Source organism: Caulobacter sp. Root343, assembly GCF_001425745.1.
Lineage (GTDB): Bacteria > Pseudomonadota > Alphaproteobacteria > Caulobacterales > Caulobacteraceae > Caulobacter.
Genome location: NZ_LMDF01000007.1, coordinates 734,656 through 789,656 on the forward strand (window position 1 = coordinate 734,656; position 55,001 = coordinate 789,656).

The 55,001-nt window shown below is 67.4% G+C and carries 55 protein-coding genes, 1 tRNA gene and 5 pseudogenes (2 of these 61 only partly in view); 34 read left to right on the forward strand and 27 right to left on the reverse strand.

The annotated features are described in order from the left end of the window. Positions 1 to 610, reverse strand: partial view of a septal ring lytic transglycosylase RlpA family protein gene (locus tag ASC70_RS15945; protein WP_056051717.1) — the 5' portion only. The gene continues 395 nt to the left of window position 1, outside the view; only the first 610 of its 1,005 coding nucleotides appear in the window; its start codon is at positions 608 to 610; its stop codon lies beyond the left edge, outside the window. A 105-nt stretch (positions 611 to 715) separates the two neighbouring features. Here ASC70_RS15945 and ASC70_RS15950 point away from each other — a divergent pair. The 4 genes from ASC70_RS15950 to ASC70_RS15965 all read left to right on the forward strand — a co-directional run bounded on the left by ASC70_RS15950 (position 716) and on the right by ASC70_RS15965 (position 2,728). After that, positions 716 to 805, forward strand: a tRNA-Ser gene (locus ASC70_RS15950). A gap of 37 nt (positions 806 to 842) precedes the next feature. After that, entirely contained in the window at positions 843 to 1,751 is a 909-nt protein-coding gene (locus ASC70_RS15955) for a class I SAM-dependent methyltransferase (RefSeq protein ID WP_056051719.1), read from the forward strand. A gap of 10 nt (positions 1,752 to 1,761) precedes the next feature. Continuing rightward, the gene (locus ASC70_RS15960; RefSeq protein ID WP_056051722.1) at positions 1,762 to 2,502 is read left to right on the forward strand and encodes a pseudouridine synthase; all 741 of its coding nucleotides are present in this window, start codon (positions 1,762 to 1,764) and stop codon (positions 2,500 to 2,502) included. Beyond that, a complete protein-coding gene (locus ASC70_RS15965; protein ID WP_056051724.1) occupies positions 2,495 to 2,728 on the forward strand; it encodes a sulfurtransferase TusA family protein in 234 nt (77 codons plus the stop codon). Before ASC70_RS15960 ends, ASC70_RS15965 begins: the two co-directional genes overlap by 8 nt. Here the strand turns inward: ASC70_RS15965 and ASC70_RS15970 are convergent. After that, entirely contained in the window at positions 2,697 to 3,662 is a 966-nt protein-coding gene (locus ASC70_RS15970) for a YihY/virulence factor BrkB family protein (RefSeq protein ID WP_156136728.1), read from the reverse strand. The two genes, ASC70_RS15965 and ASC70_RS15970, sit on opposite strands and share 32 nt — an antisense overlap. A gap of 209 nt (positions 3,663 to 3,871) precedes the next feature. Further along, positions 3,872 to 4,999 (reverse strand): CaiB/BaiF CoA-transferase family protein, encoded by a 1,128-nt coding sequence (locus tag ASC70_RS15975; RefSeq protein ID WP_056051728.1) that lies wholly within the window; start codon positions 4,997 to 4,999, stop codon positions 3,872 to 3,874. A gap of 235 nt (positions 5,000 to 5,234) precedes the next feature. On the opposite strand from ASC70_RS15975, the gene ASC70_RS15980 reads away from it, so the two are divergent. The 8 genes and pseudogenes from ASC70_RS15980 to ASC70_RS25065 all read left to right on the forward strand — a co-directional run. Next, a complete protein-coding gene (locus ASC70_RS15980) occupies positions 5,235 to 6,560 on the forward strand; it encodes a diguanylate cyclase domain-containing protein (protein WP_047405384.1) in 1,326 nt (441 codons plus the stop codon). A gap of 81 nt (positions 6,561 to 6,641) precedes the next feature. Then, positions 6,642 to 7,298: a DsbA family oxidoreductase gene (locus ASC70_RS15985; protein ID WP_056052835.1), complete on the forward strand. Its 657-nt coding sequence runs from the start codon at positions 6,642 to 6,644 to the stop codon at positions 7,296 to 7,298. Between the two features lie 48 nt (positions 7,299 to 7,346). Further along, positions 7,347 to 7,871 (forward strand): CcdC protein domain-containing protein, encoded by a 525-nt coding sequence (locus ASC70_RS15990; protein ID WP_056051729.1) that lies wholly within the window; start codon positions 7,347 to 7,349, stop codon positions 7,869 to 7,871. Between the two features lie 40 nt (positions 7,872 to 7,911). Further along, positions 7,912 to 8,021: pseudogene (locus tag ASC70_RS26015) on the forward strand (hypothetical protein); the annotation flags it as partial. A gap of 183 nt (positions 8,022 to 8,204) precedes the next feature. Next, positions 8,205 to 8,518, forward strand: a pseudogene (locus ASC70_RS24550) (hypothetical protein). A gap of 290 nt (positions 8,519 to 8,808) precedes the next feature. Further along, a complete protein-coding gene (locus ASC70_RS15995; RefSeq protein ID WP_056051731.1) occupies positions 8,809 to 9,246 on the forward strand; it encodes a hypothetical protein in 438 nt (145 codons plus the stop codon). A gap of 245 nt (positions 9,247 to 9,491) precedes the next feature. Then, complete coding sequence (locus ASC70_RS16000) at positions 9,492 to 11,747, forward strand: DEAD/DEAH box helicase (RefSeq protein WP_056052837.1); 2,256 nt, start codon at positions 9,492 to 9,494, stop codon at positions 11,745 to 11,747. 46 nt (positions 11,748 to 11,793) lie between these two features. Then, positions 11,794 to 11,862: pseudogene (locus ASC70_RS25065) on the forward strand (hypothetical protein); the annotation flags it as partial. 7 nt (positions 11,863 to 11,869) lie between these two features. On the opposite strand, the gene ASC70_RS16005 reads toward ASC70_RS25065, so the two are convergent. After that, entirely contained in the window at positions 11,870 to 13,051 is a 1,182-nt protein-coding gene (locus ASC70_RS16005; RefSeq protein ID WP_056052840.1) for an NAD(P)/FAD-dependent oxidoreductase, read from the reverse strand. A 53-nt stretch (positions 13,052 to 13,104) separates the two neighbouring features. Further along, complete coding sequence (locus ASC70_RS16010; protein WP_056051734.1) at positions 13,105 to 14,949, reverse strand: methyl-accepting chemotaxis protein; 1,845 nt, start codon at positions 14,947 to 14,949, stop codon at positions 13,105 to 13,107. Positions 14,950 to 15,153: 204 nt separating this feature from the next. On the opposite strand from ASC70_RS16010, the gene ASC70_RS16015 reads away from it, so the two are divergent. The 3 genes from ASC70_RS16015 to ASC70_RS16025 all read left to right on the forward strand — a co-directional run bounded on the left by ASC70_RS16015 (position 15,154) and on the right by ASC70_RS16025 (position 18,804). Next, positions 15,154 to 16,500, forward strand: coding sequence for an Hsp70 family protein (locus tag ASC70_RS16015; protein WP_056051736.1), 1,347 nt, complete (start codon positions 15,154 to 15,156; stop codon positions 16,498 to 16,500). A 168-nt stretch (positions 16,501 to 16,668) separates the two neighbouring features. Next, entirely contained in the window at positions 16,669 to 18,264 is a 1,596-nt protein-coding gene (locus ASC70_RS16020) for a hypothetical protein (RefSeq protein WP_056051739.1), read from the forward strand. 51 nt (positions 18,265 to 18,315) lie between these two features. Next, a complete protein-coding gene (locus tag ASC70_RS16025; protein ID WP_056051741.1) occupies positions 18,316 to 18,804 on the forward strand; it encodes a hypothetical protein in 489 nt (162 codons plus the stop codon). 3 nt (positions 18,805 to 18,807) lie between these two features. On the opposite strand, the gene ASC70_RS16030 is transcribed toward ASC70_RS16025, so the two are convergent. Next, positions 18,808 to 19,701 carry a LysR family transcriptional regulator gene (locus ASC70_RS16030; RefSeq protein ID WP_056051743.1) on the reverse strand — a complete coding sequence of 298 codons (894 nt, stop codon included), beginning with the start codon at positions 19,699 to 19,701 and terminating at the stop codon, positions 18,808 to 18,810. Positions 19,702 to 19,844: 143 nt separating this feature from the next. Here ASC70_RS16030 and ASC70_RS16035 point away from each other — a divergent pair, with 143 nt between their 5' ends. Beyond that, positions 19,845 to 20,543 carry a pirin family protein gene (locus ASC70_RS16035; protein ID WP_047405368.1) on the forward strand — a complete coding sequence of 233 codons (699 nt, stop codon included), beginning with the start codon at positions 19,845 to 19,847 and terminating at the stop codon, positions 20,541 to 20,543. Positions 20,544 to 20,664: 121 nt separating this feature from the next. On the opposite strand, the gene ASC70_RS16040 is transcribed toward ASC70_RS16035, so the two are convergent. The 3 genes from ASC70_RS16040 to ppdK form a co-directional block, all read right to left on the reverse strand. Further along, the gene (locus ASC70_RS16040; protein ID WP_056051745.1) at positions 20,665 to 21,579 is read right to left on the reverse strand and encodes a DUF4861 family protein; all 915 of its coding nucleotides are present in this window, start codon (positions 21,577 to 21,579) and stop codon (positions 20,665 to 20,667) included. Between the two features lie 14 nt (positions 21,580 to 21,593). After that, complete coding sequence (locus tag ASC70_RS16045; protein WP_056051747.1) at positions 21,594 to 22,052, reverse strand: heme-binding protein; 459 nt, start codon at positions 22,050 to 22,052, stop codon at positions 21,594 to 21,596. A gap of 167 nt (positions 22,053 to 22,219) precedes the next feature. After that, complete coding sequence (gene ppdK, locus ASC70_RS16050; RefSeq protein ID WP_056051749.1) at positions 22,220 to 24,907, reverse strand: pyruvate, phosphate dikinase; 2,688 nt, start codon at positions 24,905 to 24,907, stop codon at positions 22,220 to 22,222. A 322-nt stretch (positions 24,908 to 25,229) separates the two neighbouring features. On the opposite strand from ppdK, the gene ASC70_RS16055 reads away from it, so the two are divergent. Further along, positions 25,230 to 25,763, forward strand: a complete 534-nt coding sequence (locus ASC70_RS16055; RefSeq protein WP_056051751.1) for a GNAT family N-acetyltransferase — start codon at positions 25,230 to 25,232, stop codon at positions 25,761 to 25,763. A 152-nt stretch (positions 25,764 to 25,915) separates the two neighbouring features. On the opposite strand, the gene ssb is transcribed toward ASC70_RS16055, so the two are convergent. From ssb to flbT, 12 genes and pseudogenes are all read right to left on the reverse strand, one after another. Beyond that, positions 25,916 to 26,428 carry a single-stranded DNA-binding protein gene (gene ssb, locus ASC70_RS16060; protein ID WP_056051753.1) on the reverse strand — a complete coding sequence of 171 codons (513 nt, stop codon included), beginning with the start codon at positions 26,426 to 26,428 and terminating at the stop codon, positions 25,916 to 25,918. Between the two features lie 157 nt (positions 26,429 to 26,585). Beyond that, entirely contained in the window at positions 26,586 to 26,984 is a 399-nt protein-coding gene (locus ASC70_RS16065) for a hypothetical protein (RefSeq protein ID WP_056051755.1), read from the reverse strand. A 17-nt stretch (positions 26,985 to 27,001) separates the two neighbouring features. Then, positions 27,002 to 27,691, reverse strand: a complete 690-nt coding sequence (locus tag ASC70_RS16070; protein ID WP_056051756.1) for a hypothetical protein — start codon at positions 27,689 to 27,691, stop codon at positions 27,002 to 27,004. A 57-nt stretch (positions 27,692 to 27,748) separates the two neighbouring features. Further along, complete coding sequence (locus ASC70_RS16075; protein ID WP_056051758.1) at positions 27,749 to 30,616, reverse strand: hypothetical protein; 2,868 nt, start codon at positions 30,614 to 30,616, stop codon at positions 27,749 to 27,751. Positions 30,617 to 30,695: 79 nt separating this feature from the next. Then, positions 30,696 to 31,250, reverse strand: coding sequence for a UDP-4-amino-4,6-dideoxy-N-acetyl-beta-L-altrosamine N-acetyltransferase (gene pseH, locus ASC70_RS16080; RefSeq protein ID WP_056051760.1), 555 nt, complete (start codon positions 31,248 to 31,250; stop codon positions 30,696 to 30,698). 83 nt (positions 31,251 to 31,333) lie between these two features. After that, a complete protein-coding gene (locus ASC70_RS16085) occupies positions 31,334 to 32,170 on the reverse strand; it encodes a flagellin (RefSeq protein ID WP_047405353.1) in 837 nt (278 codons plus the stop codon). Between the two features lie 180 nt (positions 32,171 to 32,350). Then, positions 32,351 to 32,677, reverse strand: a complete 327-nt coding sequence (locus ASC70_RS16090) for a flagellar protein FlaG (protein WP_056051763.1) — start codon at positions 32,675 to 32,677, stop codon at positions 32,351 to 32,353. A 113-nt stretch (positions 32,678 to 32,790) separates the two neighbouring features. Then, a partial coding sequence (locus ASC70_RS16095) for a flagellin (protein WP_235519423.1) occupies positions 32,791 to 33,418 on the reverse strand: 628 nt, incomplete at its 5' end. Between the two features lies 1 nt (position 33,419). Beyond that, positions 33,420 to 33,705, reverse strand: a pseudogene (locus ASC70_RS25670) (flagellin); the annotation flags it as partial. 278 nt (positions 33,706 to 33,983) lie between these two features. After that, complete coding sequence (locus ASC70_RS16100; protein WP_056051767.1) at positions 33,984 to 34,802, reverse strand: flagellin; 819 nt, start codon at positions 34,800 to 34,802, stop codon at positions 33,984 to 33,986. A gap of 284 nt (positions 34,803 to 35,086) precedes the next feature. Beyond that, positions 35,087 to 35,449 (reverse strand): flagellar biosynthesis regulator FlaF, encoded by a 363-nt coding sequence (flaF, locus tag ASC70_RS16105; protein WP_047405346.1) that lies wholly within the window; start codon positions 35,447 to 35,449, stop codon positions 35,087 to 35,089. Then, entirely contained in the window at positions 35,409 to 35,834 is a 426-nt protein-coding gene (gene flbT, locus ASC70_RS16110) for a flagellar biosynthesis repressor FlbT (protein WP_047405344.1), read from the reverse strand. Before flbT ends, flaF begins: the two co-directional genes overlap by 41 nt. 211 nt (positions 35,835 to 36,045) lie before the next feature. On the opposite strand from flbT, the gene ASC70_RS16115 reads away from it, so the two are divergent. From ASC70_RS16115 to ASC70_RS16135, 5 genes are all read left to right on the forward strand, one after another. Then, positions 36,046 to 37,836, forward strand: coding sequence for a tetratricopeptide repeat protein (locus ASC70_RS16115; protein WP_056051768.1), 1,791 nt, complete (start codon positions 36,046 to 36,048; stop codon positions 37,834 to 37,836). A gap of 3 nt (positions 37,837 to 37,839) precedes the next feature. After that, positions 37,840 to 38,559 carry a cytidylyltransferase domain-containing protein gene (locus ASC70_RS16120; RefSeq protein WP_056051771.1) on the forward strand — a complete coding sequence of 240 codons (720 nt, stop codon included), beginning with the start codon at positions 37,840 to 37,842 and terminating at the stop codon, positions 38,557 to 38,559. Then, on the forward strand, positions 38,556 to 39,143 hold the full coding sequence (gene pseH, locus ASC70_RS16125) for a UDP-4-amino-4,6-dideoxy-N-acetyl-beta-L-altrosamine N-acetyltransferase (protein WP_056051773.1): 588 nt from the start codon (positions 38,556 to 38,558) through the stop codon (positions 39,141 to 39,143). Before ASC70_RS16120 ends, pseH (ASC70_RS16125) begins: the two co-directional genes overlap by 4 nt. Before the next feature lie 96 nt (positions 39,144 to 39,239). Further along, positions 39,240 to 40,109, forward strand: coding sequence for a MoxR family ATPase (locus ASC70_RS16130; RefSeq protein WP_056051776.1), 870 nt, complete (start codon positions 39,240 to 39,242; stop codon positions 40,107 to 40,109). Positions 40,110 to 40,205: 96 nt separating this feature from the next. Beyond that, positions 40,206 to 41,021, forward strand: coding sequence for a hypothetical protein (locus tag ASC70_RS16135; RefSeq protein ID WP_056051777.1), 816 nt, complete (start codon positions 40,206 to 40,208; stop codon positions 41,019 to 41,021). Positions 41,022 to 41,137: 116 nt separating this feature from the next. On the opposite strand, the gene ASC70_RS16140 is transcribed toward ASC70_RS16135, so the two are convergent. Both ASC70_RS16140 and ASC70_RS16145 read right to left on the reverse strand, forming a co-directional pair. Beyond that, on the reverse strand, positions 41,138 to 41,512 hold the full coding sequence (locus ASC70_RS16140; RefSeq protein ID WP_056051780.1) for a hypothetical protein: 375 nt from the start codon (positions 41,510 to 41,512) through the stop codon (positions 41,138 to 41,140). A gap of 33 nt (positions 41,513 to 41,545) precedes the next feature. After that, entirely contained in the window at positions 41,546 to 42,358 is an 813-nt protein-coding gene (locus ASC70_RS16145) for a universal stress protein (protein WP_056051782.1), read from the reverse strand. A 106-nt stretch (positions 42,359 to 42,464) separates the two neighbouring features. On the opposite strand from ASC70_RS16145, the gene ASC70_RS16150 reads away from it, so the two are divergent. From ASC70_RS16150 to ASC70_RS16165, 4 genes and pseudogenes are all read left to right on the forward strand, one after another. After that, positions 42,465 to 43,109: a YfbR-like 5'-deoxynucleotidase gene (locus ASC70_RS16150; RefSeq protein WP_082539749.1), complete on the forward strand. Its 645-nt coding sequence runs from the start codon at positions 42,465 to 42,467 to the stop codon at positions 43,107 to 43,109. Continuing rightward, positions 43,075 to 44,114 (forward strand): annotated as a pseudogene (locus ASC70_RS16155) (hypothetical protein); the annotation flags it as partial. The gene ASC70_RS16150 and the pseudogene ASC70_RS16155, both read left to right, overlap by 35 nt. Before the next feature lie 53 nt (positions 44,115 to 44,167). Next, positions 44,168 to 44,428, forward strand: coding sequence for a hypothetical protein (locus ASC70_RS16160; RefSeq protein WP_047405327.1), 261 nt, complete (start codon positions 44,168 to 44,170; stop codon positions 44,426 to 44,428). Positions 44,429 to 44,526: 98 nt separating this feature from the next. Next, complete coding sequence (locus tag ASC70_RS16165) at positions 44,527 to 44,982, forward strand: hypothetical protein (RefSeq protein ID WP_056051788.1); 456 nt, start codon at positions 44,527 to 44,529, stop codon at positions 44,980 to 44,982. Here ASC70_RS16165 and ASC70_RS16170 read toward each other — a convergent pair. Together ASC70_RS16170 and ASC70_RS16175 are read right to left on the reverse strand one after the other, a co-directional pair. Then, on the reverse strand, positions 44,969 to 45,889 hold the full coding sequence (locus ASC70_RS16170) for a sterol desaturase family protein (RefSeq protein ID WP_056051790.1): 921 nt from the start codon (positions 45,887 to 45,889) through the stop codon (positions 44,969 to 44,971). The two genes, ASC70_RS16165 and ASC70_RS16170, sit on opposite strands and share 14 nt — an antisense overlap. Further along, positions 45,889 to 46,272, reverse strand: a complete 384-nt coding sequence (locus ASC70_RS16175) for a hypothetical protein (RefSeq protein ID WP_056051792.1) — start codon at positions 46,270 to 46,272, stop codon at positions 45,889 to 45,891. The genes ASC70_RS16170 and ASC70_RS16175 overlap by 1 nt, the downstream gene beginning before the upstream one ends. 101 nt (positions 46,273 to 46,373) lie before the next feature. Here ASC70_RS16175 and ASC70_RS16180 point away from each other — a divergent pair, with 101 nt between their 5' ends. Continuing rightward, positions 46,374 to 47,363: an ATP-dependent DNA ligase gene (locus ASC70_RS16180; protein ID WP_056051795.1), complete on the forward strand. Its 990-nt coding sequence runs from the start codon at positions 46,374 to 46,376 to the stop codon at positions 47,361 to 47,363. Next, the gene (locus ASC70_RS16185; protein ID WP_235519425.1) at positions 47,360 to 47,914 is read left to right on the forward strand and encodes a DNA-3-methyladenine glycosylase; all 555 of its coding nucleotides are present in this window, start codon (positions 47,360 to 47,362) and stop codon (positions 47,912 to 47,914) included. Before ASC70_RS16180 ends, ASC70_RS16185 begins: the two co-directional genes overlap by 4 nt. Before the next feature lie 63 nt (positions 47,915 to 47,977). Here ASC70_RS16185 and ASC70_RS16190 read toward each other — a convergent pair whose 3' ends face one another. After that, positions 47,978 to 48,511 (reverse strand): porin family protein, encoded by a 534-nt coding sequence (locus ASC70_RS16190; RefSeq protein ID WP_056051803.1) that lies wholly within the window; start codon positions 48,509 to 48,511, stop codon positions 47,978 to 47,980. Positions 48,512 to 48,738: 227 nt separating this feature from the next. On the opposite strand from ASC70_RS16190, the gene ASC70_RS16195 reads away from it, so the two are divergent. Beyond that, complete coding sequence (locus tag ASC70_RS16195) at positions 48,739 to 49,854, forward strand: beta-ketoacyl-ACP synthase III (protein WP_056052843.1); 1,116 nt, start codon at positions 48,739 to 48,741, stop codon at positions 49,852 to 49,854. 146 nt (positions 49,855 to 50,000) lie between these two features. Here ASC70_RS16195 and ASC70_RS16200 read toward each other — a convergent pair whose 3' ends face one another. Next, positions 50,001 to 51,188, reverse strand: a complete 1,188-nt coding sequence (locus tag ASC70_RS16200) for a M48 family metallopeptidase (RefSeq protein WP_056051806.1) — start codon at positions 51,186 to 51,188, stop codon at positions 50,001 to 50,003. 182 nt (positions 51,189 to 51,370) lie between these two features. Here ASC70_RS16200 and tcyJ point away from each other — a divergent pair, with 182 nt between their 5' ends. The 5 genes from tcyJ to recG form a co-directional block, all read left to right on the forward strand. Beyond that, on the forward strand, positions 51,371 to 52,156 hold the full coding sequence (gene tcyJ, locus ASC70_RS16205; protein WP_056051808.1) for a cystine ABC transporter substrate-binding protein: 786 nt from the start codon (positions 51,371 to 51,373) through the stop codon (positions 52,154 to 52,156). A gap of 3 nt (positions 52,157 to 52,159) precedes the next feature. Then, positions 52,160 to 52,819 (forward strand): cystine ABC transporter permease, encoded by a 660-nt coding sequence (tcyL, locus tag ASC70_RS16210; protein ID WP_047405311.1) that lies wholly within the window; start codon positions 52,160 to 52,162, stop codon positions 52,817 to 52,819. Further along, on the forward strand, positions 52,816 to 53,556 hold the full coding sequence (locus tag ASC70_RS16215) for an amino acid ABC transporter ATP-binding protein (protein ID WP_056051811.1): 741 nt from the start codon (positions 52,816 to 52,818) through the stop codon (positions 53,554 to 53,556). Before tcyL ends, ASC70_RS16215 begins: the two co-directional genes overlap by 4 nt. A gap of 147 nt (positions 53,557 to 53,703) precedes the next feature. Continuing rightward, the gene (locus tag ASC70_RS16220) at positions 53,704 to 54,006 is read left to right on the forward strand and encodes a hypothetical protein (RefSeq protein ID WP_047405307.1); all 303 of its coding nucleotides are present in this window, start codon (positions 53,704 to 53,706) and stop codon (positions 54,004 to 54,006) included. Between the two features lie 40 nt (positions 54,007 to 54,046). Then, a protein-coding gene (gene recG / locus ASC70_RS16225; RefSeq protein WP_056051814.1) for an ATP-dependent DNA helicase RecG crosses the window boundary here: on the forward strand, positions 54,047 to 55,001 show its beginning. The gene runs 1,145 nt beyond the window's last position; 955 of the gene's 2,100 nt are visible here — the first part of the coding sequence; it begins with the start codon at positions 54,047 to 54,049; its stop codon lies beyond the right edge, outside the window.

Here is a 55,001-nt window from a genome sequence, read left to right on the forward strand (position 1 = left end):
GAGCGGTCTCGGCGCGAGCGTACTGTCGCGGCGCGTCGAACGCGGACTTGGACGCCGGCCCGACATATTTCACGCGCACGCGAGCCACGCCTTGGCGATAGTAGCCCAACTGCTCGGCGGCGGCCTTGGATAGGTCGATGACCCGGTCGCCGACGAATGGTCCTCGGTCGTTGACCCGGACGATCATCTTCCGGCCATTGTCGAGATTGGTCACCTCGACCAGACTGGGCAGCGGCAGGGTCTTATGCGCCGCCGACGGGATGTCCATGTCGAACACCTCGCCGTTGGCGGTGCGACGATTGTGGAACTGTTCGCCGTACCAGGAGCCGATCCCGGTGACATTGTAGTCCTTGTCTTGGCGCGGATAGTACCAGATCCCGTTGATCTGATAGGGCTTCTCGGTGCCGCGCAGCGGCTTGCCGTCGCGGCCGACCGTCGAGCCCGAACGCGGGGCCGAGCCCCTCGTCGTCTCGTTGCGGGCGCTCGCCGTATAGCCGGACCGGCCGACGTCGTACTTGGGCGTGGCGCAGGCGGCGAGGCTCACGGCCGCCAGGGCCATGAGGCCGAAGCCGCGCAAGGTTCGCCAAACCTGATCGATACGCTGGTTCATCCGCTCGTCGTCCAGAGGGGCGCACCCCTTTCCGAGCGGACATCGTCGCCCGTTTGTTTTGAAGTCTGGTTAAGGCGCGGACGCGCTGATATAGCCGCCTGCTCCGGACAGGTGGCCGAGTGGTTTAAGGCAGCGGTCTTGAAAACCGCCGTAGGTGAAAGCCTACCGTGGGTTCGAATCCCACCCTGTCCGCCACAGTCTCGACGCTCCAAAAAACCCTTTCAGGACAAGCATGTCGGCTCTCCGCACCGCGCTCTATGGCCAGGCCGATCACGACCTGGCGCCGGCTGCTCCGGACGCCGTTCAGCTGTCGCCGTTGGTTCCGGGCTCGACCGACATCGCCTCGATTCCGGACGAATCCTTTATTGCCGTGACCGTCCGCGCCCCAGCCGGCGCGGTGGAGCGACGATTTGTCCTCGCCCATGCGTTGCGTGTTCTGGCCCCGAATGGCCGCCTGACCGCCTTCGCCCCCAAGGATCGCGGCGGCCTGCGCCTGAAGAAGGAGCTTGAGGCCCTTGGCTGCGAAGTCGGCGAGAGCGCCCGGCGGCACAACCGGATCTGCCTGGTCGTGCGCCCGGCCGTCATCACGAGCTTGGACGACGCCATCGCCGCCGGCGCGCCGCGCCAGATCGCCGAAAATGGTCTCTGGACCCAGCCAGGCGTGTTCAGCTGGGACCGCCTGGACGCTGGCACCAACGCGCTGCTTCAGGTCCTGCCGGAATTCTCCGGGACCGGCGCTGATTTCGGCGGCGGTATCGGCCTGTTGGCGCTGAATGTCCTGGCTTCGTCCAAGGTCACCAAGCTCACGCTGGTCGAGCTGGATCACCGCGCCTTCGACGCCGCCAAGCGCAATGTCGCCGACCCCCGCGCCGAATTCGTTTGGGGCGACGTTCGCCAGGCGGGCTTGAAGGACCTCGATTTCATCGTCAGCAATCCGCCGTTCCACGATGGCGGCGGCGAGGACAAGACCCTGGGCCAAGCCTTCATCGCCTCAGCCGCCGCGGCGCTGCGCAAGGGCGGGGTGCTGTGGATCGTCGCCAACCGTCACCTGCCGTACGAGGCGATCCTGGCCGAGAGCTTCGCCAAGGTTCGGCTGGTCGAGGAAGGCGGCGGTTACAAGGTCTTCGAGGCCAAGAAGTGAGCCCGGCCAGATGAGCAAGGCGCTGATGGCCCGCCTGGATCGGCTGCTGGCCAATCTGGGCTATGGCAGCCGCAAGGAGGTCCAGGCCCTGGTCGCCGGCGGCAAGGTCGCGCTGGACGGCCAGACGGTGAAAGACTCCGGCGCCCGCATCGCCGTCGACGCCACCCTGCCCGAGCGCGTGACCATTCGCGGCCTCCCGGTCGATCCCCCCGCCCCGCTGGTGCTGATCATGCACAAGCCGCTGGGCGTGACCTGCTCGCACAAGGAGGACGGCGAGAAGATCTACGATCTGCTGCCGCGCCGGTGGCGGCTGCGCGATCCGGCTCTTTCGACCGTCGGCCGGCTCGACAAGGACACCAGCGGGCTGATCCTGATCACCGACGACGGCGATTTCCTGCATCGGGTGATCTCGCCCAAGCGCCACGTGCCCAAGACCTATTTCGTCACGCTTGACCGTCCGCTCGACGGTTCGGAGGGCGAGGTCTTCGCCGCCGGGACGCTGATGCTGGAAGGCGAGGAGAAGCCGCTTTTGCCGGCCCACCTGGACGTCGTCGACGAGAAGACGGCGCGGCTGACGATCACAGAGGGTCGCTATCACCAGGTGCGCCGCATGTTCGCCGCCGTCGGCAATCACGTGCTCGAGCTGCACCGCGAGCGGATCGGCGGCCTCACCCTGCCGGCCGACCTGGAGCCTGGACAATACAAGATCCTGCCGGCAGACGAGGCCGAGGGCGTGTTCGCCGATGGCTGAGCCGGTGGTCATCGACGCCCGGGGTCATCATTGCCCTGTCCCGACCCTGCGGCTGCGCAAGGCTCACGAGGCCGCGTCGCCGGGGGCCGAGCTCGTGTTGCTGGCCACCGACCCGATGGCGCGGATCGACGTGCCGCACTTTGCCGCCCAGATCGGCGCGACGGTCCTGGAGATCGCCGACCAGGACGGCGGCGTCATCCGTTTTCGTATTCTGAAGGCGCTTTGAGCGGGATCGCCTTGGGCCCCTCCAGCAAGGCCCGAGGGCGTTCGTCCAGCGCGATCTCGACCTCGGTCGCCAGGGCGCCGCCGAAGAAGATCGCGTTGACGCTCCAGGACAGCCAGATCAGGAAGACGATCACGGCCGAGATCGAGCCATAGGTCGCCCCCAGGTGAACGACCTTCTCGACATAGAAGGCGCTGGCCGAGGACATGAAGACGCACAGCGCCGCCGCGGCCGCGCCGCCGGCGATCGAGGCGCGCCAACCGACCGGCTCGCGCGACATGGCGTAGCGGTAGACCAGGGTCATGCCGAACACGATGCCGAGACTGGCCCAGGTCCACTCGCTCTGGATCCACGAGACGCCGGCCAGCGGCCGCAGGTTCAGGGCCGCGCCCAGCAGGCGCAGCACCAGGAAGACGCCCGACATCACGAAGAGCAGGCCGAAGGCCGCGATCAGCACCAGCAGGGCCATCAGGTTGAAGCCGAAGAAGCCCCGCTGATCCTCCTCGTCGTGGATGAACGACAGCCCGGCCAGCAGCGCCTTGAAGCCGCGATGGGCGGCGTAGGCGCCGACGATCAGCACGATGGCGCTCTGCAGCGACACGGTCTGCCCCGGTGCGTGGGCCAGGCGGCCGAACTCGTCCTGGAACATTGAGCGCGCCCCGGAGGGAATCAGCTCGGCCAGCTTGGCGGCCTGGTTGGCGGCGCTCTCGGGCGTCAGCAGCAGGCTGTAGAGGCCGATCAGAATCGCCAGGCCTGGGAACACGGCCAACAGGGCGAAAAACGAGACGCCGCCGACGTAAAGCATGACGTCGCGGCCCCACAGGCGCGACAAGGCCAGGCCCAGCACGCGGAGGATTTCGCGAACCCAGTGGATCGGATCAAGGTCGAGGTCGCGCCAGCGGATGCGGTGCAGCGGATCTTGCATCCGGCGGACCATGGCGATGTGGCGCCCCGAAGTCAAAGAAGGGCCGGAGCCTGAAGACGGGATAGAGTCAAAGACGCGCCACCTTGGGGAAGATGACGCGTCTCCGCAGGACTTGCCTGTGAACCGATCGCCGCTTCGAGGGACGGATGGCGCGACGACCGATCGACCATCGCAAGTTAGGATCCGCCGCCTGAACCGCACCTGAACGCGTCCATCATGTTTCAGAGGGCTCCGGAAGCCTTCAGCGCGGCAATCGAGTCGGCGGAGAAACCCCAGTCGGCCAGGGCCTGGTCGTTGTCGGCGCCGATCTTCGGCGGCGGTCCCTGGATCGCGCCCGGCGTGGCCGAGAAGCGCGGCGCGGGCGCTGGCTGGACGACCCCGGCCACCTCGACGAAGGTCTCGCGGGCGGCGTTGTGGGCATGGCCGGGCGCCTCGTCCATGGTCAGGACCGGGGCGAAGCAGACGTCGGTGGCGTCCATGATCGCGCACCAGTCGTCTCGGCTCTTGGTGCGGATCACCGCGGCCAGCTTCTCGCGCAGCTCCGGCCATTCCTCGCGGCTCATCTGATGCTGGAACTGCGGGTCGGAAATCCCAGTCTTTTCCAGCAGTAGCAGGTAGAACTGCGGCTCGATCGAGCCGATCGAGATCCACTTGCCGTCGGCGCATTGGTAGGTGTCATAGAAGTGCGCCCCGCCGTCGAGCAGGTTGCTCCGTCGCCCCTCGGCCCACATCCCGCCCGCCTTGAAGCCGTAGAACATCGCCATCAGCGAGGCCGCGCCGTCGCTCATCGCGCAGTCGATCACCTGGCCCTGCCCCGTTGAACGGGCATGGATCACCCCGGCCAGCAGGCCGAAGGCCAGATACAGCGCCCCGCCCCCGAAATCGCCGACCAGGTTCAGCGGCGGCACGGGCTTGTCGGTCGTGCCGATCGCTGCCAGCGCCCCGGTGATGGCGATATAGTTCATGTCGTGGCCGGCGGCCTTGGCGTAGGGCCCAGCCTGACCCCAGCCGGTCATGCGGCCGTAGACCAGCTTGGGATTGCGGGCCAAGGCGACCTCGGGGCCAAGGCCCAGCCGCTCCATGACGCCGGGCCGGAACCCCTCGATCAGGCTGTCGGCCTGCTCCAGCAGCTTCAGGCAGGTCTCGATCGCCTCCGGGGTCTTCAAGTCCAGCGCCACCGAACGCCGGCCTCGGGCCGTGACGTCGGCCGGAGAGCCCCGTCCCTGGCCCTTGCGGTCGATCCGCACCACGTCGGCCCCGAGGTCCGACAGCAGCATGCCGCAGAACGGTCCCGGGCCGATGCCGGCGAACTCGACGATCCTCAGCCCCGAAAGCGGTCCCTGGCCCATGATGCGTCCTTCCAATGGCGTGGCGGCTCTTTTCCGGCCGCCGACGGCGCTCACTAGAACGACCCTGACGTTCGGTCATGCAAGCCTTGCCGCGCCGCTTCGCGGCGTTCTTTGATTCACCGTCGCCCTGCGGCGTTCCGTACCTTTGACCACGCAAAGCCTCTGCTATGTTGCGGCGTCGAATCTCGGCGGCTCCGGTTGAGCCGCAAGGACGAGCGTTCGGGCGGAGGTTGGTTTGGCGGTTGACGCCCGGATCCTGATCGTGGCGCGCGACGATGTTCGCGCCGGACCGCTGGCCGAAGGGCTGGACCGGTTGGGCTGGCGCACGATCACCGCGCGCGGCCCCTATGCCGCCCTCGCCGCCCTGGGCGATCTGCCGATCGAGGCGGTGATCGTCGACCTGGCCAGCGCCGGTCCCGAGACCCAGACCCTGGCGCGCCGGCTGAAGGCCGCGGTCGCCCCGCGCCGCTTGCCGGTCATCGCCATCGGCGACCCGGACGGCGACTATCGCAACCAGGCGTTCGACCTGACCCTGTCGCCGCCGCTGCATCCGTCCCAGGCCGCCCTGCGCCTGGAGACCCTGGTGCGCACCGCCATCGCCGAGGAAGAGTTCGAGCTGCGCCTCGACACGTTCGGCGAGCGCGGCCGTCGCCTGGATCTGCCGGAAGCGGCCGAGGCCCCCTATCGCATCCTCGCCGTGGGCGAACCCGCGCCGCAGTTCCTGGCCCTGGCCAACGCCCTGCAGGCCAGCGGAGCCGAGGTGGTCGGCGCCTTCACCGCCTATACGGCCTTCGACTATCTGCACGAGCGGGCGTTCGACTCCGTGGTCCTGTGGGCCGGCGACAGCCAGCAGGAAGCCCTGTCGATCGCGGCCGGCATGCGCCGCAACACCCGCCTCTTCCACATCCCGGCCCTGCTCTATCTGAAGGCCGAGAGCTATGTGACCATGTCCGAGGCGTTCCATCGCGGCGTCTCCGACGTGGCCTCGCCCGAAACGCCCGAGATCGAGACCGCCATGCGGGTCATGGAGCTGGCCCGCAGCTTCCGCCGGGGCGAGTCGATCCGCGGCGCCCTGGAAAAGGCCCGCAGCTCGGGCCTGATGGACGCCGCCACCGGCCTGTTCACCCGCGACCTGTTCGCCGCCCACCTGGCCCGGCTGGCCGCCGCCGCTCGCGAGCGGTCCCGGCCGCTGTCGATCTGCGTGCTGCGTGTCGCCGACAAGCCCGAGACCGTCTGGGCCCGCAAGAACGGCTGGCTGGACCGCGCCATTCCGCAGATCGGCTCGATGGTCGGCCGCCTGGTCCGCGTCGAGGACACGCCGGCCCGCCTGGCCACCGAGGTCTTCGCCCTGGCCCTGCCGGCCACCGGCCTGAGCGCCGCGCAGGCCGCCGCCGAGCGGATCGCCGCAGTGATCGGCTGCACCGCCTTCGACGCCGGCGACGACCGTCCGCCGTTCGTCTGTGAGTTCGACATCGGCGTCGCCGAGGTCCAGCCCGGCGAAGGCGCCGTCAAGGCGTTGGAACGCGCCGCCGCCAACGCCCTCAAGCGCGACGCCAGCTGAAGCTCCACCCTTGGGCGCGAACGGCTCGGGCCCTATATGGAACACGTCCTGTAGCGGACAGTGTTGCGAAAGGTGCGCGCCGTGAGCCAACCCCAAACCACTCCGATGGTCATCGACGTGGTGGCCGACGTGGTCTGCCCCTGGTGTTATCTCGGCTGGCGGCGGCTGAAATCGGCGCTGGCCTTGCGACCGGACCTCGAGGCGCAGCTGGTCTGGCGGCCTTATCAGCTCGACCCGACGCTTCCCGAGGAGGGCGTCGACCGCAAGGCCTACATGGCCCAGAAGTTCAAGGATCCGGCCAAGCTCACGGCGGTTCATGCCGCCCTGGTCGAGGGCGGCGCCGAGGAAGGCATCGCCTTCGACTTCGACGCCATCGAGGTCTCGCCCAACACCAACGCCGCCCACCGGCTGATCCGCTGGGCCCTGACGGCCGGGGTCCAGGACCAGGTCGTCGAGGCGCTGTTCAAGGCCTATTTCACTCAAGGGCTCGACATCGGTGATCCGATGGTCCTGGCCGATGTCGCCGAGGCGGCCGGCATGGAGCGCCTGGTGGTGCTGCAGCTGCTGTCGGAAGGGGCCGACAAGGAGGCCGTGGCCCGCGAGCACGCCATGGCCGTCCAGGGCGGGGTGACCGGCGTGCCGTTCGTCATCTTCGCGGGCAAGGTGGCCGTGGTCGGGGCCGAGAGCCCGGAACGCATCGCCGAGGCGATTGACCAGGCCGTGGCTTCGGGCGCCTGATCCCTCGGCGCGGACAGCCGCGCGAGTCGAGACTGTCGGGGGCGTGACATGGACCACCAGAAGCAGCAGATGATCAGCTACGCCATCACCGGCGCGGCGATCGCGATCGTCCTGTTCTTTCGCGTGCGGCGACTGACCCAGGAGCGACGGCTGAAGCTGGAATGGATGTGGGTCATGCCCACCTTGATGACGGCCGCCATGGTCGCCCTGTTCTTCCAGTACCCGCCTCACGGTTCGGACTGGGTCTGGCTGGGCGCGGTGTTCGTCGTCGGCGCGGCCGTCGGCTGGATGCGCGGCAAGCTGATCCCGATCAGCATCGATCCCGAGACCCATCTGCTGAACACCAAGCCCTCCCCGGCCGCCCTGCTGTTCCTGCTGGGCCTGTTCGTCGTCCGCTTCGCCCTGCGCGCCTATCTGGAAAGCCAGGCCAGCGCCCTGCACATCAGCATCGGCCTGCTGACCGACGGCTTCGTCGTCCTGGCCGTGGGCCTGTTCGCCGTCTCGCGCATCGAGATGGGCCTGCGGGCCTGGGGCCTGCTCAAGGCGGCCCGCGCGGCGAAGGCGGCGGCCTAGGGTACGGCTCCGCCGCCTCACGCGGCTTGCCGCTGAAGGGATGGAAAGGGACGCGGAGCGCCGGACAGCGTCCGGAGTGTGAGTTTGTAAGTACCGTTTCGACGAAGCCAGACGCTCCGCGCGACCGTTATGCGCCAGCGTCCCGTCGGGNGAGGAAATGGCTAGAGGCCGGCCGGCGTTCCGGTCTTGTCGATTTGCGCCGCGAACACGGCTCCGCCGCCTCACGCGGCTGGCCGCTGAAGGGATGGAAAGGGACGCGGAGCGCCGGACAGCGTCCGGAGTGTGAGTTTGTAAGTACCGTTTCGACGAAGCCAGACGCTCCGCGCGACCGTTATGCGCCAGCGTCCCGTCGGGTGGCCCTGTTCAGGCCTTACCGGGACCCGAGCTCTTCCATTTCCGGAAGCGCCCGGAGGTCGAAGAGAGCGAGCCAATTCAGGCTAAGATACACCCTTTTACCTTCAACCACGCCGACGGCGGGCGGGTTCAGCCAGCACGCTGAAGCCCCCGGACCGTCCGAGTATCCCCCTCGGACCTTCACCGCTCGATCGCCCCCCGCCGCCGCAATCGGTCGCTGGCCATGCGCCCTTTCCTCGCGACGAGGTGAGAAGAGGATAAGCGAGGTTTTGGAGGGGGAGGAGAAGGGCTGAACGCTCGTGCGTTACATCACCCCTCTCTCTGAGAGAGAGGGAGGGGCCCATGCGCAGCATGGGAGGGTGAGCGGTTACACCCTCAACCGATAAATCCTGAAAACTCAGCGAGATGCCCACCGGCTTCGCCTAACCTCTCACCCTCCCACGCCTGCGGCGCGGGCCCCTCCCTCTCTCAAAGAGAGAGGGGTTCTATGCCCGCGCTCCGACGGGGATTGACTCGAAAAATTACGCGCGTAACTCTCAATTGGGATTTTACGCACGTAATCACACATACGGAGCCCCGCCCCATGCGCCTACGCCATCTCACGCTCGTCGCCGCCGCCGGCATCCTGTTGGCGACGCCGGCCCTGGCCTCGACCGGCAAACAGCCTTTGACCTTCGTCTCGGTCTTCGCCAACGCCGCCATCCCGGTGAAGCTGATCGCGCTCGTCCTGTTGGCCGGCCTGGTCGCCGGGCCAGTGATCGCCGTCGCCCGCCTGAACGCCAAGTGGATCGCCGCCATCGCCAAGAGCGCCTTGCCCCTGGGCTTCGCGGCGGCGGCCTACACCCTGCTGGCCGGCGCCGTCGGCATCGCCAACCTCGGGGTCACGCCCAGCCTGCCGATCCTGGCGCCCGGCCTGGCCGAGGCCCTGATGATGGCCATGCTGGGCCTGCTGACCGCGGGGGTGGCGCGCCTGGCGGGCGAGCTCAGCCAACGGCGCCGAGAAGACACGGGCCTCGCCTAATCCGCGACCTCGCCGCCGAAATCCTTCGGGCGCGCTTGCCTTTCACCCCCGAATGGCCTCATAAGGCCGCTCATCAAGCCCCCTTTTCGTCGCCGGCGCATCGTCCCGGCCGCGAAAGGGGGCTATTTTCGTTGGATTAGACCAAGAAGCGGTCCGAAGAGAGCATCACAGGCTCTGGGGGCCAGATTTGGTCATTGGCGCGAGCCGCGCGTTTGTGTGTGCGGCCGCAAATGAACTGGACCCAGATGCCCTTCCCTGCCTCCCACCCCGCTCTCGAGCGGGCTCTCGCTGCTCAAGGCTACCTCGAGCCCACCCCCGTCCAGGCCGCCGTGCTGGAAGCCGACGCCGAAGGCCGTGACCTGCTGGTCAGCGCCCAGACCGGCTCGGGCAAGACCGTGGCCTTTGGCCTGGCCGCCGCCCCGACCCTGCTGGGCGACGAAGAGATCTTCGGCCGCGCCGGCGCGCCGCTGTGCCTGGTCATCGCCCCGACCCGCGAACTGGCCATCCAGGTCAATCGCGAGCTGACCTGGCTGTACGCCCAGGCCATGGCCGTGGTCGTCAACTGCGTCGGCGGCATGGACGCGCGTCGCGAGCAACGCGCCTTGAACTACGGCGCCCATATCGTCGTCGGCACCCCGGGCCGCCTGCGCGACCACATCGAGCGCGGCCACCTGGATCTGTCCGAGCTGAAGGTCGCCGTCCTCGACGAGGCCGACGAGATGCTCGACATGGGCTTCCGCGAGGACCTGGAGTTCATCCTCGACGCCGCCCCGGCCGAGCGCCGGACCCTGCTGTTCTCGGCCACCCTGGCGCGCGACATCGTGCAGCTGGCCAAGAGCTACCAGAACGACGCCATCCGCATCGACACGATCGGCCGCAACGAGCCGCACCGCGACATCGAGTATCGCGCCGTGCGCGTCGCGCCGAACGAGATCGAGCACGCGATCGTCAACCTGCTGCGTTACTTCGAAAGCCCCGGCGCCCTGGTGTTCTGCAACACCCGCGAAAGCGTCCGCGCCATGCACAGCAAGCTGCGCGAGCGCGGCTTCGACGTCGTGGGCCTGTCGGGCGAGCTCTCGCAACGTGAACGCGCCGACGCCCTGCAGGCGTTGCGCGACGGCCACGCCCGCGTCTGCGTCGCCACCGACGTCGCCGCGCGCGGTCTCGACCTGCCCGACCTGGGCCTGGTCATCCACGCCGAGCTGCCGGTCAACAAGGCCACCCTGCTGCACCGTTCGGGCCGCACCGGCCGGGCCGGCAAGAAGGGCGTCTCGGCCCTGGTCGTCCCCTACACCCGCCGTCGCAAGGCCGAGCAGCTGTTGATGGCCGCCGGCGTCGAAGGCCAGTGGGGCGGCGCCCCGACCGCCGATGAAATCCGGCTCAAGGACACCGAGCGTCTGCTGGACGATCCGATCTTCAACGAGCCCGCGGTCGAGGAAGACACCGCCCTGGCCGAGGCGATGCTGGCCAAGCGCACGCCGCTGGAAATCGCCGCCGCCCTGATCCGCACCCGCCGCGCCAAGCTGCCGGCGCCGGAAGAGATTTATGACGACCCGCGCCACGGCGCCGACCCTGGCCCGCGTAGCCGCGAGCCGCGTGAGCCGCGTGAATTCGGCGGCGAGCGCGAGTTCGGGGATCGCCCCGAGCGCGTCAGCATGGACGGTTCGGAGTGGTTCCGCCTCAACACCGGCCGCCGCAACAACGCCGACCCCAAGTGGCTGATCCCGCTGATCTGCCGCCTGGGCCACATCACCAAGAAGGACATCGGGTCGATCCGGATCTTCGACTACGACACCAAGTTCGAGATCTCGGCCGAGGCGGCCGTGAAGTTCGGCGCGGCCGTCCAGCAGACGGTGCGCGAGGACGTCACGATCACCCCGACGGCGGCCCCGGCCGCGCGCGAGGCGGGTCCGCGCCGCGAATACGCGCCGCGTGACAACGCAGCGCCGCGCGAGTTCAAGCCGCGCCCCCCGCGCGATGAAGCTCCGCGCGGCCCGCGCGCCAACGCTCCGGGCTCGCGCGATCACACGCCGCGCCCGTCCAGCTATGGCGACGACGGCGTCAGCAACGCCAAGCCGTATGGCCGTGGCGAAGAGCCCAAGGGCGACTACAAGCCCCGCGAGTTCAAGCCTCGCGACAACGCCGCGCCGCGTGACTTCAAGCCACGCCCGCCGCGTGACGAGGCCCCGCGTCCGTACTCGCCGCAGGATTCCGACAGCCCCAAGCGCGCCTACAAGCCGCGCGCCGAGGCTGGCGCTGATGCTCCGCGCGAGTTCAAGCCGCGTGCGCCGCGCACCGACGGCGACGGTCCGAAGAAGCCGTTCAAGAAGGCCTTCAGCGACAACGCCGCCGGCCCGAAGCCTTACTCGAAGCCCTATGCCGGCAAGCGCGACGACGGCGGCGCCGGCAAGCCGTTCAAGGGCCCCAAGCCCTTCAAGGCCAAGAGCTTCGACACTAAGCCCGGCGCCAAGCCGGCCGGGAAGCCGTTCAAGAAGAAGTAGTTAGGCGGTCACTTGCCCCCACCTGACCGCTTCGCGGTCGTCCGCCCCCGGGAGGGGGCGGAAGGTGCGCGCCCTTCTTCCCCCTCCGGGGGAGGAGCGCGCAGCGCGGAGGGGGCAAGTCCTCAGACGCTTTGCCCCGCGCTCCAGCCCGACGCCCAGGCCCACTGGAAGTTATAACCGCCCAGCCAGCCGGTGACGTCGACCACCTCGCCGATGAAATAGAGTCCCGGCACGGCCTTGGTCTCCAGGGTGCGGGAGTCGAGGGCGTCGGTATCGACCCCGCCCAGCGTCACTTCCGCCGTGCGATAGCCTTCCGAGCCCACCGGCTTGAAGGTCCAGGCGTTGACCGCAGCGGCCAACCGGCCCAGCACCTTGTCAGAACAGTCGGCGATATTGCCTTTGGCCCCGTCTTCGTCTTCGGCGATCAACTGAGCCACGCGCTTGGGCAGCAGGGTCGACAGCACGGTGGCAACAGCCTGCCGCGGCGAGGCCGTGCGGGCGGCCTTCAGCGCCGCCAGGGCGTCGACGCCCGGCGCCATGTCGACCCGGATCTCGTCGCCCTCGCGCCAATAGGACGAGATCTGCAGGATCGAGGGTCCCGACAGGCCGCGGTGGGTGAACAGCATCCCCTCGCGGAACTTGGTCCTGCCATGGGCGACCACGGCGTCCAGCGCCACGCCCGACAGCGGCGTCAGTCGGGCCAGCATGCCGGCCTCGAAGGTCAGGGGCACCAGCGCCGGTCGGGTCTCGACAAGACCGATCCCGAATTCCTTGGCGATCTCGTAGCCCAACCCCGTCGCGCCCATCTTCGGGATCGACTTGCCGCCGCAGGCCACCACCAGCGAGGCGCAGGCGACCTTGCCGGACGACAGCGTCACCTCGAAACCGGACTCGGTCTTGGTCACGTCCTGGAAGCTCGTCTCGAGACGCAGGACCACGCGGGCGGCCTTCATCTCGGTCAGCAGCATGTCGATGATCTGCTTGGCCGAGCCGTCGCAGAACAGCTGGCCCAGGGTCTTCTCGTGGTAGGCGATGCCGTACCGCTCGACCAGCGCGATGAAGTCCCGGGGCCGGTAGCGGCGCAGGGCCGAGACGCAGAACTTCGGGTTGGCCGACAGGAAGTTGAGGTGCGTCGCGCCGGTGTTGGTGAAGTTGCAGCGTCCGCCGCCGCTGATGCGGATCTTCTCGCCCGGCGCCTTGGCGTGGTCGATGATCAAGACCGAGCGCCCGCGCTTGCCGGCCTCGATGGCGCACATCATGCCGGCCGCGCCCGCGCCGATCACCAGGACGTCGAAAGTTTCCAAGATCACCTACCTCAACCTCGGTCCCTTCGACCGGAGGCGAGGCGGCAAGTCAATCAGCCCGCGCGACGATAGCCCGGTCGCGAGGCGACCTGCTGGCGCTGGGGAGGAGCCTTCTGGCTGACCTCGAAGCGGCCGATCATGCGGACCAGGCCGCCGATATCGTTCTTCAGGGCGTGGCTGACGGCCGTGGCCTGTTCGACCATGGCGGCGTTCTGCTGCACGCCCTGGTCCATCTGGTTGACGGCGGCGTTGACCTCGTTGAGGCCCGTCGCCTGCTCCTTGGCCGAGGCCGCCAGTTCCGACACCAGAGCGTCGATCTCGCCGACCTTCAGCACGATGCCGTCCAAGGCCTCGCCGGTCTGGCCGACCAGGCGCACGCCTTCGTCGACCTGGGCGGTGGAGGCGTGGATCAGGCTCTTGATCTCCTTAGCCGCGTCAGCCGAGCGCTGGGCCAGGGCCCGGACTTCCTGGGCGACGACCGCGAAGCCGCGGCCGCTGTCGCCCGCGCGCGCGGCCTCGACGCCGGCGTTCAGGGCCAGGAGGTTGGTCTGGAAGGCGATCTCGTCGATCACGCCGACGATGTTGCCGATCTGGGCCGAGGACTTCTCGATGCCGTTCATGGCCGCGACGGCGCCGCGCACCACCTGGCCGGAACGCTCGGCGTCCGCCCGGGTGGAGGTGACGACACGGCTGGCCTCGCCGGCGCCCTGCGAGGCGCGGCGGACGGTGGCGGTGATCTCGTCGAGGGCCGCGGCGGTCTCTTCCAGGCTGGCGGCCTGCTGCTCGCTGCGGCGGGCGGTGTTGTCGGCGGCGGCGGCGATCTCGTCGGCGCTGGAGCCCACGGTCCCGACCACGCCCACGATGCCGCTCATGGCCTCGTCCAGCTGGGCGATGGCGCCGTTGAAGTCGTCGCGGATGGCTTCATAGCCCTTGGGGAAGGCGTCGCTGATCTGAACGGTCAGGTCGCCGTTCGACAGGCGCGACAGGGCGTTGGCCAGGCGCTCCATGACAAAGGCCTGATCGCGGGCGGCGGCCGACGACACGGCCTCGTTGCGGGCGCGTTCGCTTTCGCTGGCGGCGCTGACGCGCGCCTGCTCGGCTTCGGAGGCGCGCAGGGCCACGGCGTTGTCCTTGAACACCTGGACGGCGCGGGCCATCAGCCCGACCTCGTCCTTGCGGGTCGCGCCGACCACCTCGACGTCCAGCTGGCCGTCGACCAGGCTGGTCATGCTTCTGGAGAGGGCGCGCACGGGGCGCGAGATCTTGTACGAGCCGATATAGAGCGCGAAGCCCATGCCGCAGGCGGCCGCGCCCAAGCCGAACAGCAGGGTCAGCCACGAGCCGGACGCGGCCGACTTGCTGGCGCTGGCGACCATGGCCGCCGTCTGCTTGTTGTAGCCGTCGCCCCAGGCCTTGCCTTGCTTGGCCATGCCGTCGATGGCCGGGTCGACGCGGGCCAGCACGACCATGGCGCCGGCGTCGTCGTTCTTCAGGGCCAGGTCGGCGGCCGAGCGCGCCTCGGCATAGGCCGAGTCCAGCTTGGCCTTCATCTCGGCGGTGTAGTCGGCGGTCGCCGGGTCGGCGGCGGCGATCTTGTCGAGGCTTTGCTTGCCCTCGCCATAGACCTTGTCGAGTTCCTTGGACGCGGCGGCGGCCTGCTCGGAAGCGCCGTCATAGGTCACGCTGCGGTGGGCGGCGTAGCCCATCATGCTGATGCGACGCAGGAAACGGGCGGATTGCACCTCGGCCGGCGATCGGTGGGCCACCAGTTGCTCGGTGGCGGCGTCGGCGCGCTTCTGTTGCCAGACGCCCAGTCCGGCGCAGGCCACGGTGGCGACGGCCAGAACGGCGGCGGGCAATAGAACCTTCGAAGAAATCTTCAGGTCGTCCAGCTTCACAGCGTTCCCCCAAGTCCTCAACGCGCCATTACTCGTGCGCAAGGGATACCGGTGTCAGACGAATCGCGTCCAACCCGGCTCATTGCGAGGAAGGATTCCGGCGCCGACCGTAAATGACGGCTTAAACTGGTCATGTCGCTTGACGTTCTTGAGGGAGACGTTACGACGCACGCCCCTCCCGCCGACAGATCATCGAGCCATCTCATGACGGCCGCCTCTTCCCCGCCGGCTCCTGGCGCGCCGACCATTGGCGTCGACTTCGGCACCACCAACACCGTCATCTCCCTGACGCGGGGCGACGACCACGCGCATCTGGTGCGCTTCTCGATCGACAACCGCGAGCTGTTCGCCTTCCGCTCGGCGCTCAGCTTCCACAGCCTCCAGGGCGCGCCGGGCCAGGCGCAGGAACGCGTGGTCGAGGCCGGTCCCTGGGCGATCGAGGCCTATCTGGAAGATCCGCTGGAAACTCGCTTCATCCAGTCGTTCAAGACCTTCGCGGCCTCGGCGGCCTTCACCGAGACCCGCATCCTCGACAAGCGCTACCTGTTCGAGGACCTGCTGGCCGCCTTCCTGCTGCGGCTGCGCGACCATGCCGGCGAGCCGCTGTCCGCCCTGCCCCCACGCGTGGTGGTCGGCCGACCGGTGACCTTCGCCGGATCCTCGCCGAACGAGACCCTGGCCCTGACCCGCTACGAAGAGGCGTTCAAGCGCCTGGGCTTCACTGACATCCGCTACGCCTACGAACCCGTCGGCGCGGCCTTCTTCTTCGCCCGTCAGCTGAAGCAGGACGCCACCGTGCTGGTCGCCGACTTCGGCGGCGGCACCAGCGACTTCTCGCTGGTCCGGTTCGAGCGCGCCGATGACGGAACGCTGCGCTCGACGCCGCTGTCGCGCTCAGGCGTCGGGGTGGCGGGAGACGCCTTCGACTACCGGATCATCGACCAGTTGGTCTCGCCGGAGCTGGGCAAGGGTTCGGACTACAGAGCGTTCTCCAACAACCTGCCGATCCCGCAGCGCTACTACGCCGCCTTCGCCCGCTGGGACCAGCTGGCCCTGTTGCGCGCGTCCAAGGACATGCGCGACATCCGCGCCCTGGAGCGCACGGCGGTCGAGCCGGACAAGATCGCGGCCTTGATCGAGGTGCTGGACGGCAATCACGGCTACGCCCTCTACAAGTCGGTCTCGGCGCTGAAGGAGGCCCTGTCCAGCCAGACCGAGGCGACGTTCCATTTCGTGGCCGGCTCGGTCGAGATCGAGAAGCCGGTCGCCCGCTCGGACTTCGAGGTCTGGATCGCCCCGGAACTGGCCGCCATCGAGACTGCCGTCGGCGAGGCTCTGGACCGCGCCAACCTCACCGAAGCCGGCGTCGACCGCGTCTTCCTGACCGGTGGCAGTTCGTTCGTGCCGGCCGTGCGCGATATCTTCCTGCGCCGCTTCGGGGCGGAAAAGATCGAAAGCGGCGGCGAGTTCGAGTCGATCGCCTCGGGCCTGGCGCTGATCGGGCGCGAGAACGACCTCGACCTGTGGACCATGCGCGCGCCACAAGCTTAGCCCCGGATTTACTGCGTCTGTTGCGGAGTCCTTATCGGACTCTCGCCATGATGGCGGTAAGCCTGGGAAGCCCTGCCACGGACCTTTCGGTCGCATGGCCGCGCTCTCCGCCATCGTCTATGGTTAACGCGTAGATTCGCGGGGCGACCTTCGGGAGCAACGAGTCCAGTGCCGATTTCGTACCTCTCCGCCGCCCAGATCTCGAACCTGTCGGCGACGACGATCACCAATCTCTCGACGACCAAGCTGGAGACCCTGGCCAGCACCCAGGTCGCGGCGCTGTCCAACACGGCGCTGGCCGGGCTCAGCGCCACCCAGGTCTCGGCCCTGTCCGCGACCCAGGTGAAGGGACTGACGGCCACCCAGATCCCGGCCTTCGCCTCGAACCTGATCTTCGACACCGACCAGCTGGCCGCCTTCAGCGGCAACCAGTTGAACGCCCTGACCTCGACCCAGCTGGCCAAGCTGGACGCCAGTCGGATGGAGGTGCTGAGCGCCACCCAGGTCGGCGCGCTGGACGCGACCCATTTCATCGGTCTGGACGCCACCCAGATCAGCGCCCTGGACGCCAGCCAGCTGAAGAACCTGAGCACGACCCAGATCGGCGCCATGCGGCTCGAGGATCTCGGCGAGATGTGGCCCGACCAGTTGCAGGCGCTCTCCGCGTCCCAGATCGCCGCCCTGCCCGCCACCCTGATCCCGGCCATGGACAGCCAGCAGTTCGCCGCGCTCAGCACCACCCAGCTCAAGGGCCTGACCGCCACCCAGGTCGGCTCGCTGTCGACGACGCAGCTGACAGACCTCGCCACCAACCTGAATCAGCTGTCGGCGGCGCAGCTGGGCGGCCTGTCGGTCACCCAGACGGCGGCGCTGTCGAACACCCAGGTGGCGGCCCTGACGGCCACGCAGCTGGCGGGCCTCAGTGGCGGCGGCGTCGGCGGTCTCTCGGCCACCCAGGTCGCCAACCTGAACTCGACCCAGGTGGCGGGCCTGACCGTCACCCAGATCCGCTCGCTGGACGCCACCGACTTTGCCGAATTGACCGCCACCCAGGTGGCCGGCTTCACGCCCACCCAAATGGCCGCGCTGTCGTCGACCAATATCAGCGCCCTCAGCCAGACCCAGGTCGCGGCCCTGACCACGACCCAATTCGCGGCCCTGACGGCGACGCAGATCGGCGGCCTGTCGACGACGGACTTCGCGGAGCTGTCGACCACGCAGTTCCAGAGCCTGACCGCCACCCAGATGGGCGGCCTGTCGACGGCGAACCTGAGCGGGCTGGACACCACTGCCTTCCAAGGCCTGACGACCACCCAGGTCACCGGCCTGACCGCCACCCAGCTGGCCGGCCTGACCTCCACGGACATCGGCGAAGTCTCCACGACACAGGTCGCCACGCTCTCGGCCTCGCAGCTGGGCGCGCTCTCGGTGACCAACCTCGCCGCGCTGTCGACGACCCAGATGGCGTCGCTGGCGCCGAGCGCCTTGAAGGGTCTGTCGGCGTTCCAGGTGCGCAGCCTGTCATCGACCGCGTTCGGCCAGCTCAGCGCCACCCAGGTCCAGGGCCTGACCGCCACACAGCTCGGCTCGCTGTCGACCACGGTGATCGCCGGACTGACCACGACCCAGGTCGGCTACATCCTGCCGGCCCAGATCCCCGGCCTGACCGTCAACCAGCTGGACTGGCTGTCGACGACCAATCTCGCCGCCATGACGCCGCTGCAGGTCGGCGCCTTCACGCCGACCCAGGTCGAAAGCCTCTAGACGAAAGGCCAGGCTCGGGCGTCTGATCGCCGAGCTTCACGGAGGCCTTCCATGACCCGATCCGCCCTGCCCGTTCTCGTCGCGGCTGGTCTGCTGGCCGCCGTCAGCCCCGCCTTGGCTCAGAACACCCCCTTGGGCGCGGCCGGGCGCTGGACGATCGATCTAAAGGCCTCGACGTTCAACGAAGCCCTGACCGGTCCCGCGCCCCTGGCCGCCGAGATCGACGTCACCAAGGACGACGGCAAGAGCCTGGCCTGGACCTTGATCGAGGAGGACGACGAAGGTCTGGCCGCCATCCAGTTCGCCGACGCGCCGCTGGACGGAACCCCGACCAAGGCCGTGGTCAACACTCAGGTCGTGATGATCAGCGTCAGGCGCGACGGCCAGAACGGCGTCACCGCCGTCACCAGCAACAAGACGGGCCGCAAGCAGTCGATGAAGGTCTGGCTGGCCGACGCCGACACGCTGCGCGTCGAACAGGACGTCGACGGCGTCCCCGGTCCTCCGGACCAGAGCCTGACGTTCAGGCGGGTGAAATAGACGCTATTTCCCCAGCACCTTCCCCAAATAAGCCGCCAAGGCCTCGACCCGCGCCGGCCTCGGACCGCCGGGCGGCATGACCAGGTGCAGGGCGATCGGCGCGGCGGTCCAGTCGCTCAGGATCTCCTCCAGCCGGCCGTCGGCCAGAGCCGCGCCGACGATGAAGTCCGGCAGCACCGCCACCCCGACGCCAGCGACCAGCGAGGGCACGAGCACGTCGCCGTTGTTGGCGCGGATCACCGAACGGGGTCGAACGGAGGCCTCTTCGCCGCCTTTCTGGAACCGCCAGGTCTCGGGCGCGGACTGGTGGCCATAGGTCAGGCCGCGATGCTCGGCCAGGCTCGCCGGGTGGATCGGCCGGCCATGCCGCTTCCAGTAATCCGGTGAGGCCACGACGTGACGCTTCACCGCCCGCAGACGGCGGGCCACCAGCGAGCTGTCCGGCAGGGCCGCCACGCGCAGGGCCAGGTCGAAACCCATGCCGACCAGGTCGATCGTGGCGTCCGACAGGTGCAAATCGACCGAGACCTCCGGATAGGCCTCGAAGAATCCGGGCAGCACCGGCGCCAGGCTGGTGATGCCCAGCGACATCGGCACGGCCATGCGCACCAGGCCGCGCGGGGCCGAGGACTGGCTGGACGCCTCCTCCTCAGCCGCCTGGGCTTCGGCCAGGACGCGGGTGGCGCGCTCGACCAGGGACTGGCCGGCGTCGGTCAGGGCCAGGCGGCGCGAGGTGCGGTTGAACAGCCGTGCGCCCAGGCGCGCCTCCAGCCGGGTGACGGCCTTGGAGACCGTGGCCTTGGACATGGCCAGGTCCTCGGCGGCGGCGGCGAACGAGCGCAACTCCACCACCTTGGCGAACACGGCGAGGCCTTCGAGATCGGGCAGCTTGGACATGCAATGATCGTAGTTTTGGAAACAATGAGTTTCAACAGTTTCCATTTCGGATCTCCAGGGATCCCCTATCTTCTCCTCAACAGGACGCGCCGACGCGGCGCTCCGGAGGGCCGAGGCCCAGAGAGATTGGAAAGGTTAGAGCCATGATCGACCGCAGACCGTTCGATAGCCTTGGCGGCGCCGACCACGGTTGGCTGAAGGCCAAGCACCACTTCTCGTTCGCCAGCTACTACGACCCCAGCAACATGAACTGGGGGGCGCTGCGGGTCTGGAACGACGACGAGATCGCCCCGAACACCGGCTTCCCGCCCCACCCGCACAGCGACATGGAGATCATCACCTATGTCCGCGACGGCGCGATCACCCACCAGGACAACCTGGGCAACAAGGGCCGCACCGAGGCCGGCGACGTCCAGGTGATGAGCGCGGGCTCGGGCATCCGGCACGCCGAGTACAATCTCGAGGCCGAAACGACCCGGATCTTTCAGATCTGGATCGAGCCCAAGACGTTCGGCGGCGCGCCGTCGTGGGGCGCCAAGCCGTTCCCCAAGGGTGACCGCTCGGGCAAGTTCGTGACCCTGGCCTCCGGCTTCTCGGATGATGCCGACGCCCTGCCGATCCGCACCGACGCCCGGGTTCTGGGCGCGACGCTAAAGGCTGGCGAGACCACGACCTACGCCCTGGGCAAGGACCGCAGCGGCTATCTGGTCCCGGCCGCCGGCTCGGTCGAGGTCAATGGCGTGACGCTGAACACCCGCGACGGCGCGGCCATCAAGGACGAGGACACGATCACCGTCACCGCCCTGGAAGACGCCGAGCTGGTCCTGGTCGACGCGGCCTAAACACCGCTGGTTCGAAGGGACACAACCAGGCCGTCCGCGCCCTCCCCCAATGGCGGACGGTCACGAACCGCCCCGAGGCCTTCCCTCCAGGCCTCGGGGCGGTTTTCGTTGTGATGGAGACTCAGTGCGCCGGATCAAAGTCCGCCTTGGCGGCCGTCACGTACGCGTCCCACTCGGCCGGCGTGTGGAAGTCGAGGCCCTTATCCCAGGCCGCGCCCATGTAGTAGACGAACGGCTTGCCGGGCTCGACCTTGATCAGCACGAGATAGTTGTCGAAGTCCTGGCGAACCTCGACGACCGACTTGGGATCGACCATCAGGGCGATGGCCATCGCGCCCTTCTCGGGATCCGCCGGTTCCCAGAACGTCACCCGGCCAGGGGCCAGGTCCTTCTTGAACACGCCCGAGCCGCTGGCCCGCTTGCGCTTGGTGATGCCGATGCCGACCACCAGCGGGCCCGGCTTGTCGGAACTGATCGTCGAGACCATCCGCGTGAAATTGGTGCCCAGCGGCAGGGTGAAGGTCCGCGTCTCCCAAACCTTTCGGTCCACGTCGACCGGCCAAGGCGCGTAGTCGACGCTGAACGACGCCACGTCCGGTCCGTTCTTGATCACCTTCCAGCTGGACCAGTTGCGCGAGGTCCACAGCTTGTTGTCCTGCCAGACGCCTAGCCCGCCCGCGCCGCGGCCGGTGCCAACGTCGTAGAAGTCCAGGCCCTCGCCGTGGTTGGCGTGCTGGTCGCCGGTCTTCAGCTGACGGTCCATATAGGGCCACCGCTCGCTCTTGCCCCAGGCGTCGATGCCCGAGGTCGATGGCGGCTCGGCCTTTTCCAGGTCGCGGCTGTAGATCCGATGCGCGGTGCGGTCGTTCTCCCAGAGGATGTCGTTGAAGCGGTACGGGGCCAGGACGACGGTCGCGCGCGGCTTCTGGCCCTCGGCGTCGGGCTTTTCCAGCGGCTTGGCGGGCGCATGCTCCTGAGCGTGGGCGCAGCCGAGCGACAGGGTCAGGGCGGCGGCGAGGGAGAGACGCTTCATCATCGGGGACGCTCTTCTCAATGGAATTGCGGAAACTTGGCCAAGGCGGCCCGGGCGCACTGGTCGGCGGTCTCGTGCGTGGTGTCGGCGATCGCCAAGCCGCCGACCAGCGTCGCGCCGACGTGCAGCGGCAGTGAGCCGCCGTGCGCGTTCAGATGATCGGGATCGGCGGCGATCTTGGCCGCAAACGCGGGGTCGGTCTTCTCGCGCGGCTCCATGACACTGCCCGGCAGGTCGAAGACCACGGCGGCGTTGGCCTTGCGCGGCGCGGCGATCGGCGGCTTGGGGCTTTGTTCGTCGCGCAGCACGACCAGCGGATTGCCGGTGGAGTCGACCACGGCGGCGGATATGTGCGCGCCCTTGGCCGCACAGGCGTCGATCGCGGCCTTGGCCAGGTCGACGGCGGTCGGAAGAGTCAAGGCCCGCGGTTCAGGCGCGGCCGCCAAGCCCGCCATCAGGGCCAGAGTCGCCAGCATCGTGCTTCCTCCCAGAAGTCCTGCTTCGGATATAGCGCGCGCCAAAAATTGGTCTAGCCAAAATTTGGAATTGGATAAACCAGCGTGTCGGAAGGCTCGGACAAAAAAGGGCCCCAGACTGTCCAGCCTGGAGCCCTTGAACTGGATCTGTGCCTATCGCTCAGCTCTTATTCTTTGTTGGCGAGCGCCGCCTGGGCCGCCGCCAGCCGGGCGATCGGCACCCGATAGGGCGAGCACGACACGTAATCGAGGCCGACCTTCTCGCAGAAACTGATCGAGGCCGGGTCGCCGCCATGTTCGCCGCAGATGCCCAGCTTGACCTCGGGGCGCGCCGCGCGGCCGCGCTCGGCGGCGATGCGGATCAGGTCGCCGACGCCTTCCTGGTCGAGGCTGACGAACGGGTCCTTCTCGAAGATGCCCTTCTCGATGTAGGCGCCCAGGAACTTGCCAGCGTCGTCGCGGCTGATGCCGAACGTCGTTTGGGTCAGGTCATTGGTGCCGAAGCTGAAGAACTCGGCGTTGGCGGCCAGGTCGGCGGCGCGCAGGGCCGCGCGAGGCAGCTCGATCATCGTGCCCACGGTGTATTGCAGGTCGACGCCCTGCTCTTCCAGCACCGCCTTGGCGACCCGGTCGGTGAGGTCGCGCAGGTACTTCATCTCCTCGCCCTTGGCGACGAGCGGGTGCATGATTTCCGGCACCGGCGCGGCCTTGCCCGACTTGGCGATCTCGCACGCCGCCTCGAGGATGGCGCGGACCTGCATCTCGTAGATCTCGGGATACGAGACGCCCAGCCGGCAGCCGCGGTGGCCCAGCATCGGGTTGGTCTCGTGCAGCTCCTTGGCGCGGCGCAGCAACTTGGCGGCGTCCAGGCCCGTGGCCTGGGCCACGGCTTCGACGTCTTCCTCGGTGTGCGGCAGGAACTCGTGCAGCGGCGGATCCAGCAGGCGGATCGTGACCGGCAAGCCCTCCATGATCGTGAACAGCTCGACGAAGTCGGCCTTCTGGAACGGGGCGATCTTGGCCAGGGCGGCGCGGCGGCCCTTCTCGTCGTCGGCCAGGATCATCTCGCGCACGGCGGCGATCCGGGTGTCGTCGAAGAACATGTGCTCGGTGCGGCACAGGCCGATGCCTTCCGCGCCGAACTGGCGGGCGGTCTTGGCGTCCAGCGGCGTCTCGGCGTTGGCCCGCACCTTCAGGCGACGGACCTGATCGGCCCAACCCATCAGGGTCGCGAAGTCGCCGGTCAGCTCGGGCTCGATCATCTTGGGCGACCCCGCCAGGATCTCGCCGGTCGAGCCGTCGATGGTGATGATCTCACCAGCCTTGAACTCGCGGCCACGGACCCGGAACAGGCCTTCCTTGGGGAAGATCGAGACGTCGCCGGCGCCGGAGACGCAGGCTCGGCCCATGCCGCGCGCCACGACGGCGGCGTGGCTGGTCATGCCGCCGCGGGCGGTGATGATGCCGCGAGCGGCGTGCATGCCGTGGATGTCCTCGGGGCTCGTCTCCTCGCGCACCAGGATCACGGCCTCGCCGGCGGCTGCGGCCTTTTCGGCGGCGTCGCTGTCGAAGACGATCTTACCGGTCGCCGCGCCGGGCGAGGCCGGCAGACCCGTGGTGATCACGTCGCGGTGGGCGGTCGGGTCGATGGTCGGGTGCAGCAGCTGGTCCAGCGAGGCCGGCTCGACGCGGCCGATGGCCTCTTCCTTGTCGATCACGCCCTCGGCCGCCATGTCGACCGCGATCTTCAGCGCGGCCTTGGCCGTGCGCTTACCGTTGCGGGTCTGCAGCATGTAGAGCGTGCCCTGCTCCACCGTGAACTCGATGTCCTGCATGTCGCGGTAGTGACGCTCCAGCGTCTCGACCACGGACTTGAACTGGGCGAACACCTCCGGCATCGCCTCTTCCATCGAGGGAGCAACGTCGCCCATCTCCTCGCGGGCGGCCTTGGTCAGGGACTGCGGCGTGCGGATGCCCGCCACCACGTCCTCGCCCTGGGCGTTGATCAGGAACTCGCCGTACAGGCGGTTGTCGCCGTTCGATGGGTTGCGCGTGAAGGCCACGCCGGTCGCCGAGGTTTCGCCCATGTTGCCGAACACCATCGACTGGATGTTCACGGCCGTGCCCCAGCTCTCGGGGATGTCGTGCATGCGGCGATAGAACTTGGCCCGGTCGTTCATCCAGCTGGCGAACACGGCGCCCACGGCGCCCCACAGCTGCTCCTGGGCGTCCTGCGGGAAGGGCTTGCCCAGTTGGTCGCGCACGGCGGCCTTGTAGTCCTTGATCACCTCGGCCCAGTCGTCGGCCGTGAGGCCGGTGTCGACCTGAACGTCCAGGCGATCCTTGTGATCGTCCAGGATCTCCTCGAACATATGGTGCTCGAGGTTCAGCACGACGTTCGAGTACATCTGGATGAAGCGGCGATAGCTGTCATAGGCGAAGCGCCGGTCGCCCGACAGCTTGGCCAGGCCTTCGACGGTCTCGTCGTTGAGGCCCAGGTTCAGCACCGTGTCCATCATGCCCGGCATCGAGGCCCGGGCGCCCGAGCGCACAGAGACCAGCAGCGGGTTGGCCACGTCGCCGAACGTCTTGCCGGTGATCTCCTCGACCTTGGCGAGGCCGACCTTCACCTGCTCGGCCAGCTCGGCCGGGTATTGCCGGCCGTTGGCGTAGTAGTGGACGCAGGCTTCGGTCGTGATCGTAAAGCCTGGCGGCACCGGCAGGCCCAGCGCCGACATCTCCGCGAGATTGGCGCCCTTGCCTCCGAGGAGGTTCTTCATCGAGGCGTCGCCATCCGCGCCGCCTCCGCCGAAAGCATAAACCCAGCGGGCCTTCGTCAGCGTATCAACCGGCATCTTTGTGTTCACCCTGCGATAAGTGAAAAAGGCCGCGCCCCTCTATGGGGGTCGTCTCACCTTGGAACAGCGCTGCTTTGTCGTGATCCCGCAGTGCAATATCCGGGCGTCTCAGTAGCACTTCGTCCAAGAACGCGTCCACTGGCGGTTCGCGTTCCGAGCGACAACATGAGAATTCGGCAAATAATTCCAATGACAACGTTGTCCGCCCGGCAGGCTTGGCCAAGTTTCGATCAGGGGCGCGCGAAAGCCGCGACTTGAGCCGCGACCGGACGATCGGGACGACTTGTCTTCGCGGCGCAAAACGCTTCCCCTGACGACCATGGAGCCTGTTCTCGTCCGACTCGGCGCGTCTCGAAACGAGGCGGACGCCATCGCCGACCTGCACACCCGCAGCCGCCAGGTCGCCTATCGCGGCCTCTACGGCGACGCCTATCTGGACGATGAGTTGTTCCATGTTTCGCGCGTCATCTGGCGCGGACGGTTCAAGGACTTCGACCCGGCGAACGACGTGATCCTGGCGGCGATGGACGCCGGCGCGCCGGTCGGCCTGGCCTACGCCTCGTTACGCCTCAAGCCTGAAGTCGGGGCCTTGCTCGACAATCTACACGTGGCGCCCGAGCGCAAGGGCGGCGGCCTGGGCTCGGCCCTGCTGAGCGGCGTGGCGCGGTGGCTGGTCGACGAGCACGGCGGCGCGCCCCTGAACCTGGAGGTCTACGCGCCGAACGCCGCGGCGCTGAAGTTCTACGAGCGCAAGGGCGGCGTCGAGGCGGCGCGCTATGCCGAGCAGGTTCCCGGCGGACGTGAGATCGAGGTGGTGCGGTATCGGTGGGCGCGGCCGGAGATACTGCTCTAGTCGTGTCATCCGGGCGAAGCCCGACGGTTGGCCGCGATGACAGTCTTGAACGAAAGCGGCGGGCGACCGTTTCCGGTGCGCCCGCCGCTCGCCCCCGTGGAGCGCCGCCGTCGGCTCTAAGGCCGCCGAAGGCTTTCCACTTTCCGTGGTCTTTAGAACGGGATCTCGTCGTCCAGGTCGGCCGAGAAGCTCTCGCGCGGACCGCTGGGCTGGCTGCGCGGGGCGCCGCCGCCGCCGAAGCTGGAGCCGCCGCCGCCCGAATAGCCGCCGCCGTACTCGTCGCCGCCGCCCGCCGACGCGCCGGCGCTATCGCCGCGACCGCCCAGCATGGTCAGCTCGCCGCGGAACTTCTGCAGCACGATCTCGGTCGAGTACTTTTCGACGCCGGTGTTGTCGGTCCACTTGCGGGTCTGAATCGCGCCCTCGATATAGACCGTCGAGCCCTTGCGCAGATATTGCTCGGCCACCTTCACCAGGTTGTCGTTGAAGATGACCACGCGGTGCCATTCGGTCTTCTCCTTGCGCTCGCCGCTGGTGCGGTCGCGCCAGCTTTCGGACGTGGCGATGCGGAGATTGGCGACGCGGTCGCCCGAACCCAGGCTGCGGATCTCGGGATCGGCCCCCAGATTGCCCACCAGAATGACCTTGTTGACGCTTCCCGCCATCACTTGACCTTGCTCTCGCCCGGCGACCCTCGCGCCGGAATCTGGAGCGAGACGTTAACGAAGACGCCAAGCGGGCGCAAGTTTTGTTCTCAATACGTTCTTGTGGACGACGAAGACGGCTGTGGACGGAGCCGCCGTCGCCCGGCTTTTCCGAGCTCTACTGGGCCGGGACCCGGCGAATGGCGCCGGGCACCGCCAGGCGGCCGTCGCCCGTGCGGACCAGCGACATGAAGCGCGGCCCGTCATAGGTCTGGCCCAGATAGATGCCTTCCTTCTCGATGAAGATGAAGGACCCCTGATAGGCGCCGACCATGCCGCGGTTGTTGGACTGTCCCATGCGGACGAAGCGGATGCGCATGCCTTCCAGCGTGGCGGCGCACTCTTCCATCTGCGGCACGTTGCGCGCCACCGGGTTGTAGCGCAGCGAGCCGTCCTTGTTGGTCACCACATGGAAGCAGACGCCCGTCTCGAACGGCGGCTTGATCTGCTTCTCGCACGCCGTGAGCGCGAGGCCCGAGGCGATGAGTGCGGCGACGGCGAGGACGGTCTTCTTCATGGATTACACTTATAAACCTATCCGGCGCTCGGAACAGAGCAGTTAGGCCCCTGATCGAACGCGGTGTGGAAGCTGCGGTTGTCCGACGAGATCTCGATGCGACCGGGCACCAGGCGCAGCGTCTCCTCGCCCCAACGGCCGTAGGTCGCCCCGCCGGTCCGCTCGCAGCGGCCGTTGAACAGCTGCTGGGCGCAGGCGTTCAGGGTGATCTCGCCGGGCAGGCGGCGCCACTCGTTGCCGGCGTAGCGCCAGCAGGCGCCCAGAGGCGCGTTGGCCGAGGCGCTGGCCGGAGTCGTCGGCGCGCTCGGATTCGACGGCGTGGTCGCGGCGGGCGCGGAGACGGTCGGGGTCGGCGGCAGCGGCGTCAGGACCGTGCCGGCCTGGTCGGCGGCAGCCAGGGCCCCGGTCTCGTCGACGCCGACATCCAGGGCGCCGGTGGCGACGCCGTTCTTCTTGGCGCACTCGGCTAGAGTGATCTCCCCGACGAAGGTCCCGCCCACGAAGCAACGCAGCGGCCGCGCGGGGTCCAGCTTGCTGTCGTCGTCGCGACCGGTCTCGACGATCAGCCCGGCGCGCGAAGCCGGCGGGGCTTCATCCGGCTTCTTGTCATGGCCCGTCATCAGCGCCACGGCGATGCCCAGGCCCGCCAGCAGGGCGAGCGCGCCGCCGCCGGCCAGGATGATCCGTCGATCTTTCAGAAAGTCCATGCCCCTGGCTACGACGCGTCGATGACGCTTTCAAGCACGACGGGGTGGAGAAACGCGTTATCCGCCGCCCGTGAGGCGGTTCAGCGCCGCTTGGTAGTTCGAGATCTGGGCCGTCAGATAGGCCGGCACCGTGCCGCCGGTCTTGCCGGCGGTCGAACTCTCGCTCTTGATTCCCATGGCCGTGTCGGCGATCTCGCGATAGCCGCTGCGGACCGCGGACATGGCGCGCTGGATGACCATGCTGGCGTTCTTGCGCCCCGCGTCGCTAGTTAGGTCCAGTTCGGGCGGCAAGCTCAGGCCATAGACCGGACCGCTGCCGTCGGCCGAAACTGTCTTGCCGTCGTCGGTCTTGGTAGCCCGCACGACGCCGCCGGCCAGGCCAAGCGAGGTCAGGACGTCGGTGCCGCCCTTGCCCGCCACGATCTCGATCGTCGAGGTGTTCGAGGCCGGGCTGATTTTCAGCACCCGGCTGTTGCCGCTGCTGGAGACTTCGACCTTGGCCCGGAAACCCGACGCCCGCTTGATCTTGTCGGCGAGGGTCTCGAGCGTGTCGTTCGCCTCGATCTTGATCGTGGTCAGCGCGCCGCGCTCGCGGGTGCGGATCTGGAAGGTGTCGCCAGCCCGCGCCGCGGTGGCCGAGACGATGCGATCGGACTGGCTGAAATCCATCTTGCCGCTGGGCAGGCCGAAGGCGTCCAGGCTGGACGCGCCGGACGCGGAGACCGCCACCGAGGTCGGCGTGGCGAAGCCATCCTTGCCGGTCAGGCGCTGGCTCCAGTCGACATTGCCGGTGCCGACATTGACCTGGGCGACGTAGCCGTCCTTGGTCCCGACGGTCGTCTGGCCATCCAGGTTCGCGCCGGCCGAACCGACCAGCCAGGCCGTGCCGTTCGAGACGTCGAAACCGGTGACCGTGTCGTCGCCGGTGCCGCCGTAGTAGGTCAGGGTGTCGGCGTTGTTGTCGCTGATGTCCAGCGACATGCGGCCGACGAAGGCGTCCATGCCGCCCGATGGCGCGGTCGTCGCGCCATTGATCGACATCAGATTGTTGGCCGTGTAGCCGCCGACATAGAGCTGCCCGCCGTCGATCTTCAGCCCCACCATCTCGCCGCCCTTCAGCGAGCCGAGGTCGCGCGTCGCGCCGGCGGTGACCGTGGCGGTCTTGGTGTAGGTGACCGGCACGCTCTGGTAGGCGCCGTACTGGTCGAGCTTGGTGACGTTCTCGGTCACGACCGACGGCGTGACGTCGAAGCTGCGCAACATCGCTTCGCCGTTCTCCTTGGAGCCGACGATGACCTGCGAGCCGTTGACGACGATGCCAGAGACGGAATCGTTCTCGGTGGTGCCGAACTTCTGGGTGAACAGCGCCTTGGGCTGGCCGTTGACGTCCGTGGCGAAGGCCGACAGATAGGCGTCCCACCCGCCGGACGGGTCCGCGCCCGTCGCGCTCGGGAGATCCGACTTGCTGCGCCCGCCGACATAGAGGACGCCATCGGAGCCGAAGGCCAGGGCCGTGGCCTCGTCTTCCTGGAGTCCGCCGCGGCGCACCGTCCATTGCTCGTCGCCACTGGCGTCGTAGCGGGTCACGAAGCTGTCGCTGACAGTCGAGCTGTCGCCGTTGTTGATCGGGCCGTTGACCGCGCCCGCCAGGCGGCCGCTGACCGAACCGGCCACGGCCACGCTGCCGTCGTCGGACACGGCCAGAGACAGGCCGCTGGCCTCGTCGGTCGCGCCCAGGGTGCGGGCGTACAACAGATGGCCGGCGCTGTCGTACTTCAGCAGCGCGACGTCGCTCTCGCCCTTGATGGTCTGGCCGTTGATGTCGGTCTTGCCGTCCACCGCCGTATCGACGTCGGCCAGCATGTAGACCGAGCCGTCCGCGCCGGTCACCGACTTGCGGACGCTGGAGATCGTGCCCTGCAGGGTCTCGCTGAAGACCTTGCCGCCCGGCGCGCCCGCCCCGGGGCCCGCGCCAGTTCCGGCGGCGCTGTACTTGGTCAGGGTGGTCTCGAAGACGCCGTCGTCGGTCGTCGTATCCTTGTCGGGATCCGGGTCGCCGGCCCTGGTGGTCACGTAGACGGCCGGCGCCGTGGTCAGCGCGCTGAAGGTCAGTTGCTCGACCGAGTCGCCATTGACCCTGAGGGCGAAGTCGTCGCCGGTGGCCGGCAGTTTCACGGGCTTGCCGTTGACCTGGACGGTGCGTTCCTCGCCCGTCGTGCGCTGCACCGAGAAGCTGGTGTTGAATCCGGCCGTCTTCAGCTTGCCGTTCATGTAGGTGACGACGTTGGACATGGTCCGGGGCGTCGAGCCCATCTCGGACAGGTCCATGGTCACGTTGCTGGTGGCGCCGAAGCTCTTGATGGCGACGTCGAACGAGACCGCGCCCTGGAACTGAGGCACCTCGTCGTCGACCTGGCCGCTATAGAGCTTGTCGGTCGTGTAGCTGTAGGTGGCCTTGGGCACGCCCACCGTGCCCTTGTCGCTGGTCATGACCGCGCCGGTCGTCAGGCGCATCTGATCGAGCGACAGGTTCTGGACGTAGTTGCTGATCTCGCCCAGCCCCTTGGCCATGGCGGTCTGCAGGTGCGAGATCTCGCCGTCGGTGACGTTCTTCTCGCCGGCTCGCGCGGCCAAGGCCGACAAGGTGTTCAGCGCCTGGTAGGTGGCGAACAGCTTCTTGTAGTCGGGGCTGACGCCCTTGAGGCCGGAGGCGCTGGCGCCTTCATCGATGAACTTGCGGCCGCTCAGGGCGGAGCGGACCAGCTCGCTGGCCGGAGGCGCGGAACCGCTCAGCCAGGGCGCGGTCGGCACCACGGCCTTCGAACCCGACGAACGCGTGGGCGCGGTTCCAGACGCGCCAGCGCCCGTCACGCCCGAGCGGGCCTGATAGTAGCTGAGCAGAATGCTGGAATCGAAACTGATCACGGCTTGTCCTGAGCGGGACGCGGAATCCCCCGCTCGTACCTTTGCCCGAGGATCGCTGACGACTCGTTAACGATTGGGCTTAAGCGGCGATAAGGTTGGCGTCGGACAGGGCCCGTCGAGCGCTCTCGCGCAGCAGCTGCCACTCCGACGCCAGGATCCCCAGCAGCACCACGTCGCGTGGGCGGCCGTCCTTCAGCACATGGCCGCGCAGATAGCCTTCGCGACGGAAGCCGGCGGAGGATTGAGCTTTCAGCGCCGCGTCGTTGTCGGCCATCACCTCGGCGAACACCTTGTGCAGACCCAACTCGCTGAACGCGCGGTCCAGGCCCAGAACCTGGGCGGCGCGGCCGACACCCCTGCCCCGCGCCTCGGCCGAGCCCAGGAACCAGTTCCAGCTGGCGCGGCGGTGATGGCTGTTCAGGCCGGTCAGGGTCAGCAGACCCATGGGAATTTCGCTGCGAGTGATCATCCAGCCGCGCATGTCGGGATCGGTTCGCAGCGCCTGGAACCAGGCGGCGTGAGCCTCGCGGCTAGGCAGGTCGGCGTCCGACATCCACCGGTCGACCTCGGGCTCGGAACGCCACCGAAAAAGGACCGTCTCGTCTTCGTCCCGCAAGTCGCGCAGCTCGATCATGCTCGCCGCCGAATCCCCTGTAAGCCCAACCGGAGCTTAGCCCGGCCGGGCGTCGGGACCTAGACCTACTCAAGGCGCGAGACTTACGAACCCTTGAACAGCGACAGGATGATCTGCGGGGCGCTGTTGGCGATCGACAAAGCCTGGGCGCCCAGCTGTTGCTTGACCTGCAGGGCCTGCAGGCGCGCGCTTTCCTTGGCGAGGTCGGCGTCCACCAGATTGCCCACGCCCGTTTCCAGCACGTCGCTCAGCCGGGAGACGAAGCTGTTGTGGGCGTCGATCTGCTTGGCTTGGGTGCCGATATTGCCAACGGCCTGGTTGACGGCGCTCATCGACGCGTCGAGGCGAGTCAGAACCGCGCCGGCGTTGGCCGGCGTCAGGATGTCGTCGGTGGCCGTCAGGGTGTTGATCGTGCCGCCCAGCGACAGATTCTGCAGGCTGAGCGTGATGGCCTGGGCCGCGTCGGCGTCGGCCAGGAAGCTCATATCCGCCGGCTGGCTGCCATCCAACAGGTTGGCGCCGTCGAACACCGCGCTGGAAATCACCTGCGAGAGGTTCTTCAGCAGCCCCTGGAAGTCGGAATTCAGCGAGATCAGCGAGGTTGTGGTCAGCGAGGTGTCCTTGGCGGCCACCACCTTCTCACGCATCAGCTTCAGCAGGTCCGAGACCGACTCGCCGGCCGCCAGAGCCACGTCGGCGATCGAAGTCGCGCGATCCAGGCTCATCTTGACCGCCCCGAGGGCGCTCATGTCCGCGCGCTGCTCCTGGGCGATCGACCAGACGGCCGCGTTGTCCTTGGCCGTCGAGATCGACTGACCCGTGTTGATGCGGGTCTGCACCGACTGCATGTCGTCGTTGGTGCGGTTCAGGTTCTGCAGCGCGATCAGCGCGGGCTGGTTCGTGTTGACGCTGAGCGTCATGCGCGGCCTCCGATCGGCGATTTTGCCGTTGGTTGCGATCGCGCACGATTCGACGCGCGATCTGGTCGCCGTCGAATTTGAGGTCAGAAGGTAAGATTATGGTTAACGGATATAAACCATATCCATTAAGGACCGCGACCCGCGGTCGCACCCTGACCTTCCGTCTTTAGAGCCTGGCGTTCAGGCCTTGCCGTCGAAGACCGCGCCGGACGCGTAGCGAGTCTCTTCGCGCAGCTTCAGGATCTGCTCGCGAGGAAATTGCTGAAGCGTCTCGCCGGTGCGGCGGTCGACCGTCTTGTAGATATATTGACCCGTATCGCCGTCCTGCTCGATCACCAGGCGCAGGTCGAACGGTTGCGGACCGTCGTCGACGGGCGCCTCCGGCTGACCCATGGGTTCGGCCGCAACGACTTTCGCGCCCTCGGACTGGTCCGGGGCGTGCGAAGGGAGTGCGGTGGGAGCGGCGAATTCGATCTGAAGGGCCGACAGAGCGGCTTTAGGTTCCATTTGCTGATTGCCGGCGTCTGCTGCCGGCCTCCTCTCTTTCCTCTTGTTGCTCCTCGTCCTTCGGTCCTTGAAAAAGCGGGGGCGGACCACGAAGGCCCGCCCCACTCTATTCCTTAGCGGAACAGGCTCAGGATCGACGACGAAGACTGGTTCGCGATCGACAGGGCCTGGACGCCCAGCTGCTGCTTGGTTTGCAGCGACTGCAGCTTGGCGCTTTCCTTCGCGAGGTCGGCGTCCACCAGGTTGCCCACGCCGGAGTCCAGGCTGTCTTGCAGCTTGCCGACGAAGGTCAGGTGGGTGTCGAGGCCGGTCGAGCTGGTGCCCAGCGAGGCCAGCTTGTTGGTGGCCGTCTGGATCGCGTTGGCGATGTCGGTCAGCTTGAGCTTGGCGTCGGCGGCGTTGGTGAAGGTCGTGCCCGTCAGGTTCAGGCCGGCCAGCGACAGCGTCTTGGCGTTGACCGTGAAGCCCGTGCCGTCGGCATTGGCCAGGAAGGTCAGCTTGGTGGTCGAGCCGTCCGAGATGCTGATGCCGTTGAACTTGGCGTTCGTGGCGGCCTTCTCGATCTGGTCACGCAACGAGATGTAGTCGGCTTGCAGGGCGTTGAACGAAGCGGTGTTCAGCGAGGTGTCGGAAGCGGCCAGAGCCTTTTCCTTCATCTTGCCCAGCAGGTCGGTGATGGTGTCGCCGGCGGCCAGCGCGACGTCGATGGTGGACTGACCGCGTTGCAGCGAGTCCTTCACGNTTTCCTTCATCTTGCCCAGCAGGTCGGTGATGGTGTCGCCGGCGGCCAGCGCGACGTCGATGGTGGACTGACCGCGTTGCAGCGAGTCCTTCACGGCGTTCAGCGACGAGGCGGTCGACGATTGGGTCTTGGCCATGGCCCAGATGGCCCCGTTGTCCTTGGCGTTGCCCACCTTCTTGCCGGTGTTGATGCGCTGTTGGACGACCTGCAGCTCCGAGTTCGTGCTGTTCAGGTTTTGCAGCGCGATCATCGCGCCGGAGTTCGTGTTGATGCTGTTCAGCGCCATTACGAATAGTTTCCTTTTCAAGGTGTCCGACGCCATTTTGGCTGCCGGGAGCATTTTGCTCGAAAAGGTCTGTAGCAATTGCCGGGCCAATCCTGCCTACCGGCGCCGCCCGACACAAAGCACTGAAATTACTGCGTTATAGGTCCATTAACGACGAAGCCTCCCGGCAATTTTTGCCGGGAGGCTTTCGACATAGGCAATTGTTGCCGGGCACTTGTTGCGCACCCAGCAGGAAAGAGGCGCCGGACGGCTTTTGACAGCCGTCCGGCGTATCGGGCTCACCCCTTGAACAGCGACAGGATCGACTGCGGGGTCTGGTTGGCGATCGAAAGGGCCTGAACGCCGAGTTGCTGCTTGGTTTGCAGCGACTGCAGCTTGGCGCTTTCCTTGGCCAGATCCGCATCGACCAGGTTGCCGACGCCGGCGTCCAGGCTGTCCTGCAGCTTGCCCACGAAGGTCAGGTGAGTATCCAGACCCGTCGAGGACGTACCGAGGGACGACAGCTTGTTCGTCGCCGTTTGCAAGGCGGTCGTGAGAAGATCGATCTTCAGTTTCGCGTCGGCGGCGTCGGTGAAGGTCACCGCAGCCAGACCCAAGCCGGCGAGCGACAGGGTCTGAGCATTCACCGTGAAGTTGTCTCCGTCGGCGTTGGCCAGGAAACTCAGCTTCGTGGTGCTGCCGTCGGCGAGGCTGACGCCATTGAACTTCGCGTTATCAGCGGCCTTTTGAATTTGGTCGCGGAGGGACACGAAGTCCGCCTGAAGAGCGTTGAACGAGGCGGTGTTCAGCGAGGTGTCGGAAGCGGCCAGAGCCTTTTCCTTCATCTTCGTGAGCAGATCGGTGATGGTGTCGCCTGCGGCGAGAGCAACATCGATCGTCGACTGACCGCGTTGGAGAGAATCCTTCACGGAGTTCAACGAGCTCGAGCTCGCGCTTTGCATCTTGGCCATCGACCAGATCGCGCCATTGTCCTTGGCGGTAGCGATCCTCTTGCCGGTGTTGATACGGCTCTGTGTGGTGGCGAGCTCCGTGTTGGTGGCGTTGAGATTTTGGAGCGCCAGAAGCGCACCAGCATTGGTGTTGATAGAGTTCAGCATGGGATACCTACCGTTTTGGTCGGATTTACCCGGCGTAGAGCCGGTCGGGCGTTTTGCCCCACGCGAACCATCGCAAAGGACGGGCCAACCGAACCGCGTTCGGGGCCATGCGGTAAGTCTATGATTTTATTAGATTTACGTAGTCACTGACGCCAGAAACGGCACCGCCCGGCGAATGCAGGATTCGCCGGGCGGCAGGTTTTTCCGGAGGTGATAGGCAAGACGTTCAGCCTTGCGGAAACCGAAGAATCAGGCGGCCGCCTGGGCTGGCCGCCAAGATAAGGTCAGGCCGCTTCCGGGCGGCCGGCCAGGCCCTGCATGATCATGCGGTTGATCTCGATCAGGGGCTCGAAGTCCTCCTCCTTGCGCATCACGGCGCTGGAGTGACGACCGACCCACAGGCTCAGCGAAATGATGCTGGCCCGCATTTCCATCGGCAGCTGGTTTTCCGGCAAGGCGCAGTCGGTCGCCAAGGCCGACCAGACCTTGCGATTCCAGTCCAATGCGTCGATCCGCGTGACGAAGTCGTCCGCCGGGGCCTGTGACGCGTCCATGAGGGCGCGCGTCACCTGCCCGAACAGGCGGTACTCCATTTCACGGGGATTCTCAGCCCGCGTCGCCGCCTGCTGATACGCCCGAAGAGACATGCCCCAACCTCTCGTCTTCGTATTCAATCAACTTACGGCTCAACATTAGAGCCTTGTAGTATTCTCGCGCCATCACGTGCTTCGAGACCGCGATGCAGTCCTGGAGAATCCCAGGATTACGCACGACCCCCATGAAATCGTTAAGGCGGGTGGCGAATTCCTCATAAAACTTTTCCGCCGCACCCTCTTCCAGGTACATCATCATCACCGGGAAATAGATCCGACGCGCGGGCGTCGTGACCTGGTCCGGCTGCATGATGTCCTTCTCGCGAAGGACGGAGGCCTTGTTCTGGAGCACCAGAACACCGCGCCGGTCTCCATTCTGGACCACGGCGCCGTTGAGGACGAATTTTTCGCCGGGCTTCAGCGACAGCTTCAAAGGCACTTAAGGCCGCTCCTTCGTTGACGCCGCTTAGCCCGAACCCGTCGATGACGACGGCTTGAGCGGCACGCTAGGCGAGACGTATTAACGCTGTCTTGCCGCATCCAGCCGACCGCCCGATGCGATCGTCCTTGCGACCGAGAGCCGCAGCTTAGGACTCAATTAAGCATAGCGCCTCAAAACATGGTTAACAGCAGAGTCTAAGGTCCGCTCCATGTCCCGTAAGAACGCCCTGGAAAGCTCCGCGAGCGCCCTCGCCCAGGCCGATGTCGGGGCCGCGGCGGTGCATCGTAGCGTCATCGCCAGCGCCGTCGGCGACTCGGCCTCGGCCGAGGCCCTGGATCGGCTGAACCGCGCCGCCCAGGAAACCAAGAACGCCGAGAACGGCAAGGCCCTGGCTCGCGCCATCCGAGCCGTCAGCCTGCGCGACTACGCCAAGGCTGACAAGCTGGCCATGAAGCTGCTGGAGAAGGACGAACGCCTGGGCCTGGCCTGGCACATCCTGGCCATCGCGCGCGAGAAGACCGGTGATTTCGCGTCGTCGCTACGCGCCTACGAGGCCGCGCTGCAGCTGCTGGCCGACCACGGATCGGTGGCCGGCGACCTGGGCCGTCTGGCCTTCCGCATGAACATGCCGGAGATCGCCGCCAAGTTCTTCGCCCACTATCGCCTCGCCCGCCCCGACGACGTCGAGGGCGCCAACAACCTGGCCTGCGCCCTGCGCGAACTGAACCGCGAGGGCGAGGCGATCGAGGTGCTGAAAGCCGCGCTCGCCGCCCATCCCGAGGCCGCCCTCCTCTGGAACACCCTGGGCACGGTGCTCTGCAATCTCGGCGACGCCGGCGGCTCCATCGTGTTCTTCGACGAGGCCCTGCGCCTGCAGCCGGAATTCGGCAAGGCGTACCACAACCGCGCCTTCGCCAAGCTGGACATGGGCGAGATCGAAGCGTCGCTGGCCGACTGCGACGAAGCCATCAAGCGCCCTGAATCGACCGAGGACGTGGCGATGATGCAGTTCGCCCGCGCCACCATCCTGCTGGGCCTGGGCCGGGTGGCCGAAGGCTGGGAAGCCTACGAGGCGCGTTTCTCGCCCGCCTTGAGCGACGCCCCGCGCTTCCGGATCCCCGGAACCCGCTGGTCGGGCCAGGACCTGAAGGGCAAGTCGCTGATGATCAGCACGGAACAGGGGCTCGGCGACGAGGTCATGTTCGCCAGCATGCTGCCCGATATCCTTGACGCCCTGGGACCGGATGGCGCGCTGACGCTGGCGGTGGAGCGGCGCCTCATCCCCCTCTTCCAGCGCTCGTTCCCGAACGTCGAGGTCACCGTTCACCGCACGGTGGCGCTGGAAGGCCGCGTGTACCGCTCCGCGCCCGAGATCGAGAACTGGGACCGTTTCGACTACTGGGCCGCCATCGGCGATTTCCTGCTCAGCCTGCGACCTTCCGCCGCGGCCTTCCCAAAGCGTGACCACTATCTGGTCGCCGACCCCGAGCGCGTGGCCTACTGGAAGGGCGAGCTGGACAAGCTGGGTCCGGGGCCCAAGGTCGGCCTGTTGTGGAAGAGCTTGAAGCTGCACGCCGAGCGCGCCCGTCAGTTCTCACCGTTCGAGGCTTGGCGTCCGGTGCTGGAGACGCCCGGCGTGACCTTCGTCAATCTGCAGTACGGCGACTGCGAGGACGAGATCGCTTTCGCCAAGGCGGAGTTCGGCGTCGACATCTGGCAGCCGCCGGGCGTCGACCTGAAGCAGGACCTCGACGAGGTCGCGGCCTTGTGTTGCGCCGTCGATCTGACGATCGGCTTCTCGAACGCCACCATCAACCTGGCCGGCGCGTGCGGCGCGCCGATCTGGATGATCACCTCACCGGTCGTCTGGACCCGGTTGGGCACCGACCAGTATCCCTGGTACCCGCAAGCGCGGGTCTTCTCGCCGCCGAACTTCAGCGAATGGGAGCCGGCCATGCGCGCGGTGGCCGACGCGCTGGCGGAAAAGGTCGCCGGCTGAACCATGGCCCTGGCGGTTCTGCAGGCCCGGATGTCGTCCAGCCGGCTTCCCGGCAAGGTGCTGGCGCCGCTGGCCGGCGCGCCGATGATCCTGCGTCAGATCGAGCGCCTGCGTCGCGCCCGCGCGCTTGAACGGATCGTGGTCGCGACCTCGATCCGGCCCGACGACGATCCGCTGGCGCAAGCCGTGACGGCGGCGGGTATTCCTGTCCATCGCGGCGACCTCGACGACGTCTTGGGCCGCTTCATCGGCGCGCTGGACGCCTTCGGACCGGTCGAAACCGTGGTGCGGCTGACCGCCGACTGCCCGCTGGCCGATCCCGACGTGATCGACGCCACGATCGATCGCTTCCACGAGACCGGCGCGGACTACGCGTCCAACGTCGCCGAACCGCGCACCTTTCCCAAGGGCCTGGACGTCGAGGTCATGAAGGCGGCCGCCTTGCGCCTTGCCGCATCCGAGACGGCCGATCCTTACGACCGCGAACACGTGACCCCCTATCTCTACCGCCATCCGGAGCGCTTCCGGCTGGCGGCGCACGCCCAGGCGGCGGATGAAGGCGAGGTGCGCTGGACCGTCGATCGGCCTGACGATCTGGCTTTCGTGCGCGCCGTCTATGACGCGCTTTATCCAATAACCCCGGCGTTCAGCTCGGCCGATGTCCGCGCCTTGGTGCGCGACCGGCCGGACCTGGCGACGCTGGGCGGCGACCGGCGGGTATGACGATGATCCGAGCGGCCCTGCGCCCCGTCGACGAGACCGACCGCGATCGCCTGTTGACCTGGCGCAACGACCCCACGGTCGCCGCCTTCATGTATTCCGACCATCCGATCGGTCGCGCCGAGCACGATCGCTGGTTCGACGCCCTGCCCGCCAACACCCGCCGCCGCGACTGGATCGTCGAGGCCGATGGCCGGCCGGCGGGCCTCAACAGCCTGGTCGACATCGATCGCGACCAGGGTCGCGCGACCGTCGCGCGCTACCTGGCGCCCGACGCGCCGCGCGGTGCGGGCCTTGGCGGCTTCGCCGAGTTCAAGATGATCGACCACGCTTTCGGCCCCATGGGCTTGCGCAAGCTGTGGGCCGAGGTTCTCGCCTCCAATGAAGTGGCGTGGACACTGCATATGACCCACGGCTTCCAGCGCGAGGCGCTCTTTCGCGCCCACGTCGTCAAGGGCGGCCTGCCCCGCGACGTGATCGGCCTTGGCCTGCTGGCCGAGGACTGGGTCGAGCGCCGGCCCGCGGCGCGGGCGCGGCTTCTGGGCAAGGGCTTTTCCGTCGAGGCTCTGGACGCGCCCCTGGTCTGAGGCGATCCGCTCTTGCCAACGGCGTTCGCGCCGGTAGTTTGATCAGCTCGTTTTGAACAACTGTTCGAACCGGACTCGATTCCGGCGGAGATGGGCATGAGCCAGCGCTTCGAAGGCACTTCCGACTACGTGGCGACCGACGACCTCAAGGTCGCGGTCAACGCCGCCGTGGCCTTGGAGCGCCCCCTGCTGATCAAGGGCGAGCCGGGCACCGGCAAGACGGTTCTGGCCTACGAAGTCGCCAAGGCCCTGAATGCGCCGCTGATCACCTGGCACATCAAATCGACGACCAAGGCCCAGCAGGGCCTCTACGAATACGACGCCGTCACCCGCCTGCGCGACAGCCAGCTGGGCGACGAGCGGGTCAAGGACGTCAAGAACTACATCAAGCGCGGCAAGCTCTGGGAGGCGTTCGAGAGCGAACAACGACCGGTGCTGCTGATCGACGAGATCGATAAGGCCGACATCGAGTTCCCGAACGACCTCCTGCAGGAGCTCGATCGGATGGAATTCTTCGTCTACGAGACCGGCGAGACCATCAGGGCCAAGGTCCGGCCGGTGATGATCATCACCTCGAACAACGAAAAGGAGCTGCCGGACGCCTTCCTGCGCCGCTGCTTCTTCCACTATATCCGCTTCCCCGAGGAGGCGACGATGCAGGCCATCGTCGACGTCCACTTCCCCGGCATCAAGCAGAAGCTGGTGTCCGAGGCGCTGCGCATCTTCTACGACATGCGCAAGGTGCCGGGCCTGAAGAAGAAGCCCTCGACGTCCGAGCTGCTGGACTGGCTGAAGCTGCTGCTGGTCGAGGACATCGATGACCAGGTCCTGCGCGAGAAGGATCCGACCAAGCTGATCCCGCCCCTGCACGGCGCCTTGCTGAAGAACGAGCAGGACGTCCACCTGTTCGAACGCCTGGCCTTCCTGGCCCGGCGCGAGGGTTCGGGCGCGCGGCCGGGCCAGTAGCGGCGGGCGAAAGCGCCGTTACTTGGATTTCACTGGACGCGCCCCGGGCGTGCGCCCACCTTCCCGCGCAAATACGGGGAGGTCCCGGGGGAAACCATGCGTCATTCGAAATGGCTGGCCGCGGCGCTGATGATCGGCGTTGGCGCGACGGCCCTGACCGCCTGCCATCGCCTTGAACCTGAAAAAAAGCACGACCGCGGCGAGCGCCGGATGGGCCGTCGCGAGCCCCTGCGCGTCATCGGCCGCCTCGACTGCCCGGAGCGCCAGGGCGAACTGAAGCGCGTCAGCGCCGCCGCCGACGGCCAGTCCTGCGCCTATGCGTCCGACGACGCCACGGTCGACCTGCGGCTGATCAAGCTGAACAGCGGCGACGCCGAGGCCGCGCTGGCGCCGATCGAGACAGAGCTGAAGACCATCATGCCGTTGCCGCCGTCCGAACCGAAGCGTCACGACGGCAAGGGCGCCAAGAACCGCACCAGCATCCATCTGCCCGGGGTCAATATCGACGCCAGCGACGACGGCGCCGACATCCGCATCGGCCACCTGACCATCAACAGCGACGGCGGCGCCGCCGAGGTGAAGGTCAACAAGAACGTCAACTTCAAGAGCGACGACGCCCACGACGCGGTGAACGTCCACACGAACGACGAGCACGAGGGCGACGTGACGATCAAGGCCAGCGATCACGCCGCCGAGATCCGCGCCAAGAAAGGCGGCGACTCGGTCCGCTCGACCCTGATCCTCGCCAACGACAAGGCCCCGAAGGGCTATCGCCTGGCCGGCTACGAAGCGCGCGGCCCCAAGGGCGGTCCACTGGCCGTCGCGGTCGTCAAGGCCAAGACCCGCGACACCGACGACCACGATCTGTTCAAGGACATGAAGGCCCTGGTCCGCCACAACGTGGGCGGGTGACCGTAAAAAGCTGTCGTCCCGGCCAAGCGCGAAGCGCGCCGAGCCGGGACCGCCGGAAGCTCTGAGCCTGCCGCGGTCCCGGATCTACGCTACGCTTCGTCCGGGATGACAGGGTTCTATTGTACCGGCGTGACCTCCATCACCTTGTAGGTCAGCGGCCGGCCGTCCTCGTCGGTGACGGTGACGTATTCGCCCAGGGCGAAGCGGTGCTCGCCCAGTCGATGCAGCGGCTCGTCGTCGGCGACGTCCTCGTCGTCATAGTCGAAGAACCAGCGCGCGCCGCGCTTGTTCAGGCGACCGTCCACCGCATCCTCGTCGGGCGCGAAGCGGCGCACACTGCACTCGCCCTTCACCTTGGCGTAGGCGCCCTCGTCGATGTGGCCGTCCTCGGTCAGGGGCGCCGTCAGCGAATAGCCGCGATGGTCGTCGCCGCCGGCGAATTCGGTGCCAGGATTGCGCGCCAGGCGCATGACGATGCGGGACAGAGACATTCAGGGTCTCCTTTCTTCCAAAGAAACAGCGTCCTAGTGCGACAGGAACAGGGAGGGCCCGTCGCTGTTCAGCAGCGTGCGGGTGGTGCCCCCGAAGATGAATTCCTGAAGCCTGGGATGACCGAACGCGCCGACGACCAGGAGGTTCGCGTTGGTGTCGCGCGCCGCGCCCAGCAGCAGGCCGGCGGCGTCGCCATTGCCATCCAGGACCTTCACGGTCGCCCGGACGCCGCGCGCGGCCAGGAATTCCACGAGGCGCTCCAGTTCAAAGGCGCGTGACGAGGCGCCGGGGGCGCCGGCCACGATCACCGAACCAGCCTTTTGCAGCAGCGGCAGGGCGGTGCGCATGGCGCGGCTGGCTTCCTTGCCGCCGTCCCAGGCGACCAGGACCGCGCCGTCGACCTTGAAGCCGGCGCGCGCCACCAGGGTCGGGCGTTGCTCGTCGGCGACCAGCTGCTGGAACGACTCGGCCAACGGGCCCTTGCCGCGCGCCGAGGCGTCGTCGAACACGATGACGTCCGAAAGCCGCCCTTCCATGGCCAAGCCCGCCCAGACCGGCGAATCCAGGGTCACTACACGCGTGCGGGGATAGCCGGTCTCGGCCGCCAGCTTGCCGACGGCGCGGGCGCCTTCCAGGGCGGCTTCCTTCAGGCTTTCCAGGGCGGTGACCTGCACGCCGCCCATGAAGCCCTCGCCCATCCAGGGCATCAGGTCGGCCATGTCGGCCGGCGCGTGCACGCAGGCCAGCTCGGCCTGGAACGCGCTCGCCAGGGCCGCGGCGGAGGTCAGAACGCCCTGGTCGTTCGGGGTTCCGGCCAGCGGAACCATGATTCTCGCCCAACTCATGATCGAACTCCCTTCAAGGGCATTTCCACAGATGACGGCGACGGGCACATTGATCTTTCTCAACCGATGCGCCAGTCAAACCACCTTCACCGTAAGGAACGATCTCGTGGCCAAAGGGCTGCATAGGGGCGGACCGCCCCGTGCCTGGCAAAGAATGCTCTCCGGCCGGCGGCTCGACCTGCTCGATCCGTCGCCAATGGACATCGAGATCGAGGACATCGCCCATGGCCTTGCCCGCGTGGCTCGATGGAATGGGCAGACGATCGGCGACCATGGCTTCTCGGTGGCCCAGCACAGCCTGGTGGTCGAGGAGATCGCCACGCACATCAAGCCCGACCTGGAGCCGCGCTGGCGCCTGGCCGCCCTGCTGCACGACGCCAGCGAGTATGTGATCGGCGACATGATCAGCCCCTTCAAGGCGGCGCTGGGGGTCAGCTACAAGGATTTCGAAGCCAGGTTGGAAGACGCGATCCACATCCGCTTCGGTCTGCCGGTGAAGACCCCCGCCCCGATCAAGAAGCTGATCAAGCAGGCCGACCGCGCCTGCGCCTTCTTCGAGGCCACCCAGCTGGCGGGCTTCGAGCACGCGGAATCGCTGTCGATCTTCGGCGCGCCGCCGGTGGGCTATGACCTGCGCATCGTCCCGCAGCCCCCCTTCGAAGCCCAGGCGCGCTACGTCCAGCGCTTCCACGTGCTCTCGCGAGCAGCCGGCTACGAGTCCGCCCCCGGCGCGGCGTTCGAGACCGAATGAGCGCCCTCGCATGAGCCCGCCAGCATGAGCGCTTCGGTCGTCATCGGCCTTTCGGCGGTGGTCGTCGCGATCCGCGACGGCGAGGCCGTGGTCCTGACCGTGCGGCCGCACGACGCCGTCACCGACATCGCTTCGCCGCTCTCGGGTCTGCCGTTCGGTCCGTTCGATCCCGAGGCGCACCGCACCTTCGAGCTGGGCCTGCGGGCCTTCGTGACCCAGCAGACCCGGTTCCAGCTGGGCTATGTCGAGCAGCTCTACACCTTCGGCGACAAGGGCCGGGACGCCCCACGCGCCGAGGTCGGGGCCGGCGCGGCGCGGGTCGTCTCGGTCGGCTATCTGGGCCTGACGCCCAAGGCGGTCGACACGGACGCCCCTGACACCGCCTGGGCCCCCTGGAGCCGCTTCTTCCCCTGGGAGGACTGGCGCGCCGGTCGCCCGGCCCTGCTGGACGACGCCATCGCGCCGGCCCTGCGCCGCTGGGCCGGCGACGACGCCGCCAAGTGGTCGCGCGCGCGCCTGGCCTTCGCCCTGGACGGCGCACCGTGGAACGAGGAGCGCGTGCTCGAGCGCTACGAGCTGCTCTACGAGGCTGGCCTGGCCCCTGAAGCCGCCCGCGACCGGGCCCGGGCCGACGGCCACGATCCCGCCGAACCCGCCGCCCTGTCGGCGGCTCTCGGCGATCCGATGATCTCCGACCACCGGCGGATCCTGGCCACCGGGCTGTCGCGCCTGCGCGGCAAGATCAAGTATCGCCCCGTGGTGTTCGAATTGACTCCCGAGGAGTTCACCCTCTCGACCCTGCAGCGCACCGTCGAGGCCATCGCCGGGGTGCCGCTGCACAAGCAGAACTTCCGCCGGGTGGTCGAGCGCGAGGAGCTGGTCGAGGGCCTGGGCCGCCTCGACGCCGAAACTGGCGGCCGTCCCGCCGAGCTGTTCCGCTTCCGCCGCGAGATGCTGGCCACCCGCCAGGCGACGGGCCTGTCCCTGCCGCTGTTGCGCGATTAAGGCCCACCTTAACCTTGGCCCTGTAGACCTGCGCCGGAACCAGGAGCGGGCTGTTGGACAACGTCCTGATCTATTGCGCCTACATGGCGATGGCCGCCTTCATCGCCTGGACCCTGTTTCGCGGCGTGAAGACCGGCGTCCTGGCCGGTGAAAACTATCGCTATCACCGCGACGCTCAGCCGCTGGGCTTCGCGCTCAGCTTCGCGCTGCGGATCCTGGTGATCGGCTTCTGCCTGGCCGGGATGGGCCATGCCCTGGGCTTGAACGGCGATCCGATGGCGACCCTGAGGAAGGCCCTGGGTCCTTTCGCCTGAACGCGAAATCACCCCGGCGGCCGTTGCAACAAGCAGGCAATCGAAGCGCAACAAACCCGGCCCAGCGTCCGCCCAGCCTTCATCCTGGGAGATCGACCATGCGGTTCAAACTCTTCTTGCTGGCGTGCGGCGGGGCCGTGATCGCGACCGGGGCCAGCGCCCAGGCGCAACGCTACGACGTGACGGTCGCCCGACATGCGCCGTCCTCGGGCTATCATAAGCTGCACGTCGAGAGAGCCGCCGTCGGCAGCACGCCGGTCCGGATCTGGGCCAACAGCGCCATCGACCCCGACTGCTCCGCCCATCAGCCCGCCGCGACCTTGACCATATTGGAGCCGCCGGCGCACGGCGTGGCGACGGTCGACGACGAGCCCTATTTCGCCGCCTTCCCGCCGGGCAATCCGCGCGCGGCCTGCAACAATCGCAAGGTGCCGGGACACCAGGCCTTCTATACCGCGGCGTCCGGCTACGCCGGCCACGACCGGCTGGTGCTGCAAGGTTCGTCGCCCGACGGCGCCGTGCGCCGGATCGCGGTCGACATCACGGTGCGCTAGAGGCCTTCTCAGCTTCCAGCCGCGCCCGCCACCTGGCCTTCAGCGTGTGGGAGGTGTCGCGGGAGCCGTCGGGACTCCAGCCCGGCGGACCGAAGACGTAGCCCAGGGCTTCGCGCGGCGACTTCGCGCCGGCCACGTCCTTGGCGATGCCGATCCACTCGTGGAAGACATTGTGCAGCAGGTTGAAGTTGCCCAGGTTCTTCACCGTGCCGTAGCGGCAGGGCTCCTCATCGATCTCGGGGATGAAGGTGCCGAACAGGCGGTCCCAGATGATCAGGATGCCGGCATAGTTGGCGTCCAGGTAGCGGGCGTTGCGGGCGTGGTGCACGCGGTGATGCGAGGGCGTGTTGAACACCGCTTCGAACCAGCGCGGCATGCGCTTGATCGCCTCGGTGTGGATCCAGAACTGGTAGACGAGGCTGATCCCCTTCTGGATCGCCACCATGGCCGGCGGAAAGCCCAGGAACGTCAGCGGCAGCCACAGCAGCCACGTGCCCGCGACGCCGCCGGTCCAGGTCTGCCGCAAGGCGGTCGACAGGTTGTAGTGGGTCGAGGTGTGGTGATTGACGTGGCTTGCCCACCAGAAGCGCCGCTCGTGGGATATGCGATGAAACCAGTAGTAGGTCAGGTCTTCCAGCAGGAAGATGACAACCCAGGCCCAGATCGCCGTCATCGGGATCGTGAAGATCCGATGCTTCCAGATCCAGACGGTCGCGGCGAAGATCACCCCGCCCACCAGCAGGCCGGCCACAGTGCTGCCGAAACCCATGGACAGCGACATGGCGGTGTCTCGCGTCTCATAGTTGGCCTTGGCCTTGCCGAGACGGCCCAGCAGGATTTCCAGGATGATGGCCAGCACGAAGAACGGGATGGCCAACTGGACAGGATCGAATGGGGCTTTCAGCATCAGGCGAGCTCTTTCGGCGGCCAGACGTCGTCGTTGACGGCGAACACGGGGCGGGCGTCAGGCAAGCGGACGACGAGGCGGCCGCTGGTCGGTTTCAGGGCGGCGACGGCGGACCAGGGAAGATCGCGGGCGACATAACCGTCGCCACGCCGCCACAGCACAAGGGCCAGATCGCCCGCGCGGGCGATGACCCCCGCCCCGTCAGCGGCGATCCAGACCGCGTTCGGCCGGTGTTCGGGAAATTCCTGGGTCAGCAGCGCCCGGGCCGCTTCGGCGTCCAGCGGCGGGGTCGCGCGGGCCACGCCCATCCAGGCCGCGAACGCCACGAGCAGGATCACGGCGACGATCGAGCCGCCCAGCTGTATCAACAGCGCCTTGTCCAAGATCCCCCCTAACTTATTGCCGTTCAGATTGACGGCTCCGCGCGGGCCGTCAAGCCTGCGCGGCCGGTGAACGATTTGCGGGCCGCTCGGTTTGAACCTTCATGACCCACTCGCCTGCCCGCCTGACGCGCGCCGTTCCGATGGAGGCTCAATCCGCCGATCACCTGCCGGATGGCCCCGGCTGGTGGTACGAACCCAAGTGGGATGGCTTCCGCTGCCTCGCCTTTCGCGACGGCCCCGCGGTGATCCTTCAGGCCAAGTCGGGCAAGCCGCTGACGCGCTACTTTCCCGAGGTCGTCGCCCGGCTTGCCGCCATCGTGGAGGAAGGCTTCGCGATCGATGGCGAACTGCTGATCCCGACCGGCGAGACCTATTCGTTCGAGGCGCTGCAGATGCGGCTGCATCCCGCCGAGAGTCGCATCCGCCGGCTCGCGGGCGAAATCCCCGCCGTGCTGGCCGCCTTCGACATGCTGCAGGCGCCCGACGGGACGGATCTGCGCGCCGCGCCGCTGAGGGAACGCCGCGCGGCGCTGGACCGGTTTCTGAAGCGCCACGGCGGCCCCGAGCTACTGCTGACCCAAGGCACGGAGGATCGCGCCCAGGCTCAGGCCTGGCTTGATGAAGGCAAGCTGGAAGGGATCGTCGCCAAGCGGCTGGACGGTCCGTACGCCGAAGGCGAACGGACGATGGTCAAGGTCAAGCGGCAGAGGACGGCCGACTGCGTGGTCGGCGGCTTCCGCTATGGCAGGGATGGAAAGCTGGTCGGCTCGCTGCTGCTCGGGCTCTATGACGAGGCCGGCCGGCTTGACCATGTGGGCTTCACATCCGGCCTCGCCGCCGCCGACAAGCCCGAATTGACGCGACGGCTGGAAGCCTTGGCCGGCGGCAGCGGCTTTACGGGCGACGCGCCCGGCGGTCCCAGCCGCTGGTCGGACGAGCGCTCCGCCCAATGGACGCCGCTGAAGCCGGAAATCGTCGTCGAGGTCTCCTTCGACCATGTCTCGGGCGGACGCTTCCGGCACGGGACGAAACTGCTACGCTTCCGTCCCGACAAGTCGCCCGAGCAATGCCGCATGGACCAGATCGCGTGATCGATCTCACCCTGCCCTCACAAGAGCTAGCCCGGCAGCTGATCGGCGCCCTGCTCACCTTTGACGGTGTCGGCGGGATCGTGGTCGAGACCGAGGCCTATGACGCCGACGATCCGGCCTCCCACGCCTTCTCGGGCCCAACCACGCGCAACGCGCCGATGTTCGGTCCCGTCGGGCGCGCCTATGTCTATCGTTCGTACGGTCTGCATTGGTGCCTGAACATCGTCTGCGGCCCACGCCCTGGCGCGGCGGTGCTGTTCCGCGCTCTGGAGCCGACCCTGGGCCTGGACCGGATGATCGCGCGACGCGGCCTCATCGATCCGCGCCAGCTCGCCGCCGGTCCCGGTCGGCTTTGCCAGGCGCTGGGGATCGACGCCACGCACAACGGACTTTCGATGACGACGCCGCCTTTCCGCCTCGAACCCCCGCCGGCGGCGGTAGAGGTGATCGAAGGCCCGCGTATCGGCATCACCAAGGCCGTGGACCAACCCTGGCGCTACGGCTTGAAAGGATCGCGGTTCCTCAGCCGACCGTTCAGATCTCTTGTCTAGTCCACACGGAAACGGCGCGCCCCGCGAAAGGGCGCGCCGTCCTCATGGCGTGAAAGCTGTCGCTTAGAAGCGGCGGACGTAGCCCACGGCCACCGTATTCGAGCTGAGATCGCTCTTGGTGTATTCCGACTTCGTCCAGTCGGCGCGGATGCCGTTCTTGTCGTCGAACTTGTACTCGGCGCCGACGCCGTAGTTCCAGCTGTCGCGGCTGCCGTCGAACTCGGTCGCGGCCGGATTGTTGGTCTTGAACTTGGTCGTGCCGTAGCCGGCGCGGGCCAGAAGATCGAGGTTCGGGGTCACCGGCAGGTAACCCACGGCGTAGCCCGCGACCTGGTGTTCCATCTTCACATTGGCTGGACCGGTGGGCGTATAGACCGTGTCGCTATCGACGCCGCCGGCCGCCTCGGCCTCGACGCCGAAATTAGGCGTAAGTTTGGCGCCGACGCGTCCTTGAATAGCGCCGGTATCAGCGCCTCTTGTCCGAGTTTGGCCATAGTTCAGAGAGCCGTACACTTCGGTCGAATTCTGAGCCTGAGCATAAAGCGGGGCCGCGAGAACCGAACCAGCGACCAGGGTAGTGGCGATGAGAGTCTTCATTGTTGTACTCCAATTCTACTCGTAGTCTTCAGCTCCCTCAGCCAGCCTAGGGCTAGGCCGATAACGCGGCGGGCATGGGGCGGTTCACGGCCCCGTTTAAGGTCATTGGGTGTCGTGACCGAAATGCCGCAGGGATGACGGGGGCGTCTTCCATGCTATCTACGGGTTCAAACAAGCGTCAGAACGCGGGCTCAAAGCGGCCCGCGCGCATCATCGGGACCGCCGTCTTGCCGCAAGCCGTCATCGCCGCCACGGGGCTTTTCACCCCGCCCCACAGCATTTCGAACACCGAGCTGGTCGAGGCCTTCAACACCTTCGTGGGGCGCTTCAACGCCGCCAACGCCGAGGCCATCGCGGCCGGCGACGTCGTCGCCCTCGCCCCGTCCTCGCCCGAGTTCATCGAGAAGGCGTCGGGCATCAAGTCGCGCTTCGTGATGAACAAGGACGGCATTCTCGATCCGGACCTGATGCGGCCGGTCATCCCCGAGCGCTCGAACGACGAACTGTCGATCCTGGCCGAGATGGCGGTCGAGGCGGCCAAGCAGGCGATCGCGCGCTGGGGCAAGCCCGTGTCGGAGATCGGCGCGGTGATCTGCGCGGCCTCGAACATGCAGCGCCCCTACCCCGCCATGGCCATCGAGGTGCAGCAGGCCTTGGGCATCGACGGCTTCGCGTTCGACATGAACGTGGCCTGCTCGTCGGCCACCTTCGGCATCAAGACCGCCGCCGATTTCGTGACGACCGGCAGCGCCAAGGCGGTGCTGATGGTCAATCCCGAGATCTGCTCGGGCCACCTGAACTTCAAGGATCGCGACAGCCACTTCATCTTCGGCGACGTGGCCACGGCCGTCATCGTCGAGGACGCCGACCAGGCCACGGACGGCTGGGAGATCCTGGGCACGCGCCTGAAGACCCAGTTCTCCAACAACATCCGCAACAACTTCGGCTTCCTGAACCGCGCCGCGCCGGAAGGCGAAGGCGCTCGCGACAAGCTGTTCGTCCAGGAAGGCCGCAAGGTGTTCCGCGAAGTGGTGCCGATGGTCAGCGAGATGATCATCGAGCACGCTGGCGACCTCGGGATCGATCCGCACGCCCTCAAGCGCCTTTGGCTGCACCAGGCCAACATCAACATGAACGAGATGATCGGCCGCAAGGTGCTGGGCCGCGATCCGACGCCGGAAGAGAACGTCATCATCCTGGACGAGTACGCCAACACCAGCTCGGCCGGCTCGATCATCGCCTTCCACACCGCCAACGACGACTTCGCGGCGGGCGAGACGGGGCTGATCTGCAGCTTCGGGGCGGGCTATTCCGCGGGTACGGTGTTCGTGCGCAAGCGGTAGGTCTCACCACGCCCGACCTTCCCGGCGAAGGCCGGGACCCAGATCGAGCCCATATGAGCGGCGGCGAAATGACAAGGGCGGTTGGCGCGAAAGCTCCAGCCGCCCTTGATGTATCTGGATCCCGGCATTCGCCGGGGAAGGTCGGATCAGTTGGTCGACTTCGGATGCGTCGCCTTCCAGTCCATGGCGCGGCGAACCCGCACACCCACGGCCGGGTGGTCGTAGAACAGCGCCTCCTCCAGCTTCGACGGCGTCGCGGCGCGGTATTCGATGGTCTTGACCAGCGCCTTTGACAGGCCGTCCGGCTCGTTGAAGTTCACCAGACTGTAGCGGTCGGCGTCGCTCTCGATCTCGCGGATCAGGGTGTTGGCGATCGGCCCGCCGATCAGGCCCAGCACCGTCATGATCACAGCCAGCACTGGCAGGCCGGCTGGGTCGGCGATCCCCGTCACGCCCTTGGCGTTAAGCGCCGAGGCGAACCACGGGAACGTCCTGTCGACGATGAAGAAGGCCGCGACGGCCAGGACGGCGAAGATGCCGGTGATCCACAGCGAGTGCTGGTGGGCGTAGTGGCCCATCTCGTGACCCACCACGCCGCGCACCTCGGCGATGTCTGCGCCCTTCTTGAACATGGTGTCGCTCATCGCCACCCGGGCCGAGCCGCCCAGGCCCGAGACATTGGCGGTGTAGGCGTTGGACTGCTTGGAGCCGTCATAGACGAAGATCTTGTCGCTCGGGATGCCGACCGACTTGGCCATGGCCACGACCTCGTCGCGGACCGGACCGGCCGGCGCGGGCGTGTACTGGTTGAACAGCGGCTCGATATAGATCGGCGCGATCAGCATGCTCAGCACGATGAAGACCGCCGTCAGCCCGCCGGCCCACAGCCACCACAGGCGGCGCGCGCGGCGGATCAGCAGGTACAGCAGCGCCAGGAACAGCGCCGTGAACACGACCGAGATCGCCGTCGACGTCAGGTTTTCGCCCAGCCAGCCGCTAAAGGCCTGGCTGGTCAGGCCGTACTGCTTCTCGCGCCACCAGTTCGAATAGACCGTCCAGGGCAACTCCAGCAGCCAGCTGAAGGCCATGAAGACGGCCGCGACGGCCAGGCTGGCCAGGAACGGCCGTCCCTTTTTGCGCTCGACGCCCTGCTCGATCCTGGTCAGCACGCCGGTGCGGATGATGATCCAGGCGGACACGATCGAGACGACGAAACCCCACAGCAGCAACCAATGGCCGCCCTGGGTGTAGTGCTGCGCCTTGACGTGCGCTTCGGGCGGCAGCTGCGCCAGATAGGCGGCCGTGGCGGCCGCGGGATCGAAAGATTGAGCCATGTCCCCTCTCCCCAGAGATGAACTTGGGAACACGCCCCGAGTCCGCCGCCGGCGTCAGCTTAAATCGAGGTCATGATCCGTGTACGGCGAAGCCTGGGCCGGCAGGCGGTCATGTTCGGACTGGCGAACGACGCTGTCCCGTATAGAACTGCGCGGGATTGTTTCGTCCAAGGGTCTGTCCGATGCGATTCCCTGCCCGCCGCGCCGTGCTTTCCGGTCTCGGTGTTTCGTTGCTCGCCGCCTGCGCCAAGAAGCCAGACGCTGGCGCCAGCAGCTGGGACCGGATCAAGGCGTCCGGAACCTTGCGCATCGGCCTGGAGGGTACCTATCCGCCCTTCAACTTCCAGGACAAGAGCGGCCAACTGGCCGGTTTCGAGGTCGATTTCGCCAAGGCCCTGGCCGCCCAGCTGGGCCTGCGTCCCGAGTTCCACCCCGCTCCGTTCGCCGGCCTGCTGGGCTCGCTGGAATCGGGCCGCGTCGACGTGGTGATCAACCAGATCACCATCACCCCCGACCGCCAGGCCAAGTACGACTTCTCCGAGCCCTATACGGTGTCGGGCATCCAGATCATCACCCTGAAGAGCAAGACCGGCCTGACCAAGCCCGAACACCTGGCCGGCAAGAAGGTCGGGGTTGGCCTGGGCACCAACTACGAGCAATGGATCCGCGCCAACGTGCCGACCGCCGACGTTCGCACCTATGACGACGATCCGACCAAGTACCAGGACCTCAAGGCCGGTCGCACCGACGCGGTGCTGAACGACCGCCTGGTCGCCGCCGACTTCGTCAAGACCTCGCCCGACTTCGTGGCCTCGGGCCCGCCGTTCGCGGCCCAGGGCGCGGGCGTGGCGATGAAGAAGGACCCGGGCCTGAAGATCGTCATCGACCAAGCCATCGACGCCCTGCGCAAGAGCGGCCGCCTGACCGCGATCTCGCAGCAGTGGTTCGGCATGGACGTGACCCGCTAGGCCATGGAGACCGGCTTCGACCTCCTGCGCCAATCCGCGCCCCTGTTGCTGAAGGGCGCCGGCTACACCGTCCTGCTCAGCATCATCGGCATGAGCATCGGCGTCGTGCTCGGCTTCGCCCTGGCCCTGATGCGCCTGTCGCGCGCGCCGCTGCTGCGCTGGCCAGCCGCCGTCTATGTCTCGGCATTTCGAGGCACGCCGCTGCTGGTGCAGCTGTTCCTGATCTACTACGGCCTGCCGCAGTTCGGGATAGAGATGCCGGCCCTTCTCGCCGCCGGCATCGGCTTTTCGCTGAACGTCGCCGCCTATGCGTGCGAGATCCTGCGCAGCGCCATCGCCAACGTCGACAAGGGCCAGTGGGAGGCCGCCAGCGTGCTGGGCATGAGTCGGAGCCAGGCCCTGCGCCGGGTGATCCTGCCCCAGGCCGCCCGCACCGCCGTGGCCCCGCTGTCGAACAGCTTCATCAGCCTGGTCAAGGACACCTCGCTGGCCGCGACCATCCAGGTGCCCGAACTGTTCCGCCAGGCCCAGCTGATCACCGCCCGCACCTATGAGATCTTCACCATGTACCTGGCCGCGGCGGCCATCTACTGGATCGTCTCCACCGCGCTCGCCGCCGTGCAAGACCGGCTGGAGCGCCGCGCTGCGGAGGGCCGCCGATGAGCGCGATCGACGCCAAGGGCCTGTTCAAGAGCTTCGGCGATACGCCCGTCCTGGCGGGAGTCGACCTGACCGTCGTCCCCGGCGAGGTGGTGGCCATCATCGGCCCCAGCGGCTCGGGCAAGAGCACCCTGCTGCGCTGCCTGGCCGGCCTCGAGCCGCTGAACGGCGGCGACCTGACCATCGCGGGCGTCACGGCGGGCGGCAAGACACCCCTGGCCAGACAGCTGAACGGCCGTGTCGGCTTCGTCTTCCAGAGCTTCAATCTGTTCCCGCATCGCACGGCCCTGCAGAACGTGGCCGAGGGCCCGATCGTGGTTCGCAAGGCCGAGCCCGCCCAGGCCCACGCCAAGGCCCGCGCCTTGCTGGACAAGGTTGGGCTGGGCGGTCGCGCCGACGCCTATCCGGCGGCGCTCTCGGGCGGTCAGCAGCAGCGCTGCGCCATCGCCCGGGCCCTGGCCATGGATCCTGAGGTCATCCTGTTCGACGAGCCGACCTCGGCCCTCGATCCCGAACTGGTGGGCGAGGTCCTGGCCGTGATCCGCGACCTGGCTGTCGAAAAGCGGACCATGGTCATCGTCACTCACCAGATGGATTTCGCGCGAGATGTGGCCGATCGCACGATTTTCATGGACGGCGGCGTCATCGTGGAGCAAGGACCGTCCCGTCAACTTCTCGCCTCGCCGCGCGAGGAGCGGACTCGTCGGTTTCTGGCCAGGTCAGGCGTCCTCCAACCTTAGTCTGGGGTAGCCATAATTTGGCCCACGGGACGCTTCACGTCCTGGTAGCGCGTTAGGCGAAAGCGTAGGCGGCTTCGCTGCCCAGGCGCGTTCTAAACATTTGAATCCAAAGCCCTACGCCGGGTGGCTTTTTTTGGCGAGGACAGCGTGAAGCCTTACATCGAACTCAAGGGCGCCTCGGGCGCCGTCTATCGCTACAAGCTGGCCGAGAACGGTGACCCCAACACCACGATCGCCGGCAACTATGTCTATGTCGACAACAAGGGGACCGTCGTCTATGCGGGCGAGGCCAACAATCTGGTCGACTCCAAAACCCGCTGGTCGGAAGCCTATGCGCGCTACGGCGCGACCTGGCTCTATACCCGTCTGAACGTTTCGGGCGCCTCGCGCGCCGACGAGTATTCGGACATCGTCATAGCCCTCACGCCCGTAATGAATCAGGCCGACTAGGGCCTGTTCCGGGGCGCGGACGCGGCTAAGGTCGCGACGGATGCGCCCTGAGATTCTCTTTCCCCTGTTTACCTCGGTGTCCACGCTGAAAGGCGTGGGCCCCCGCGTCGCGCCGCTGGTCGAGAAGCTGGCCGGCCCGATCGTGCGAGACGTGCTGTTCACCACGCCGGTGGGCTTGATCCGTCGCTCGGTGACCACGGTCGATCAGGCGGTCGAAGGCCAGGTCCAGACCTTCGTCGTCACCATCGACGCTCACCAGCCGCCGCACCGGCTGGGCCAACCATGGAAAATCCGCGCGTGGGACGGCAGCGGCTTCCTGACGCTGATCTGGTTCAAGGGCCATGGGCCGCACCTGGAGCGTCAGCACCCTAAGGGCGCGCGTCGGGCGGTCAGCGGCAAGGTCGAACGTCCCGACGGCTTCGCCTCGGAACTGCAGATCGCCCATCCCGACTATATCGTGGCCGAGGAACGGGCTGGCGACATCCCCGAGGTCGAGACGGTCTATCCCGCAACGGCGGGCCTGCCCTCGCGCACCTTCCGCAAGTTTGCGCTCGAGGCCCTGGAACGCACGCCCGAGCTTCCCGAATGGCAGGACCCCGCCTGGCGCGAGCGCGAAAAGCTGCCCGGCTGGCGCGAGGCCCTGACCGTCGTCCACGCACCGACCAGCGAGGCCGATCTTTCGCCCCTGGCCCGCCCCCGTCGGCGGTTGGCCTACGACGAGCTGCTGGCCCACCAATTGGCCCTGGCCCAGCGCAAGGCTTCGCGCCGGGCGCATCCCGGCCCACGTATTTCGGCCGGGCCGCTGTCCGACGCCGCCGAGAAGGCCCTGCCGTTCAAATTGACCGGGGCCCAGATCCGATCCCTTTCGGAGATTCGCGGCGACCTGGCCTCCGGAGAGCGGATGAGCCGCCTGCTGCAGGGCGACGTCGGCTCAGGCAAGACGGTGGTGGCCCTGCTGGCCATGGCCGACGTGGCCAACGCAGGGCTGCAGTCGG

Excerpts from the sequence above, each read along its gene's own strand:
- ASC70_RS15955 (WP_056051719.1), top strand. The coding sequence starts at position 843 with ATGTCGGCTCTCCGCACCGCGCTCTATGGCCAGGCCGATCACGACCTG.
- ASC70_RS15960 (WP_056051722.1), top strand. The coding sequence starts at position 1,762 with ATGAGCAAGGCGCTGATGGCCCGCCTGGATCGGCTGCTGGCCAATCTG.
- ASC70_RS15965 (WP_056051724.1), top strand. The coding sequence starts at position 2,495 with ATGGCTGAGCCGGTGGTCATCGACGCCCGGGGTCATCATTGCCCTGTC.
- ASC70_RS15970 (WP_156136728.1), bottom strand. The coding sequence starts at position 3,662 with ATGGTCCGCCGGATGCAAGATCCGCTGCACCGCATCCGCTGGCGCGAC.
- ASC70_RS15975 (WP_056051728.1), bottom strand. The coding sequence starts at position 4,999 with ATGGGCCAGGGACCGCTTTCGGGGCTGAGGATCGTCGAGTTCGCCGGC.
- ASC70_RS15990 (WP_056051729.1), top strand. The coding sequence starts at position 7,347 with ATGGACCACCAGAAGCAGCAGATGATCAGCTACGCCATCACCGGCGCG.
- ASC70_RS15995 (WP_056051731.1), top strand. The coding sequence starts at position 8,809 with ATGCGCCTACGCCATCTCACGCTCGTCGCCGCCGCCGGCATCCTGTTG.
- ASC70_RS16000 (WP_056052837.1), top strand. The coding sequence starts at position 9,492 with ATGCCCTTCCCTGCCTCCCACCCCGCTCTCGAGCGGGCTCTCGCTGCT.
- ASC70_RS16015 (WP_056051736.1), top strand. The coding sequence starts at position 15,154 with ATGACGGCCGCCTCTTCCCCGCCGGCTCCTGGCGCGCCGACCATTGGC.
- ASC70_RS16025 (WP_056051741.1), top strand. The coding sequence starts at position 18,316 with ATGACCCGATCCGCCCTGCCCGTTCTCGTCGCGGCTGGTCTGCTGGCC.
- ASC70_RS16030 (WP_056051743.1), bottom strand. The coding sequence starts at position 19,701 with ATGTCCAAGCTGCCCGATCTCGAAGGCCTCGCCGTGTTCGCCAAGGTG.
- ASC70_RS16035 (WP_047405368.1), top strand. The coding sequence starts at position 19,845 with ATGATCGACCGCAGACCGTTCGATAGCCTTGGCGGCGCCGACCACGGT.
- ASC70_RS16040 (WP_056051745.1), bottom strand. The coding sequence starts at position 21,579 with ATGATGAAGCGTCTCTCCCTCGCCGCCGCCCTGACCCTGTCGCTCGGC.
- ASC70_RS16045 (WP_056051747.1), bottom strand. The coding sequence starts at position 22,052 with ATGCTGGCGACTCTGGCCCTGATGGCGGGCTTGGCGGCCGCGCCTGAA.
- ppdK (WP_056051749.1), bottom strand. The coding sequence starts at position 24,907 with ATGCCGGTTGATACGCTGACGAAGGCCCGCTGGGTTTATGCTTTCGGC.
- ASC70_RS16055 (WP_056051751.1), top strand. The coding sequence starts at position 25,230 with ATGGAGCCTGTTCTCGTCCGACTCGGCGCGTCTCGAAACGAGGCGGAC.
- ssb (WP_056051753.1), bottom strand. The coding sequence starts at position 26,428 with ATGGCGGGAAGCGTCAACAAGGTCATTCTGGTGGGCAATCTGGGGGCC.
- ASC70_RS16065 (WP_056051755.1), bottom strand. The coding sequence starts at position 26,984 with ATGAAGAAGACCGTCCTCGCCGTCGCCGCACTCATCGCCTCGGGCCTC.
- ASC70_RS16070 (WP_056051756.1), bottom strand. The coding sequence starts at position 27,691 with ATGGACTTTCTGAAAGATCGACGGATCATCCTGGCCGGCGGCGGCGCG.
- pseH (WP_056051760.1), bottom strand. The coding sequence starts at position 31,250 with ATGATCGAGCTGCGCGACTTGCGGGACGAAGACGAGACGGTCCTTTTT.
- ASC70_RS16085 (WP_047405353.1), bottom strand. The coding sequence starts at position 32,170 with ATGACGCTCAGCGTCAACACGAACCAGCCCGCGCTGATCGCGCTGCAG.
- ASC70_RS16090 (WP_056051763.1), bottom strand. The coding sequence starts at position 32,677 with ATGGAACCTAAAGCCGCTCTGTCGGCCCTTCAGATCGAATTCGCCGCT.
- ASC70_RS16100 (WP_056051767.1), bottom strand. The coding sequence starts at position 34,802 with ATGCTGAACTCTATCAACACCAATGCTGGTGCGCTTCTGGCGCTCCAA.
- flaF (WP_047405346.1), bottom strand. The coding sequence starts at position 35,449 with ATGTCTCTTCGGGCGTATCAGCAGGCGGCGACGCGGGCTGAGAATCCC.
- ASC70_RS16115 (WP_056051768.1), top strand. The coding sequence starts at position 36,046 with ATGTCCCGTAAGAACGCCCTGGAAAGCTCCGCGAGCGCCCTCGCCCAG.
- ASC70_RS16120 (WP_056051771.1), top strand. The coding sequence starts at position 37,840 with ATGGCCCTGGCGGTTCTGCAGGCCCGGATGTCGTCCAGCCGGCTTCCC.
- pseH (WP_056051773.1), top strand. The coding sequence starts at position 38,556 with ATGACGATGATCCGAGCGGCCCTGCGCCCCGTCGACGAGACCGACCGC.
- ASC70_RS16130 (WP_056051776.1), top strand. The coding sequence starts at position 39,240 with ATGAGCCAGCGCTTCGAAGGCACTTCCGACTACGTGGCGACCGACGAC.
- ASC70_RS16135 (WP_056051777.1), top strand. The coding sequence starts at position 40,206 with ATGCGTCATTCGAAATGGCTGGCCGCGGCGCTGATGATCGGCGTTGGC.
- ASC70_RS16140 (WP_056051780.1), bottom strand. The coding sequence starts at position 41,512 with ATGTCTCTGTCCCGCATCGTCATGCGCCTGGCGCGCAATCCTGGCACC.
- ASC70_RS16145 (WP_056051782.1), bottom strand. The coding sequence starts at position 42,358 with ATGAGTTGGGCGAGAATCATGGTTCCGCTGGCCGGAACCCCGAACGAC.
- ASC70_RS16165 (WP_056051788.1), top strand. The coding sequence starts at position 44,527 with ATGCGGTTCAAACTCTTCTTGCTGGCGTGCGGCGGGGCCGTGATCGCG.
- ASC70_RS16170 (WP_056051790.1), bottom strand. The coding sequence starts at position 45,889 with ATGCTGAAAGCCCCATTCGATCCTGTCCAGTTGGCCATCCCGTTCTTC.
- ASC70_RS16180 (WP_056051795.1), top strand. The coding sequence starts at position 46,374 with ATGACCCACTCGCCTGCCCGCCTGACGCGCGCCGTTCCGATGGAGGCT.
- ASC70_RS16190 (WP_056051803.1), bottom strand. The coding sequence starts at position 48,511 with ATGAAGACTCTCATCGCCACTACCCTGGTCGCTGGTTCGGTTCTCGCG.
- ASC70_RS16200 (WP_056051806.1), bottom strand. The coding sequence starts at position 51,188 with ATGGCTCAATCTTTCGATCCCGCGGCCGCCACGGCCGCCTATCTGGCG.
- tcyJ (WP_056051808.1), top strand. The coding sequence starts at position 51,371 with ATGCGATTCCCTGCCCGCCGCGCCGTGCTTTCCGGTCTCGGTGTTTCG.
- tcyL (WP_047405311.1), top strand. The coding sequence starts at position 52,160 with ATGGAGACCGGCTTCGACCTCCTGCGCCAATCCGCGCCCCTGTTGCTG.
- ASC70_RS16215 (WP_056051811.1), top strand. The coding sequence starts at position 52,816 with ATGAGCGCGATCGACGCCAAGGGCCTGTTCAAGAGCTTCGGCGATACG.